Annotated in this window: 54 protein-coding genes, 1 pseudogene and 1 riboswitch (1 of these 56 only partly in view); of the genes and pseudogenes, 28 read left to right on the forward strand and 27 right to left on the reverse strand. The window is 56.9% G+C overall.

The features are described 5' to 3' along the window. Positions 1 to 404: 404 nt before the first annotated feature. Together FY046_RS22000 and FY046_RS22005 are read right to left on the reverse strand one after the other, a co-directional pair. Positions 405 to 1,118, reverse strand: coding sequence for an SDR family oxidoreductase (locus tag FY046_RS22000; protein WP_244290510.1), 714 nt, complete (start codon positions 1,116 to 1,118; stop codon positions 405 to 407). 109 nt (positions 1,119 to 1,227) lie between these two features. Beyond that, the gene (locus FY046_RS22005) at positions 1,228 to 2,127 is read right to left on the reverse strand and encodes a LysR family transcriptional regulator (protein WP_446186485.1); all 900 of its coding nucleotides are present in this window, start codon (positions 2,125 to 2,127) and stop codon (positions 1,228 to 1,230) included. 111 nt (positions 2,128 to 2,238) lie between these two features. Between FY046_RS22005 and FY046_RS22010 the strand changes: the two genes are divergently transcribed. Next, positions 2,239 to 3,609 carry a DHA2 family efflux MFS transporter permease subunit gene (locus FY046_RS22010; RefSeq protein ID WP_133846729.1) on the forward strand — a complete coding sequence of 457 codons (1,371 nt, stop codon included), beginning with the start codon at positions 2,239 to 2,241 and terminating at the stop codon, positions 3,607 to 3,609. Here FY046_RS22010 and msrA read toward each other — a convergent pair whose 3' ends face one another. Continuing rightward, on the reverse strand, positions 3,610 to 4,146 hold the full coding sequence (gene msrA / locus FY046_RS22015) for a peptide-methionine (S)-S-oxide reductase MsrA (protein ID WP_133846730.1): 537 nt from the start codon (positions 4,144 to 4,146) through the stop codon (positions 3,610 to 3,612). It abuts the gene before it with no gap. Positions 4,147 to 4,464: 318 nt separating this feature from the next. On the opposite strand from msrA, the gene FY046_RS22020 reads away from it, so the two are divergent. The 5 genes from FY046_RS22020 to FY046_RS22040 are packed head-to-tail and all read left to right on the forward strand — an operon-like array spanning position 4,465 to position 9,703. After that, positions 4,465 to 5,781: an MmgE/PrpD family protein gene (locus FY046_RS22020; RefSeq protein ID WP_133846731.1), complete on the forward strand. Its 1,317-nt coding sequence runs from the start codon at positions 4,465 to 4,467 to the stop codon at positions 5,779 to 5,781. A 15-nt stretch (positions 5,782 to 5,796) separates the two neighbouring features. Further along, the gene (locus tag FY046_RS22025; protein WP_133846732.1) at positions 5,797 to 7,146 is read left to right on the forward strand and encodes an LLM class flavin-dependent oxidoreductase; all 1,350 of its coding nucleotides are present in this window, start codon (positions 5,797 to 5,799) and stop codon (positions 7,144 to 7,146) included. Between the two features lie 3 nt (positions 7,147 to 7,149). Further along, entirely contained in the window at positions 7,150 to 8,046 is an 897-nt protein-coding gene (locus FY046_RS22030; protein ID WP_133846733.1) for an ABC transporter substrate-binding protein, read from the forward strand. Then, the gene (locus FY046_RS22035) at positions 8,043 to 8,945 is read left to right on the forward strand and encodes an amino acid ABC transporter permease (RefSeq protein WP_159338422.1); all 903 of its coding nucleotides are present in this window, start codon (positions 8,043 to 8,045) and stop codon (positions 8,943 to 8,945) included. Before FY046_RS22030 ends, FY046_RS22035 begins: the two co-directional genes overlap by 4 nt. Then, positions 8,942 to 9,703, forward strand: a complete 762-nt coding sequence (locus FY046_RS22040; protein WP_339484522.1) for an amino acid ABC transporter ATP-binding protein — start codon at positions 8,942 to 8,944, stop codon at positions 9,701 to 9,703. The genes FY046_RS22035 and FY046_RS22040 overlap by 4 nt, the downstream gene beginning before the upstream one ends. Positions 9,704 to 9,748: 45 nt before the next feature. On the opposite strand, the gene FY046_RS22045 is transcribed toward FY046_RS22040, so the two are convergent. Continuing rightward, complete coding sequence (locus tag FY046_RS22045) at positions 9,749 to 10,408, reverse strand: DUF1345 domain-containing protein (RefSeq protein ID WP_133846736.1); 660 nt, start codon at positions 10,406 to 10,408, stop codon at positions 9,749 to 9,751. Between the two features lie 137 nt (positions 10,409 to 10,545). Between FY046_RS22045 and FY046_RS22050 the strand changes: the two genes are divergently transcribed. The 8 genes from FY046_RS22050 to FY046_RS22085 all read left to right on the forward strand — a co-directional run bounded on the left by FY046_RS22050 (position 10,546) and on the right by FY046_RS22085 (position 17,221). After that, on the forward strand, positions 10,546 to 10,695 hold the full coding sequence (locus tag FY046_RS22050; RefSeq protein ID WP_446186486.1) for a hypothetical protein: 150 nt from the start codon (positions 10,546 to 10,548) through the stop codon (positions 10,693 to 10,695). A gap of 328 nt (positions 10,696 to 11,023) precedes the next feature. Then, positions 11,024 to 12,049 carry a methionine ABC transporter ATP-binding protein gene (locus FY046_RS22055; RefSeq protein ID WP_421509792.1) on the forward strand — a complete coding sequence of 342 codons (1,026 nt, stop codon included), beginning with the start codon at positions 11,024 to 11,026 and terminating at the stop codon, positions 12,047 to 12,049. Further along, positions 12,042 to 12,710 (forward strand): methionine ABC transporter permease, encoded by a 669-nt coding sequence (locus tag FY046_RS22060; RefSeq protein ID WP_133846739.1) that lies wholly within the window; start codon positions 12,042 to 12,044, stop codon positions 12,708 to 12,710. Before FY046_RS22055 ends, FY046_RS22060 begins: the two co-directional genes overlap by 8 nt. An 18-nt stretch (positions 12,711 to 12,728) precedes the next feature. After that, entirely contained in the window at positions 12,729 to 13,541 is an 813-nt protein-coding gene (locus tag FY046_RS22065; protein ID WP_133846740.1) for a MetQ/NlpA family ABC transporter substrate-binding protein, read from the forward strand. Between the two features lie 134 nt (positions 13,542 to 13,675). Continuing rightward, a complete protein-coding gene (locus FY046_RS22070) occupies positions 13,676 to 14,407 on the forward strand; it encodes an amino acid ABC transporter ATP-binding protein (RefSeq protein WP_159338419.1) in 732 nt (243 codons plus the stop codon). Positions 14,408 to 14,427: 20 nt separating this feature from the next. Beyond that, complete coding sequence (locus FY046_RS22075) at positions 14,428 to 15,096, forward strand: amino acid ABC transporter permease (RefSeq protein ID WP_133846742.1); 669 nt, start codon at positions 14,428 to 14,430, stop codon at positions 15,094 to 15,096. 20 nt (positions 15,097 to 15,116) lie between these two features. Beyond that, positions 15,117 to 15,908 carry an amino acid ABC transporter substrate-binding protein gene (locus FY046_RS22080; RefSeq protein ID WP_133846743.1) on the forward strand — a complete coding sequence of 264 codons (792 nt, stop codon included), beginning with the start codon at positions 15,117 to 15,119 and terminating at the stop codon, positions 15,906 to 15,908. A 5-nt stretch (positions 15,909 to 15,913) separates the two neighbouring features. After that, positions 15,914 to 17,221, forward strand: coding sequence for an NtaA/DmoA family FMN-dependent monooxygenase (locus FY046_RS22085; protein WP_133846744.1), 1,308 nt, complete (start codon positions 15,914 to 15,916; stop codon positions 17,219 to 17,221). Between the two features lie 41 nt (positions 17,222 to 17,262). Here FY046_RS22085 and FY046_RS22090 read toward each other — a convergent pair whose 3' ends face one another. Further along, on the reverse strand, positions 17,263 to 17,904 hold the full coding sequence (locus FY046_RS22090; RefSeq protein ID WP_133846799.1) for a TetR/AcrR family transcriptional regulator: 642 nt from the start codon (positions 17,902 to 17,904) through the stop codon (positions 17,263 to 17,265). 281 nt (positions 17,905 to 18,185) lie between these two features. Between FY046_RS22090 and bhsA the strand changes: the two genes are divergently transcribed. The 3 genes from bhsA (at position 18,186) to FY046_RS22105 (ending at position 19,444) form a co-directional block, all read left to right on the forward strand. Next, positions 18,186 to 18,443 (forward strand): multiple stress resistance protein BhsA, encoded by a 258-nt coding sequence (bhsA, locus tag FY046_RS22095; RefSeq protein ID WP_133846745.1) that lies wholly within the window; start codon positions 18,186 to 18,188, stop codon positions 18,441 to 18,443. Between the two features lie 35 nt (positions 18,444 to 18,478). Continuing rightward, positions 18,479 to 18,736: a hypothetical protein gene (locus FY046_RS22100; protein WP_133846746.1), complete on the forward strand. Its 258-nt coding sequence runs from the start codon at positions 18,479 to 18,481 to the stop codon at positions 18,734 to 18,736. 105 nt (positions 18,737 to 18,841) lie between these two features. Next, entirely contained in the window at positions 18,842 to 19,444 is a 603-nt protein-coding gene (locus FY046_RS22105) for a hypothetical protein (RefSeq protein ID WP_259152859.1), read from the forward strand. A 6-nt stretch (positions 19,445 to 19,450) separates the two neighbouring features. Here the strand turns inward: FY046_RS22105 and FY046_RS22110 are convergent, their stop codons facing one another. The 3 genes from FY046_RS22110 to FY046_RS22120 are packed head-to-tail and all read right to left on the reverse strand — an operon-like array spanning position 19,451 to position 22,267. After that, on the reverse strand, positions 19,451 to 20,362 hold the full coding sequence (locus FY046_RS22110) for an alpha/beta hydrolase (RefSeq protein WP_421507943.1): 912 nt from the start codon (positions 20,360 to 20,362) through the stop codon (positions 19,451 to 19,453). After that, on the reverse strand, positions 20,349 to 21,209 hold the full coding sequence (locus FY046_RS22115; RefSeq protein WP_421507944.1) for an alpha/beta fold hydrolase: 861 nt from the start codon (positions 21,207 to 21,209) through the stop codon (positions 20,349 to 20,351). Before FY046_RS22115 ends, FY046_RS22110 begins: the two co-directional genes overlap by 14 nt. A gap of 2 nt (positions 21,210 to 21,211) precedes the next feature. Beyond that, a complete protein-coding gene (locus FY046_RS22120) occupies positions 21,212 to 22,267 on the reverse strand; it encodes a sugar phosphate isomerase/epimerase family protein (protein ID WP_446186487.1) in 1,056 nt (351 codons plus the stop codon). A 183-nt stretch (positions 22,268 to 22,450) separates the two neighbouring features. On the opposite strand from FY046_RS22120, the gene FY046_RS22125 reads away from it, so the two are divergent. Next, positions 22,451 to 23,050, forward strand: a complete 600-nt coding sequence (locus FY046_RS22125) for a TetR/AcrR family transcriptional regulator (protein WP_446186488.1) — start codon at positions 22,451 to 22,453, stop codon at positions 23,048 to 23,050. A 55-nt stretch (positions 23,051 to 23,105) separates the two neighbouring features. Here the strand turns inward: FY046_RS22125 and FY046_RS22130 are convergent, their stop codons facing one another. Next, positions 23,106 to 23,858 carry a hypothetical protein gene (locus FY046_RS22130; protein ID WP_192933218.1) on the reverse strand — a complete coding sequence of 251 codons (753 nt, stop codon included), beginning with the start codon at positions 23,856 to 23,858 and terminating at the stop codon, positions 23,106 to 23,108. Continuing rightward, positions 23,855 to 24,769 carry a putrescine utilization regulator PtrR gene (ptrR, locus tag FY046_RS22135; RefSeq protein ID WP_446186489.1) on the reverse strand — a complete coding sequence of 305 codons (915 nt, stop codon included), beginning with the start codon at positions 24,767 to 24,769 and terminating at the stop codon, positions 23,855 to 23,857. The genes FY046_RS22130 and ptrR overlap by 4 nt, the downstream gene beginning before the upstream one ends. A gap of 139 nt (positions 24,770 to 24,908) precedes the next feature. Here ptrR and FY046_RS22140 point away from each other — a divergent pair, with 139 nt between their 5' ends. After that, positions 24,909 to 26,294 (forward strand): NAD-dependent succinate-semialdehyde dehydrogenase, encoded by a 1,386-nt coding sequence (locus FY046_RS22140; RefSeq protein WP_421507949.1) that lies wholly within the window; start codon positions 24,909 to 24,911, stop codon positions 26,292 to 26,294. Here FY046_RS22140 and FY046_RS22145 read toward each other — a convergent pair. After that, entirely contained in the window at positions 26,270 to 28,078 is a 1,809-nt protein-coding gene (locus FY046_RS22145) for a sensor domain-containing diguanylate cyclase (protein ID WP_133846754.1), read from the reverse strand. The genes FY046_RS22140 and FY046_RS22145 overlap by 25 nt on opposite strands. Positions 28,079 to 28,462: 384 nt before the next feature. Here FY046_RS22145 and FY046_RS22150 point away from each other — a divergent pair, with 384 nt between their 5' ends. After that, the gene (locus FY046_RS22150) at positions 28,463 to 29,158 is read left to right on the forward strand and encodes a DJ-1/PfpI family protein (protein ID WP_446186490.1); all 696 of its coding nucleotides are present in this window, start codon (positions 28,463 to 28,465) and stop codon (positions 29,156 to 29,158) included. Positions 29,159 to 29,376: 218 nt separating this feature from the next. Here FY046_RS22150 and FY046_RS22155 read toward each other — a convergent pair whose 3' ends face one another. Continuing rightward, positions 29,377 to 29,805, reverse strand: coding sequence for a nucleotidyl transferase AbiEii/AbiGii toxin family protein (locus FY046_RS22155; RefSeq protein ID WP_421507952.1), 429 nt, complete (start codon positions 29,803 to 29,805; stop codon positions 29,377 to 29,379). Then, the gene (locus tag FY046_RS22160) at positions 29,802 to 30,572 is read right to left on the reverse strand and encodes a type IV toxin-antitoxin system AbiEi family antitoxin (protein WP_446186491.1); all 771 of its coding nucleotides are present in this window, start codon (positions 30,570 to 30,572) and stop codon (positions 29,802 to 29,804) included. The genes FY046_RS22155 and FY046_RS22160 overlap by 4 nt, the downstream gene beginning before the upstream one ends. 364 nt (positions 30,573 to 30,936) lie before the next feature. Here FY046_RS22160 and FY046_RS22165 point away from each other — a divergent pair, with 364 nt between their 5' ends. Both FY046_RS22165 and FY046_RS22170 read left to right on the forward strand, forming a co-directional pair. Next, on the forward strand, positions 30,937 to 31,254 hold the full coding sequence (locus tag FY046_RS22165) for a helix-turn-helix domain-containing protein (RefSeq protein WP_133846801.1): 318 nt from the start codon (positions 30,937 to 30,939) through the stop codon (positions 31,252 to 31,254). Next, positions 31,244 to 32,509, forward strand: coding sequence for a type II toxin-antitoxin system HipA family toxin (locus FY046_RS22170; protein WP_133846756.1), 1,266 nt, complete (start codon positions 31,244 to 31,246; stop codon positions 32,507 to 32,509). The genes FY046_RS22165 and FY046_RS22170 overlap by 11 nt, the downstream gene beginning before the upstream one ends. A 43-nt stretch (positions 32,510 to 32,552) precedes the next feature. Here the strand turns inward: FY046_RS22170 and FY046_RS22175 are convergent, their stop codons facing one another. Continuing rightward, positions 32,553 to 32,849 carry a hypothetical protein gene (locus FY046_RS22175; protein ID WP_374760163.1) on the reverse strand — a complete coding sequence of 99 codons (297 nt, stop codon included), beginning with the start codon at positions 32,847 to 32,849 and terminating at the stop codon, positions 32,553 to 32,555. Positions 32,850 to 32,999: 150 nt separating this feature from the next. Then, positions 33,000 to 33,173, reverse strand: a pseudogene (locus FY046_RS22180) (TetR/AcrR family transcriptional regulator); the annotation flags it as partial. A gap of 163 nt (positions 33,174 to 33,336) precedes the next feature. On the opposite strand from FY046_RS22180, the gene FY046_RS22185 reads away from it, so the two are divergent. The 5 genes from FY046_RS22185 to FY046_RS22205 all read left to right on the forward strand — a co-directional run bounded on the left by FY046_RS22185 (position 33,337) and on the right by FY046_RS22205 (position 37,758). After that, the gene (locus FY046_RS22185; RefSeq protein WP_244290511.1) at positions 33,337 to 34,548 is read left to right on the forward strand and encodes an MFS transporter; all 1,212 of its coding nucleotides are present in this window, start codon (positions 33,337 to 33,339) and stop codon (positions 34,546 to 34,548) included. Positions 34,549 to 34,671: 123 nt separating this feature from the next. Further along, positions 34,672 to 35,235, forward strand: coding sequence for a peroxiredoxin (locus FY046_RS22190; protein WP_133846804.1), 564 nt, complete (start codon positions 34,672 to 34,674; stop codon positions 35,233 to 35,235). A gap of 25 nt (positions 35,236 to 35,260) precedes the next feature. Next, entirely contained in the window at positions 35,261 to 36,499 is a 1,239-nt protein-coding gene (locus tag FY046_RS22195) for a protein-disulfide reductase DsbD family protein (protein ID WP_446186492.1), read from the forward strand. 64 nt (positions 36,500 to 36,563) lie between these two features. Further along, positions 36,564 to 37,130 (forward strand): sigma-70 family RNA polymerase sigma factor, encoded by a 567-nt coding sequence (locus FY046_RS22200; RefSeq protein ID WP_133846758.1) that lies wholly within the window; start codon positions 36,564 to 36,566, stop codon positions 37,128 to 37,130. Further along, positions 37,117 to 37,758 carry a DUF1109 domain-containing protein gene (locus FY046_RS22205; RefSeq protein ID WP_446186505.1) on the forward strand — a complete coding sequence of 214 codons (642 nt, stop codon included), beginning with the start codon at positions 37,117 to 37,119 and terminating at the stop codon, positions 37,756 to 37,758. The genes FY046_RS22200 and FY046_RS22205 overlap by 14 nt, the downstream gene beginning before the upstream one ends. Here the strand turns inward: FY046_RS22205 and FY046_RS22210 are convergent. From FY046_RS22210 to FY046_RS22265, 12 genes are all read right to left on the reverse strand, one after another. Continuing rightward, positions 37,755 to 40,382: a nitrate reductase gene (locus FY046_RS22210; RefSeq protein ID WP_200643720.1), complete on the reverse strand. Its 2,628-nt coding sequence runs from the start codon at positions 40,380 to 40,382 to the stop codon at positions 37,755 to 37,757. The two genes, FY046_RS22205 and FY046_RS22210, sit on opposite strands and share 4 nt — an antisense overlap. Next, entirely contained in the window at positions 40,379 to 44,455 is a 4,077-nt protein-coding gene (gene nirB / locus FY046_RS22215; RefSeq protein ID WP_446186493.1) for a nitrite reductase large subunit NirB, read from the reverse strand. Before nirB ends, FY046_RS22210 begins: the two co-directional genes overlap by 4 nt. A gap of 10 nt (positions 44,456 to 44,465) precedes the next feature. Next, the gene (locus FY046_RS22220; protein ID WP_133846761.1) at positions 44,466 to 45,251 is read right to left on the reverse strand and encodes an ABC transporter ATP-binding protein; all 786 of its coding nucleotides are present in this window, start codon (positions 45,249 to 45,251) and stop codon (positions 44,466 to 44,468) included. After that, the gene (ntrB, locus tag FY046_RS22225) at positions 45,251 to 46,147 is read right to left on the reverse strand and encodes a nitrate ABC transporter permease (RefSeq protein WP_171149752.1); all 897 of its coding nucleotides are present in this window, start codon (positions 46,145 to 46,147) and stop codon (positions 45,251 to 45,253) included. Before ntrB ends, FY046_RS22220 begins: the two co-directional genes overlap by 1 nt. Beyond that, positions 46,144 to 47,406 carry a CmpA/NrtA family ABC transporter substrate-binding protein gene (locus FY046_RS22230; RefSeq protein WP_133846763.1) on the reverse strand — a complete coding sequence of 421 codons (1,263 nt, stop codon included), beginning with the start codon at positions 47,404 to 47,406 and terminating at the stop codon, positions 46,144 to 46,146. The genes ntrB and FY046_RS22230 overlap by 4 nt, the downstream gene beginning before the upstream one ends. A gap of 278 nt (positions 47,407 to 47,684) precedes the next feature. Continuing rightward, complete coding sequence (locus FY046_RS22235; RefSeq protein WP_446186494.1) at positions 47,685 to 48,971, reverse strand: nitrate- and nitrite sensing domain-containing protein; 1,287 nt, start codon at positions 48,969 to 48,971, stop codon at positions 47,685 to 47,687. 94 nt (positions 48,972 to 49,065) lie between these two features. After that, a complete protein-coding gene (locus FY046_RS22240) occupies positions 49,066 to 49,338 on the reverse strand; it encodes a VF530 family protein (protein WP_159338407.1) in 273 nt (90 codons plus the stop codon). A gap of 100 nt (positions 49,339 to 49,438) precedes the next feature. Beyond that, a complete protein-coding gene (zigA, locus tag FY046_RS22245; RefSeq protein WP_446186506.1) occupies positions 49,439 to 50,659 on the reverse strand; it encodes a zinc metallochaperone GTPase ZigA in 1,221 nt (406 codons plus the stop codon). 136 nt (positions 50,660 to 50,795) lie between these two features. Beyond that, positions 50,796 to 51,761, reverse strand: coding sequence for a ThiF family adenylyltransferase (locus FY046_RS22250; RefSeq protein ID WP_446186495.1), 966 nt, complete (start codon positions 51,759 to 51,761; stop codon positions 50,796 to 50,798). Between the two features lie 3 nt (positions 51,762 to 51,764). Then, positions 51,765 to 52,535 (reverse strand): thiazole synthase, encoded by a 771-nt coding sequence (locus FY046_RS22255; protein ID WP_133846767.1) that lies wholly within the window; start codon positions 52,533 to 52,535, stop codon positions 51,765 to 51,767. Positions 52,536 to 52,538: 3 nt separating this feature from the next. Continuing rightward, entirely contained in the window at positions 52,539 to 52,736 is a 198-nt protein-coding gene (gene thiS, locus FY046_RS22260) for a sulfur carrier protein ThiS (protein WP_133846768.1), read from the reverse strand. Next, positions 52,733 to 53,665, reverse strand: coding sequence for an FAD-dependent oxidoreductase (locus FY046_RS22265; protein ID WP_133846769.1), 933 nt, complete (start codon positions 53,663 to 53,665; stop codon positions 52,733 to 52,735). The genes thiS and FY046_RS22265 overlap by 4 nt, the downstream gene beginning before the upstream one ends. Before the next feature lie 145 nt (positions 53,666 to 53,810). Next, positions 53,811 to 53,932, reverse strand: a riboswitch (TPP riboswitch). Between the two features lie 331 nt (positions 53,933 to 54,263). Here FY046_RS22265 and FY046_RS22270 point away from each other — a divergent pair. After that, positions 54,264 to 55,965 carry the 5' portion of a choline transporter gene (locus tag FY046_RS22270; RefSeq protein ID WP_133846770.1) on the forward strand. 338 nt of this gene lie beyond the right edge of the window, so only the first 1,702 of its 2,040 coding nucleotides appear in the window; the start codon lies at positions 54,264 to 54,266; its stop codon lies beyond the right edge, outside the window.

Raw genomic sequence — 55,965 nt, forward strand, 5'->3', positions numbered from 1 at the left:
ATGCTGAGATGCTGAGATGCTGAGATGCTGAGATGCTGAGATGCTGAGATGCTGAGATGCTGGTAATACCCAGCGTGCCTGGAAAAAATCTGCCTGAATCCCTGAATCCCTGAATCCCTGAATCCCTGAATCCCTGAATCCCTGAATCCTGTCGTTATCAGACGTCACAATACGTGCATTGCAGGTTATGTTGATTTCAATGATAAAGGGGGAGGCAAAAAAGAGTCAGGGCAGGGGGAGGGGAAGATGAAGAAACCAGCCAGCACTGCTCCCTGTCAGATAACAGGAAGCAATGTCTGGCCGGGTTCAGTCAGCGGATTATTCGCACAGCTCGTTCCAGTAACTGAAGCGGATATGCCGTTTCAGTGTGAAAAAAAAAGCCGGTTGCATACTGTCCTCCTCGGTTAACGGCGGGCACTGTCACGACGTGGACGAACCGCCACATCGGTAATCTGCGTATCCTCAGTAGCATTCACCACCAGTCGCACTGCGGCAGCCACTGATTCTGGCGTGCTGTAGGCGAGTGGGTCGATGGCAGCGAAGTCGCCGGCACGTTCGCGGCTGGTGCGATTCATCGGGGTATCCGTTGGGCCCGGAGAAACCGTTGAGACCCGAACGCCGTATTGACTCTCTTCCGTGCGCAGCGCATGAGCCAGCGCATTGAGAGCAAATTTACTGGCGGAATAGACGGCATGTCCGGCAAGTGCCAGCGTGCCTGAACCGGAATTAATGAAGATAACCTGGCCCTGCTGCTGACGCAGGGCAGGTAATGCCAGGCGTGTCAGCTCGGCTGGCGCAAAAAGGTTGATGGCGAACTGTTTCTGCCACAATGCAGGGGTTGCCTGTTCAACGGTGAGCCGTTCGGAAATCGCGGCTGAGTGTATCAGGACATCCAACGCGGGCAGGCGAGAAACAAATTTTTGGACTGCCTCGTTATCCAGCAAATCCAGACTGACCGCTTCCACGTGTTCATACTGTTCCAGTGCGGCCAGTGCAGAGGCTGAACGGCCAACCGCATACACCAGATGACTCACCGCCAGTTCTCTGACTATCGCCAGCCCTATACCACTGGTGCCGCCAGTCACGACAGCAACAGGACGCTGAAGGGGTTGATTCACAGGTTTCTCCTCTTGATGGAATCCTCCGACGTTACCACCCATGCAAAATACAGACGAACGACATATTCTGCTTAGCATTACCAGCGGGCGGCATTACTCCTGGTAGCCATTAATGAGGAAAGGCGGCCAGCAGGGCATCAATGGCGTAGCGCAGTCGCTGTGGCATCGCCGGCGTTTTCAGCCATACCGCATAGATCGGCAGGCTGCTGCCCCGGCTCTGCGGCAGGATCTCAACCAGCCGCCCGTCGCGTATATCGTCATTCACCAGCCAGTGCGGCAATTGGGCAATACCCTGTCCTGCTTTACAGGCAGCATACACGGCACTCATGGTACTGAGACGCAGCCGTTCAGCGGGCGGCCAGTGCAGTAGTTCATCTTGCTGATTCTTCAGTAACCACGGCTGAGAACGCTCCTTTTCGAGTAGCGTCAGGTGCGGGTAAGCGCTGAGGTCATCCAGATTGTTTATCTGCGGAACCTTACCTACCAGAGCCGGAGAGGCGCACAGTAGCAACGGCTGTGACCCCAGATGACGCGCCGTCAAATCGGCATGCCGGCCCGGATCGCCAATACGGATCGCCAGGTCGACGCCTTCAGCCGCGAGGTCAATACGTTGGGTGGAGAACTGCATATCCAGTGCCAGTGAATTCCAGCGCTGTGTCAGCGGCAACAACACAGGTAGCACCCATTTCTCACCAAACAGGGGAGGGGCACTCACCCGCAACCGCCCGGTCGGTTCACGGGCATGCAGTGCCAGGCGATTCTCTGCCGCATCGAGGCTGGACAAAATCTGCAGACAGTCTTCATAGAAACGCTGACCTTCGCTGGTGAGGGAAAGTGAACGCGTAGTGCGCTGAAACAGTTTGACCTGTAAACGGGATTCCAGCCGGGCGACAGCCTTACCGACGGTAGAACGGGACTGGCCAAGCTGCTCAGCCGCCAGGCTGAAGCCACCCGCCTGGGCGGCCTGAACGAAGGCACGGATACTGTTAAGTCTGTCGCTGTTAATCATACGCACACCTGACTGGCGATATTAATTCGTCAGTATGGCGAAATAATCGCGTAAATGAAGACATTAAATCGTGTCACGCTGGTGGCATTCTGATTTGAGGCATCTTTTGCTATGACAAACCCGTCACAGTTGTTCCGTTTACAGGCCGGTATCTGCCTGGCCAGTTTTCTCGGTTGCATTGATTTCACCATCGTCAACACCGCGCTGCCTGCGCTGCAGCGGCAGTTTTCCGTGGGTGTGGATGCAGTCCAGTGGGCGATGACCCTGTTTGTCATGGCGCTCTGTTGCTGCATGGTTCTCACCGCCCGCCTCGCCGAGCATTTCGGACAGCGGCAGGTGCTGTATACCGGCATAATCGGATTTGGTCTGGCGTCGCTGGGTGCCGGACTGTCATCCGATCTGGCGATACTTAATCTCTTTCGTCTGTTGCAGGGGGCAGGCTGTGCCGTGCTGTATACCGCGACAGCCGCGATCCTGGTGGAGGTGATGCCGGCATCACAGCGGGGCAGGGCGCTGGGACTGCTGTTTGCGGCCAACGGCGTGGGCCTCGCGCTGGGGCCGGTGGCAGGAGGGCTGCTGGTCAGTCAGTTTGGCTGGCGTTCCATCTTTCTGTTGAATGTGCCCTTTATTCTGCTCAGCTTTGCGCTTTGCGTCGGCAATATCCCGGGGCATTCCGTGCGTCGTCACCTGCGGCTGGATTACCCCGGCTGGTTGCTGATGGTAAGTGGACTGGTGCCGTTGCTGCTCTGGGCAAGTTTTGTCGCGCGCTGGGGCTGGCTGAGTCTGCCTTCACTGGTGACGCTGGGCATCGCCATCCTGTTGCTGGCCGCTTTTGTGCGGGTGGAACGGCGCACGCAACAGCCGCTGATCGATTTCAGCGTGCTGCGGGAGAAGACATTTCGCCGGGCTTGTGGATTATCCGTATTGCTGGCGATTTTTTACTGTGTGGCATTTATGTTGATGCCATTCAGGCTGATTGAGCTTTATGCATTAAATGACGCGCAGCTTGGTCTGATGCTGTTGCCAGTTACGCTGGTGATGGCGCTGGTTTCTCCGCTGGCAGGCAGGCTGGGCGATCGCCTCGGGCCCTGGCCGATTATGGCAAGCGGATTCACGTTGCTGGCGGCATCCGCACTGTTGCAGAGCACTTTCAGCAGCACGCAGTCGGTGTATTGGGTGATAACGGCTTTTGTTCTGATGGGCATGGGATGGGGCGCGATCCTTGGGCCTTCTGTTGCCGCTGCACTGGGCGCATTGCCACCGTCACAGCACGGGCAGGGGATCGGGATCTCATGGACGCTGCATAACCTGGGGGGGGCGCTGGGCCTCGCAGTGGCGACGCGTCTGTACCAGGCGGGCGGGGCGGTTCAGGGCTATCAATGGGTCATGTGGCTGCTGGCGGTACTGTCTGTGATGGGGATGATAACGGCGGCAATCTCAATACGCCGCGCCAGCCCTGCATCCGCTGGCGCGGGGGGATAGTTAACCCGTGACGGTTTTTGCCGCAAAACGCTTACGCAGTTTTTGTAGCTTAGGTGGGATCACCGCCAGGCAGTAACGATTTTCCTGGCCTTCACCTGCCCAGTAATCCTGGTGATAGTCTTCGGCCGGATACCAGGTGGCATCGGCTTCGATGGTGGTTACCACCGGATCAGTGTGCTCAGCCTGCGCACGAGCGATGGCCGCTTTGGCTTCTTCTGCCTGGCTGGCGCTGTTCGGGAAAATAGCCGAACGGTACTGGGTACCTATATCGTTGCCCTGGCGGTTCAACTGAGTGGGATCGTGCGTGGCGAAGCTGATATCCAGCAGGTCGCCATAGCTGACTTTTTCCGGGTCAAAGGCAATGCGGATCGCTTCCGCATGTCCGGTATCGCCATTGCAGACCAGTTTATATGTCGGATTCTCGGTATGACCGCCAATGTAACCGCTCTCCAGTGACTCCACGCCGTTAATCTGTTTAAACACCGCTTCGGTACACCAGAAGCAGCCTCCGGCGAGGGTTGCGTATTCTGTCGCCATCTGTCACTCCTTCAGGAACATTCCTGCTGTTGGGCTGTTGATATAAGAATCACCTTAGCGTGTTACCTCGCAAGGTCAATGCGTTTTTCGCTCAGGCCGCACAGTCGCTGATATCGCGATCAACCCAGGTCATCCCCCAAGGGGTAGAAACAGGATGTTATGAAAAAGATACTGTTCATAACGTTTTTCCTTAGTTTATTTTGGAATGTCGTATAACCGTTGGTTATTGGCTGGCGGCGTTCTAAGCGAAGAAAATAACACTAACTTATAACGTATTGATTTATGTCAATACCTTATTAAAAAAGGTGTCTTTTGAACATGTCGCTTACCCCGCTGCTGGCGCAGACCATTTTCAGCCTCCATCCTGGCGAACCTGAACGTAGCAATGCCCGTGACGGGGTAACGGATTATTTCGCCTGTCTGTTTCCTGTACTGCATGGCAGCGTTATCGACAGCGGACTGGATGCGATCTTCCGCGTTTACCCGGCTGAGCATTCCGTCGAGAATCTTGCCTTACAACTCGGCTATATGAGCCACTCGCTGGATTTCGATGATTATCATGCGAACTTTCGCGGTCATCCCACCACGGTCGTGCTCTCCACGCTGCTGGCACTGAGCAAAGAGAGAGGAACGGTCAGCGCAGACGGGTTCCTCGATGCCTATATTGTCGGCGTTGAGCTGGCTGGCCGCCTGGGAAAAGCCATCGGTACGCGTCACTATTCCGCAGGATTCCACAGCACCGCCACCCTGGGCACGATTGCCGCTGCGGGAGCTGCCTGCCGTCTGCTGGCGCTCAGCCAGGAAGAAACCCAGGTTGCCCTCGGTCTGGCGGCAACGCAGGCATCGGGGCTGCGCAGCCAGTTCGGTTCAGCCGCCAAACCCCTGCACGCCGGGCTGGCCGCACGCAGTGCCGTTAACAGCGCACTGCTGGCGCAGGCCGGGTTCCGTGCGCAGAGCAACGGTGTACTGGAAAGCTTCCTGCAGGCGCTGGGTTTTGGTGTGGAACAACCGCAGGCCTTGCTCAGCGGCTGGGGTCAGCCGTGGCGCATCGTGGAACCGGGTCTGGAGTTTAAACGTTATCCGACCTGCGGCGGCACTCACAGCGCCGCCGAAGCAGCGTTTGTCCTGCGCGAACAGCGGCTTGCTGCCGGGCAGGACGCCAGCCCGGACGACATCGAACGTATTGAGGTCAGTTTCCCGCCAGGCGCAGATACAGCCCCCAATATTATTGCGCCAAAAAACGGCGTGGAAGCGCGCTTCAGTCTTGAATACGTCATCGCCGATGCATTGATTAACGGCAGCGTAGCGCTGGAACACTACAGCGAAGCCCCGGTGAAATCGGCTATCGCGGCACTGGCCGCGCGGGTGACACGTCAGCCAGACCTGACGGCACCGGCCGATGAACTGGACCCGGATCGGCGTTTTCACCGCGTCACGCTGTGGTTGCGCGATGGCAGTACCCTGAGCCACTGCGTCACCCGTCGCACCACGGCCGCCGCTTATACCGATGTGCAGGCCAAATTACAGCGCAGTCTTGCCGCACTGCCTGCACCCCAGGCGCAGAGCATCATTAACGATGCCCGTCTGCCGGATGCTGCTGCATTACACCGTCTTATTTTTCTGATTAGCCAATAACGAAAAGGATCTCCCATGTCTGTGCAAAAAACGTCGTCACGTCAGCTGCGCCTTGGTCTGTTTGTTCAGGCGCTGGGCCACCATGTGGGCGGCTGGCGTGCGGAAGGTGCCAGCGGTTCACCCACTGATGTTGACTGGTTTACCTGGATCGCCAAAAAGGGTGAAGAGGGTAAGTTTGATATGTTCTTCGTCGGCGATGCGCTGGCCACCAGCGTACATCGTCTGCCGTCTACCATGTCCCGTCTGGAACCTCTGACGCTGCTTTCTGCGCTGGCCGTGCAGACGCAACACATTGGCCTTGCAGCCACGGCTTCAACCACTTTTGACCAGCCGTTTCACCTCGCGCGTGCGCTCTCCTCGGTGGATCACATCAGCCGGGGTCGCGGCGCGTGGAACGTGGTGACCTCGTTTTCTATTGATGCTGCGCGTAACTTCAGCCGTGAAGATCTGCCATCCCATGCGGAACGCTATGATATGGCACGCGAATTTCTCGATGTCACTTTCAAGCTGTGGAACGGCTGGGAAGAGGGCGCTATCGTGCGTGAAAAAGAGAGCGGCCGTTACTCCGACGAAGCGAAAATCCATGCCGCTAATCACAACGGCAAGTACTTCCAGGTGCAGGGACCGCTGAATATTGCCCGTTCGCCGCAGGGGCGCCCGGTGATCATTGAGGCCGGTTCTTCCCCGGCAGGCCAGAAGCTGGCCGCGGAAACCGCCGAAGTGGTGTTTACTGCCGCCGCCTCGCTGGAAGAGGGCCAGGCTTTTTACCGCAGCCAGAAACAGTTTGTACGTGAGGCCGGGCGTCATCCTGACCATCTGCTGATCCTGCCGGGCGTGATGCCGATTGTGGGTCGTACCCGCGCAGAAGCGCAGGAAACCTGGAACCAGCTGAATGAGCTGGTCGACATCGATAACGGTATTGAGCAACTGTCAGCGCGCTTTGGTGTGGATATGACCGCTTACCCGCTGGACGGTCCGGTACCGGAAATTGGCGGTACGGAAGGGGGGCAGAGCCGTGTGAAGCTGCTGACTGAGCTGGCCGCACGCGAGAACCTGACTCTGCGCCAGCTGGCTGCCGTGGCCGCGGGCTCCCGTGGACACCGCGTGATCGTCGGAACGGCGCAGGATATCGCCGATGATTTCCAGCTGTGGCTGGAGCAGGAAGGGGCCGATGGCTTCAACATTATGCCTGCCGTGCTGCCAAACCAGCTGGAACTGTTTGTTGAGCTGGTGGTGCCTGAGTTACAGCGCCGTGGCCTGTTCCGTACCGAATACCAGTACCGCACCCTGCGTGAAAACCTCGGGTTGCCGCCGTTTGATGAAAATTTTGCCGCCGTCCCCGCGCTGGCGACTGAGAAGGAATAACTGATGAAACTTTCTGCCCTGACCGCTGCTCTGCTGGCCCTGGCGCCGCTCACTTCTGCACTGGCGGCTGACCAGGACGTGGCGTTTACCGCCAGCGTCAAACCGAAGGCTGATGCAACGTTACATGCCCAGCTGCCGGAAGATATCCTGAAAAAAGGGTATATCGTGGCGGGTACCAACCCGAATACGCCGCCCACCACCTTCTACCAGGCGGATAACAAGACCCTCGCGGGGCGCGAAATTGATATCGTCAGTGCGGTGGCCGATCGCTTGGGGATTGCCGTGCACTGGCGTGATACCGGCGGGTTCGACAATATCATTCCGGGTCTGAAATCCGGTCGTTACGATCTGGCCGCCTCGAATATTGATGCCAACAAAAAGCGTCTGCAGCAGGTGGATTTTGTCGGTTATTACAATGCATCGAAGCTGGCGCTGATCTCGCGTAAAGACGCTGAACTGGGGCCGTTCAACACCTTCGCTGAACTGTGCGGTAAAACCGTTGGCGCAGGGGCGGGCACTTCTCAGATCACCCGCCTGCAAACCGCCAGCGATGCCTGCATCGCCGATAAAAAACCAGCCATCACCATTCCTGTCTTCCCTGACCGTCCGGCTGGCGTACAGGCAGTGATGAGTGGCCGTGTACCGATGTTCTTCGGGCCGTATGAAGGCCTGCGCTATCAGGCCAGCCAGGTGAAAGCACTGGCGCTGGCGGGTGAGATCACTATCGAAGACACCATTGTGTCGATGGCGTTGCCGAAAGGCTCACCGCTGGAGAAGCCAATTCAGGCGGCGCTGAACTCGCTGATCAAAGATGGTACTTACCAGCAGATCCTCGATAAATGGGAAATCGGCTTCGGTGCGGTAAAAACCGCCGGTCTGAATGAAGAGATCGCGAAATGAGTCAGCGGCCTGACGACCCCGGCGCCGGGCTGCGTATTGTCGGGCATCGTCATTACGGGCGCTGGTTCAGCGCGCTGATCGTGCTGCTGCTGGTGGCGCTGATGGGCTCGTCTGTGGTCAGCAACCCGCGTTTTGAATGGGACGTGGTGGCGCAGAACCTGACGGAAGCGTCGATCCTCAATGGCGTGCTGATGACCCTCAAACTGACGGTGATCTCCGTGCTGTTCGGGTTTGCCGGGGGCACGCTGCTGGCGCTGATGCGTCTGTCAGCCAACCCGGTGCTGGTGGGTGTCAGCTGGGCGTATACCTGGTTTTTCCGCGCAGTACCGATGCTGGTGCAGCTGTTCCTCTGGTACAACATTGCCGCGCTCTATCCGAAGCTGACGCTCTCTCTGCCATATCTGGGCACGCTGTGGAGCGCCAGCACCAACGAAGTCATCAGCCCGTTCAGTGCGGCGGTGATTGCGCTGGTGATGCACCAGTCTGCTTATGCGGCTGAAATCATCCGCGCCGGTATCCAGAGTGTGAATCCCGGCCAGCTGGAAGCCGCCAAAGCGCTGGGCTACCGCCCTGGTCAGATTTTTCGTCAGACCGTGTTGCCGCAGGCGATGCGCACTATTCTGCCCCCGGCGGGTAATGAGGTGATCGGTCAGTTGAAAACCACCGCTGTGGTATCGGTGATTGCGCTGCAGGATGTGCTCTATTCGGCACAGATTATCTATCAGCGCACCTATGAAGTGATCCCGCTGCTGCTGGTGGCGACCGGCTGGTATCTGCTAATGACTTCGGTGCTGTCGGTGGGGCAGCATTATGTGGAAGTGTGGTTCAGCCGGGGGAATGCGCCGGTGAAAAAACGCTGGTTCCGCAAAGCCGTTGAACAACAGGAGGCGCAGTCATGAGTGAACCGATCCGCCTGCGCGGCATTCACAAGCAGTTCTCCGGGAAAACGGTGCTGCGGGATATCAATATGGATATTGCAGCCGGATCGGTGACGGTGATCCTCGGGCCGTCCGGCTCGGGTAAATCAACACTGCTGCGCTGTATTAACCATCTGGAGAAGCTGGATGCCGGGACCATTCACGTCGGTGAGTCGCTGGTGGGCTACCGTCGCCGGGGGCAGCATCTGGTGGAGTTGCCTGAAAAGCTCGTTGCCGTGCAGCGCCAGCGCATTGGTATGGTGTTCCAGCAGTTCAATCTGTTTCCGCACCGCACCGTGCTGCAAAATATCAGCGATGCCCCGTTGCGTATCCGTCGCGAAAAACGGCCAGTGGTGGAAGCGCGTGCGCTGAAGCTGCTGGAACAGGTCGGGCTGGCGCACCGTGCACAGGCCTGGCCACGCGAGTTATCCGGTGGTCAACAGCAGCGTGTGGCGATAGCCCGCGCGCTGGCGATGGAACCGGAAGTGATGCTGTTTGATGAACCGACCTCGGCGCTGGACCCGGAGCTGGTCGGCGAGGTATTGCAGGTGATGAAACAGCTGGCGCATTCCGGTATCACGATGGTGGTGGTGACCCATGAAATCGGCTTTGCCCGCGAGGTGGCCGACAATATCGTGTTTATGGATAACGGCCAGGTGGTGGAAAGCGGTGATGCCCGCACGTTGCTGGATAACCCCCAGCATCCGCGCCTGCGCGAGTTCCTGGCCAGCGTGTTGTAATGTCATTCTGCCTCCTCCCGGAGGCAGAAGTTTTGCCTGTGTTACCTAACTTAACAACCCCGCCGCGACATTCACTGACAGCCCCAGAATAGCCAGATTAAAGACAAACGAGATCACCGACTGGAGCAGGGCAATCTGGCGCATGTCGGTGGTGCCCGTTGCCACATCGGCGGTTTGCGAGGCGACGGCCAGGGTGAAAGAGAAATAGAGAAAATCCCAGTATCCCGGTTCGTCGGGCTTTTCCGGGAAGATCATCGGCGTGACGTCCGGCGTGCGGTGCAGATAGTGGTGATGGGCGTAATGCATTGCAAAGGCGCTGGGAAGCAGCGCCCAGGAGAGGATCAGCGTGCTGGCCGTCAGCAGCATATGGAGTGCACGCGGTGTTCCGCTGAGATCTTTCAGCGACGTCAGCTCCATCAGAATCGCCATGATGCTGATCAGACAGGCGAGCGTGACCAGACTCAGTACCAGCGTGGCACTTTCATCCTGGGTTCTGGCGATATGTGGAATATTTTTCGGCGCAGTGCGCAGCATCAGACTCCACAGGAAAAACAGATACAGCAAGGCCAGAACATTCCAGCCGATCAGCAGTCGTTGCAGGATGCCCAGTGAAGCCGGTAAGGCGACGAAACAGACCAGCCCGGCCACAATGGCTATCAGTAACCGGAGACGGGCGTGGAGGTAATGACGCAGGGAAAGGCGCATGGTGTCAGCTGTTTTCCAGACGAGAGGGTAACCTTAACTGTAACTGATAACGGCCTTGAGAGCCGTTCTTATCAGAACTGGAATCAGGTCCTGAACAACGGGGCTTTCGACATGACAAAAAAACAGCACATTATCCAATGACCAAAACTCAAATCTGTCGCGCTGTTGCCCGTTCAACCGCGATTGAAACAGGTGTGTCCTTGCAAAAAATCGAACAGCAGCTCAAACTCAGCCTGGCCCAGGCGAAAGCCGTTGGCCTGGTGCTCAATGCCACGGATGACGACTAAAAGATACCCTTCGGATTATCGCCTTTCTGTATTTCGCTCGCCCTGACGGTTCACTCCAGTGGTAACGCCATGTCAGTGAGGACGTGAAGTCCATGGGTCCATCAGGCGACTCCAGCCGGAAAAATATCTCTGCTTTCGTGGTTTTATCCGCCACTACCTCACCCTTCTTATTTCATTTAGCTATAAGCCATGTCATTTCAATCGTTTCCAATAAATCCCGGCCTGATTACTATCGTTTGGCAATTAGTGCTACCAATAATGTACGCATAATAATCAGTTTAATTAATCAGCGTTTTTCGCTGGTATGACGGCAGAAAACAGGCATCAGATGATAGTTTTGCGCAACGTTTCAAAAATATTTAACGCCAAATCAGGCCCGGTGACCGCCGTTAATGATGTCAGCCTGCAGGTTGAACAGGGGCAGATTTACGGCATTATCGGCTACAGCGGGGCAGGAAAAAGTACCCTGATCCGTTTGCTTAACGGGCTGGAAAAACCGACTTCCGGCAGCGTGATTATCGCCGGGCAGGACATCGCGCTGGCCAGCGGTGAAGCCCTGCGTCAGGCCCGTCTGAAAATCAGCATGGTTTTCCAGCACTTCAACCTGCTGTGGTCACGCACCGTTAGCGAAAATATCGCCTTCTCCCTGCAAATTGCCGGGGCACCAAAAGCGGTGATCCAGCGCCGGGTGCAGGAACTGATCGCGCTGGTGGGGCTGATCGGTAAAGAGCAGGTTTATCCTGCGCAGCTCAGTGGCGGGCAGAAACAGCGTGTGGGTATTGCTCGTGCGCTGGCCAACAGCCCGGATGTGCTGCTGTGTGATGAAGCAACCTCTGCGCTCGATCCGCAAACTACCGATGCCATTCTCGATCTGCTGCTGGATATTAACCGTCAGTTGAAACTGACCATCGTACTGATCACCCATGAAATGCACGTGGTGCGCAAAATCTGTCACCACGTCGCAGTGATGGAAGACGGTAAAATCGTTGAAGAAGGTGAAGTGCTGTCGGTGTTTACCCATCCCCGGCAGCCGATTACCCGCATGTTTGTTAAGCAGACGGCGGAATACAGCAGTGCAGATACCCCGTTTAACCCGGAACTGATCAATGCGGCTGAGGGGGCGGTGCTCAGACTGACGTTTGTCGGCGCAAGCACCCGCCAGCCGATTGTCGGTGAGCTGACGCTGAAATACGCCTTACCCTTCAATATCCTGCATGGAAAAATGACCCAGACCACTCACGGTACCTTTGGCGAACTCTGGTTGCAGGTCCCTGCTACGCCTGCCCAGCTGTCGAACATTCTCGACGATTTACATACTTATGCCATTACTACCGAGGTCGTCAGCCATGTTTGAGAATCTGTTCCCGCATTTGAAACTGGATCAGCTCTGGGCCGCCACCGGTGAGACGCTGTATATGACCGCGCTGTCCGGCGTGGCGACCTTTGTGTTCGGTATTGTGCTCGGCCTGGCGCTGTTCCTGACCGCCCGTGGCGGACTGTTCCAGAACCGCGCGATTTATTCGGTGATCTCGGTTCTGGTCAACGTATTCCGCTCCATTCCGTTCATCATTTTAATCGTGTTGTTGATTCCGTTTACCAAAACGCTTATCGGCACCATTCTCGGCGCGGATGCCGCGCTGCCTGCCCTGATCGTTGGCGCGGCGCCGTTCTATGCACGCCTGGTAGAAATTGGCCTGCGCGAGGTGGACAAAGGCGTGATTGAAGCCTCGCGTTCGATGGGCGCACGTCTCAGTACCCTGATTTTCCGCGTGCTGCTGCCGGAATCCTCTCCTGCACTGGTATCCGGTATCACGGTCACTCTCATTGCGCTGGTGAGCTACAGCGCGATGGCTGGCGTGATTGGTGCGGGTGGACTCGGTAATCTGGCGTATCTGGAAGGTTTTCAACGTAACCACGGCGATGTGACGCTGGTGGCGACGGCAATGATTCTGGTGATTGTCTTTATCATCCAGTTCTTAGGTGATGTGCTCACGGCACGGCTCGACAAACGTTAACTTTTTAGGAAAAACAAAATGAAAAAAACACTGACGCTGCTGGCTGCGGCCACTCTGGGCGCACTGAGTCTGAGTGCCTGGGCCGATACGCTGACCGTTGGCGCATCAAACGTCCCGCACGCTGAGATCCTTGAGCAGGCGAAACCGATTCTGGCGAAGCAGGGCATTGATCTGGAAATCAAACCATTCCAGGACTACATTCTGCCGAACACTGCGCTGGCCAGCCGGGATATCGATGCTAACTATTTCCAGCATATCCCTTACCTGAACAGCGTGCTGAAAGATCACGCCGGGGATAAAACTTACGATTTCGTCAGCGCTGGCGCTATCCACATTGAGCCAATTGGCATTTACTCGAAGAAGTACAAATCGCTGAAAGATCTGCCGCAGAACGGCAAAGTTATCATGCGTGATGCGGTGGCTGAAGAAGGCCGTATCCTGTCTATCTTCGAGAAAGCCGGTGTGATCAAACTGAAACCGGGCGTCAGTAAAATTGATGCGCGTATCAGTGATATCGTGGAAAACCCGAAACACCTGAAGTTCCTCGCCAATGTTGAAGGCGCACTGCTGCCGCAGATGTACAACAATGATGAAGGTGATGCGGTGGTGATCAACGCCAACTATGCGATTGATGCGGGTCTTGACCCGGTGAAAGGCCCGATTGCCGTTGAAAGCGGTGAGAATAACCCATATGCGAACATCATTACTGTGCACCGTGGTGATGAGAACAAGCCGGATGTGAAAGCGCTGGTGACCGTGCTGCATTCGAAAGCGATTCAGGACTGGATCCGTACCAAATACAAAGGCGCGGTGATCCCGGTTAACAACTGATATTGACAGAAGGCCGGGCAACCGGCCTTTTTTCCCTCTGACTATTCCCTGCTAAGCTTATATTTTTTAAGCATTCGTTTCCTCATTTCTGCAACGTTACACTGCCCGGATGTCAATATTTACCCGGGGCGACGATGATATCGGTTAGCGGATTAAACAAAACCTTTCAGCACTATCATGCACTTAATGATATTCATTTTACCGTTGAACGGGGTGAGGTGATTTCGATTATCGGTCCTTCCGGTTCCGGCAAATCCACCCTGTTACGCAGCCTTAATCTGCTGGTGAAACCCGACAGCGGGCAACTGACGATTGGCGATATGTCCGTTGATTCCCGTCGGCTCAGCCGCAGTGATACCCGCCTTTTTCGCCGGCAGAGCGCGATGGTGTTCCAGCATTACAACCTGTTCCGTAATAAAACGGCGTTAGAGAACATCACTGAAGTGCTGATCTACGGGCTCGGCTATTCGCGTGCGGATGCCGCAGAGCGTGGAATGGCACTGCTGACCAGCGTGGGGCTGGCGCACAAGGCCGCTGCTTATCCCGCAACGCTGTCCGGCGGTCAGCAGCAGCGGGTGGGCATTGCCCGTGCGCTGAGTCTGGAACCCGAAGTCTTACTGCTGGATGAACCCACCTCTTCGCTCGACCCGGAGTTACGCCGCGATATTCTTAACCTGATTGCTGCGCTGGCTGAACGGGATTTTACTATGCTGATTGTCACCCACGAGATGCATTTCGCCCGCGATATTTCCAGCCGCCTGTTCTTTATGGATCAGGGCCGGATTATTGAACAGGGCCCACCCGCCGAGCTGTTCGACATCACTACCGGCGGTCGCGCCCGGCATTTTCTTCATGATGTTGCCTGAACGCGACAGGGAGGTTATCGATGCATTTTGATGTGGCTTACATGCTGGGCATTATCCCCCAGATCCTTCAGTACCTGCCGGTCACACTGACCATTTCGCTGCTTTCCATTGTGCTGGCCACCGTGCTGGGACTGGGCGTGGCCTTGCTGTTGCGGGCAGCACGCCCGCTGGCGGCCTTTGCTCATGTGTATATCTCTTTCTTTCGCGGTACGCCGGTGCTGGTGCAACTGCTGATGATCTACTTTGGCTTGCCGCAGGTGTTTCCGTTAATGAACAACCTCGATGCTATTCACGCGGTGATCCTCGGCCTGAGCCTCAACAGTGCGGCCTATCTGGCGGAAGTGTTCCGAGCGGCAATTGATTCAGTGGACGAAGGACAGTGGGAAGCCTCACTGGCCTCCGGGCTGGGTCACATCCAGGCGGCGCGGCGTATTGTGCTGCCCCAGGCATGCCGCAATGCTATCCCCGGTGCGGGCAATATCTGGATTGGCCTGATCAAAAACTCCTCGCTGGCGTTCACACTGGGTGTCAGTGAGCTGCTGGCGGGGGGGAAGTTAATCGCTACAGAGTCACTGAAGTTTTTTGAAGCCTACTTCGCGGTGGGCCTGGTGTACTGGGCACTGACCATTGTGCTGAGTGCACTCCAGCGACAGCTGGAACGCTATATCGGCAAACCTTATAAAGTCTGATTAATCGGGAAAACAGAACAATGAAAGGGAAAAAAATAGCGCTGATGGCCTGCGTTTTGTCGCTGCTGAGCGGTTGCGACAAGCCATCTGACTCAGCAAGCGAACAGCCTGTTTTACGCGTGGGGGCCACGCCGGACGGTTACCCGCACTACTTTGTGCAGGACGGTGAAGTTCAGGGTTTTAGCGCGGATATTTTGCAGGCGGTGGCCGATAAAATTCACTATAAAGTGGAGTGGGTGACCTCTGACTGGGTCGGTGTGCTGGGATCGCTGGAAACCGGTAAGGTCGATACGGTCGGTAACTTTGCGGATACCCCGGAGCGCCGGAAAAAGTATGATTATAGCGTCCCGTATTACTACTCCGCTGCGGCACTGGCGGTCAGTGAAAATAACACCACGATCCATGGCCTGAGTGATATGAAAGGCAAAACTGTGGCGGCGGAACTCGGTTCTAACTATGCGAAGGTGCTGAAGGAGTTTGACCCGCAGAACCAGATTAAGCTGGTGACTTTTGAGGGGATGGACGTGATTGTCAGCAGCGTGGCGCAGGGCAAAGTGGATGCGTTTGTCTCCGGCCAGGTGATCCTGCTGGGGCAGATTAAGCGCAAACATTTGCCGCTGAAGGTGGTGGGAGAAACCTTTGGTGAGAAACAGGTGGCGCTGCCGTTCCGCAAAGATGAGCGGGGCAGCGCGCTGAAGGCTAAAGTGGACCAGGCGCTGGGCGAGCTGCGCGCAGACGGTACGCTGAAGAAAATTTCTGAGAAATGGTTCGACAGCGATCTCAGCGTCAGCCATCAGCCTGTAAAAGGATAACCCGCATGTCTCTGCATCTTGCCCTGTTTCTTGATGCCACCGGTTGTCACTATTCAGGATGGCGTATGCCGGGCGCGGAGCGGCCCAGCCCGACGGACTGGCATGTACTGAAATCACTGGCGTTAAAGGCGGAAGCGGCAAAGTTTGACCTGATTTTTATGGCCGACAAGCTGTCGATTGATGATGTGTATGGTGACAGTGTCACCGATGCCGTGCGCTATCGGGTGACCGAGCGACCGGAGCCGTTTACGGTGCTTTCCGCTCTGGGGGCGGTCACGGAGAAAATCGGGCTGGCCGGGACGATATCCAGCTCAGTGATCCAGCCGTTTGCCGCCGCGCGCACGCTGGCAACCCTTGATCACCTCACGGGGGGACGTGCCGGCTGGAATGTAGTGACCTCAACCAGCGATGCAGAAGCCGCAAACTACGGTCAGACACTGTTAAGCCACGATCAGCGTTATCAGAAAGCCGCTGCGTTTATTCAGGCGGTGCGTACCCTGTGGGACAGCTGGGCCGACGATGCCATCGTGGCGGATCGTGAAAGCGGAGTATATGCACGCGGCGAATGTATTCGCTATGCAGGCATTGAGACACCCTGGTTTACCAGCCGTGGGCCGCTGAATCTGTCACGCCCGCCACAGGGGCATCCGGTCACCTTCCAGGCGGGCGGTTCCGGACCGTTTATGGCGCTGGCAGCACGCGAAGCCGATGCCGTCTTTGCCGCTGAGAAACCGGATCTGGCCTCGGCCCAGGCGTATTACGCGCAGTTAAAGGCGCTGGTGGTGGCGCAGGGACGTGCGGCGGACAGCCTGAAGATCCTGCCGGGGTTGCAACCGGTGATTGGGCGTACGCAGAAAGAAGCCGATGAGTTACTCGCCGAGCTGACGCGTCTGCATCATCCGCTGGCAACGCTGACGCACCTGTCGAACACCATGAACTATGACTGGGCGCAGCACGATCTCGACGGCCCGATGCCGGACATTGCCGATACACTGGCACGACGTGAGCGTTTTGCGCCAATGCTGAATCAGGCACGTGCGCAGGGCATGACAGTGCGGCAGTTTACCCGCTGGATTGCCGGATCGGGGTTTACCGTTGCCGGTACAGCCTCTGCGCTGGCGGAGCGGATCGCGCTCTGGTATCAGCAACGGGCAGTCGATGGATTTGTGGTGATGCCGCCCTGGGTGCCGGGCGCGTCAGATGCCTTCTTCAACGAGGTGGTGCCGTTATTACAGGAAAGAGGCGTGTTCCGTGACGAGTATCAGTCAGATACGTTACGCGGGCATCTGGGGCTGGAACGTCCCACGCGCTGAAAATATCAGGCAAAAACGGAAGGGGGTGATCCCTTCCGCTTTCAGCAGCCCAGTTTACTTAACAGCGGCCACTGCAACATCAATGTATCAATCAACTGATCCAGTTCCGCGCGCGTCGCACCCTCACGCGCACGTACCGACATCCCCTGCAACAAACAGCAGAGATACGCCGCCAGCGCACTGACGCGGGTGTTCGGGTCAAGCTCTCCGGCCGCCTGCCGCGCCTGCAAAAACGCCAGCAGATGCTGTTCCTGATTGCTGTGCCGGTCGCGCAGCATTTCGGCCACTTCCGACGAATCCGCTGACAGGGTGCTGGAGGTGCAGATAAAGAAGCAGCCTCCGGGTTTTTTACCGTCGGTGAAACAGGCGGCCGTTGAACGGAAATAGTTCTCTATACCGCTCGCAACACAGCTTTCCGGGCAGCTCAGCGCCGCTTCACTCTGGCGGGCAAACTTCTCTGTATAGCGATCGACAGCGGCACGGAACATCCCTTCTTTATTGGTAAATTCCGCATACAGCGTTGGCGCTTTCGCACCCGTGGCTTCCACCAGATCTGCCAGTGACGTGCCTTCGTAGCCATGGCGCCAGAACAGTTCCAGCGCTTTATCCAGCGCGGCTTCCCGGTCAAACGTTTTTGGCCGTCCCCGGCCTTTTCGGATGCCTGCGTCCTGCTCAGTATTCATCATTCCTCACTTACGCAATCCCGCTCGGTCATTTAATTATCAATCAGTATAAAAACATTAAACCCCGCTGTCGAGCGGCGTTTGCATGTGCTGTGATCTGGCGTTAAGAAGAAAAAAATATAACTTTATTGTAAATAAATTCAAGATGTTAGTTTTTAAATTAGCGATCGTTAATAAAACAATGTTGACGGAGATCACAAACAGGAATAACATTTACCTATCGATCGTTAATTAATAACGACGGCAACATCAAACAACCGAATTCAACTGAGAGTAAAATTATGAAAACCATCAAAATGACCCTGGCCGCTATCGCACTGACTTCCGTATCTTTCGCCGGTTTTGCCGCTGACCTCGTGAATGCCGATCCCGCTCAGCAACAACAGGTGGGTGTCATTTCTGCCAGCGGCGCGTCTAACCTTTCCTCACTGGAATCCCAGCTGTCTGCGAAAGCTGACCAGGCGGGCGCGAAATCATTCCGAATCACGTCCACTGTCGGTGACAATAAACTGAACGGCACCGCGGTGATTTACCAGTAATAGCGATGACTATGAATGAGCATCAAGGGGATAGTATGAAACTTAGCAAATCCGCCCTTGTTGCCGTCATCCTGAGCACGATGTCTGGTGCCAGCCTGGCAGCACTTCCTGAAGGGCAAGTGAGTACGGTTCCACCTGCGGTGGCCACGACCTATGTTACCGGCAGCACCACGCTGGTATCACTGGACGTTCAGCTCTCGGGAACGCCTGCCTTACCTGCGGCAAGACCGTTAGCGATAGCCCGGGTAACGGGTGCGAACAGTCTGTATGGCACCACCATCAGCTATCACTAAAATGTATTTTGAAAACCGCCGCTTATCAGGCGGTTTTTTTATGCGTAAAAAACACCGCTACGCTACTATCGACAGGGAAGTCAGCCATATTAATCAGGAGCAGCAATGACCATTCTGGGATGGGTAAGTGAAAAGGACCGCCAGCAGTCTCTTTGTTATACGTCGTATCTTCCCTCGACTCACTTCTACGAAAAACACCACTCCGCGCCGATTTATGCCACTCCGCATGCCATCCTTGATGCGGTGGAACAGTATGACATGCGTAACGATCGGGTCGCGGATGTACTGATGACGGTGCGCGAGCTACCGGGGAAGGCGCTGCGCCTCGGCCGGCAGCAGATCAACCCACAGCCGGAATTTGGTTTGCACACATTTACGCTGTTGCAACGTCAGGACAATCAGATGTCGTTTGGTCTGGCCGGGCGTTTCTGGCGGCCGGATATGGGGATTATTGCGCTGGAGGATGCGGCTGACTTCGGACGGCTTCAGGATAAGGGGGTTGCCCGGCTGGTGCTGCATTTTCACCTGTTACCTGATGGAGAAGCGTGGCGGTTATGTACTGAAACCTTTATTGGCTGCCCGGATACCCGTACCCGTCTTAAACTGCTGCCTTACTGGTTGCTGATCCGTGCAGCCAGTGGACTGATACGTCGCCGGACGCTGGCTGCTATCCGGCGACAGGTTTCAGCGCCAGTGCGCGGGCGCTGAATCTCTTCAGATAAAGCGCGACAGGGTATAGCAGCGCTCAGCCTCCGGGGTGATGTCAGTCATGTGCATGGCACCATGGATCAGGCCATCGAGCCAGTGGAGGTTTACGTTCACACCTTCCGTGATAAGACGCCGGGCAAAGGCTTCGCCTTCATCCTTCAACGGATCGTATTCACACAGTAACAATGTTGTCGCTGGTAAGCCGCGTGCCGTTGACAGGAGCAGGGGGGAAATCAGCGATGTTTCCGGCAGCGGCTGCTGGCCAAGATAATGCTGCCAGCAGAAAGCCATCATCTCTTTTGTCAGCCCGTAGCCCTGCCCACAGGTCTGATAAGACGGGTGTGACAGGCTGGCATCCAGCGCCGGATAGAGCAACAGCTGATGATAAATGGCAGGACCTCCGCGGTCCCGAGCCATCAGGCATACCGCTGCCGCCAGATTCCCCCCGGCACTGTCACCTCCCACGGCAATCCGCGTGCTGTCCAGATCCCAGTCTGTGGCATGGTCGCTGATCCAGCACAGCGCCTGCCAGAGATCGTTTAACGGCACGGGCCAGCGGTGTTCCGGTGCAAGCCGGTAGTCGACAGAAAATACCACGCACCCGGTGTTTTCTGCCAGCAGGCGGCATGGCCGGTCCCACGCCGTGAGGCTGCCCAGGCACCATCCTCCCCCGTGAGCCCAGATCAGCGCCGGGCGTCCTGTCTCCTGTTCCAGCGCGCAGGGCACATAGACCCGTACGGTGATGGCGTGCCCGTCGCTCGCGGGAAAGGTGAAACTGTGCTGATAATGCCCATCGCGGGCTTCGCCCTGCTGCGTTATCAGACTGAGATCGGTCTGGTGGCGAAGTGCCGCCAGCGACAACGACTCTGCCGGCACCTGTCGGGCAAGCCAGGCCGCAACGTCTTTATTCAGCGGCATGGGTTATTCCCTGTAAAAATGGCAGGGCCAGGTGACAGAATGCCTCAGGGCACTCTTCGGTAATAAAGTGGCCGCAGTTCTCCACCATGGCATTTTGCAGGTAAGGTGCGACGGGCTGCATCGTCAGATAGGGCGCATCACGGGTGGCATGTTCTGCGCCAATGGCCAGCACGGGCATCGGCAGCGGTGTCAGGGCGCGGCGCTGATTTTGACGCACGGTTTCAGGTATGGCGCGATAATAACTGAAACCCGCCTGAAGCCGTCCGGGCTCGCTATAGGCCTGGATATAGATATCGGCCGCCACCCGGTGACGCTGCCATGACCATTTGTCAAAGATAAAACTGAGATAGGCGCGTTCGCGGCCCGTGGTGAGCGCCTCTGGCAGGTCGGCCAGCTGGTTAAACATAAAGTGCCAGAGGAAGATATTTTCCTGTGGATCAACAAAAATTGACGGGGCGGGTGCCAGCCCGGGGATCACCGCTTCGGTCAGGATCAGCCGCTCAATCGCCTCGGGGAAATCAGCGGCCAGCGCGTAACCCACCCACATACCGATATCGTGGCCGATGGCCTGGTAGCGGGTGTGTCCCAGCTGTGTCATCAGCTGGTGGGCCACTGCCGCGATATTCCCGGTGTCGTAACCGCCTGCGGGTACCTCAGACTCTCCGGTGCCCGGCGGGTCGATGGCCACCGTGGTAAAGCCTTGCTGTGCCAGTGTTGTCATGACGTCACGCCAGGCAAACCAGGTTTGCGGCCATCCCGGCAGCAGCAGCACGGCCGGGCCTTCACCCTCGGTGACACAGTGCAGTTTTCGTCCTGCAATCCGCAGATAATGGTGTTTCTTTTCCATAATCAGTCGATTCCCAGCAGTGTGTTTATCTGCGTCTGGCTGACGCGGGCAGCGGCAAAATCATCAAACACGGTATCGGCCACGTTGATAATGTGGCGACGGATAAACTCGGCCCCTTCCTGTGCGCCATCTTGCTTGTTCTTCAGACAGCACTCCCATTCCAGCGCGGCCCAGCCGGGATAATCGTACTGCGCCAGTTTTGAGAAGATGGCAGGGAAGTTCACCTGCCCGTCACCGGTCGAACGAAAACGCCCGGCGCGCTCTGTCCAGGACTGATAGCCGCCGTAGAGTCCCTGGCGCCCCGTTGGTATGAACTCGGCATCTTTCACGTGAAACATGCGGATAAACGGATGATAGATATCGATAAAATCCAGATACTTCAGTTGTTGAAGAACAAAGTGACTGGGGTCAAACAGGATTTTGCAGCGGGGGTGGTGACCGGTACGCTGTAAAAACATCTCGAAGCTGATGCCATCGTGCAGATCCTCCCCCGGATGAATCTCAAAGCACAGATTCACGCCCAGCTCTCCTGCCTCATCCAGCACGGGTCGCCAGCGGCGGGCCAGTTCATCAAAGGCACTCTCCACCAGTCCCACCGGGCGCTGGGGGAAAGGAAAAATATAGGGCCAGGCCAGCGAGCCTGAAAAGGTGCCGACATCTTCTAAGCCCAGACGCAATGCTGCCTTAAGGGTGGCCAGCAACTGTGTTTTCGCCCAGGCCTGTCGGGCCGACGGGTCACCGCGCAGCGCGGGCGGTGCGAAGCCGTCACACAGGGTGTCATAGGCGGGATGAACAGCCATCAGCTGGCCGAAAATATGGCTGGTCAGTTCACTGATCGCCAGACCGTGTTCGGCCAGGCGTCCCCGCAGGTCGTCGCAGTAAGTCTGGCTCTGCGCCGCTGTATTGACGTCGAACAGGCGGCTGTCCCAGGCGGGGATTTGTAACGCCTTAAACCCCTTTTCCTGGGCCCAGGCGGCGAGGTTGTCGAGGGTATTGAAGGGATAAATATCGTCGCTGAACTGGGCCAGATGCAGGCTGGGTCCTTTGAGCGTTTGCATGGTGTTTTCCTATTGGTTGTCAATCAACAAACAATAGGGGCGCGGCCTGTTTCTGGCAACCCGGGATCGCTGTGGCAGCACAAAGGGTTCATCTTCCTGTGACCGCCGTGATGGATTGCCAGTGGGTTTTTATAAAATATGCAGGATAATAGGCGCTGATTATCGCGACTTATCGGGAACATTATGGCAGGCAGACCAAGAGAATTTGACCGGCAGACGGCACTGGTTCAGGCCCGGGATCTGTTCTGGCGTCACGGCTATGAAGGGACTTCCCTGTCTGACCTCGTGGCGGCGCTGGGGATCGCCTCGGCACGTATTTATAAAGCGTTCGGCTCGAAAGAGCAGCTGTTCCGTGAAGCGATCGGCCATTACGAACAGCAGGAAGGGGGATTTGCTGAACGCGCCCTGCGGCACCCTGATATCCAGGTGGCCATCAGAGAGATGCTGGAAGAGGCCGTCCGTTTATATGCCCGCCCTGAGGCGCCGCTGGGCTGTATGGTGGTGTCGGCGACGGGCGCTTTAAGTGAAGATCATTCGTTGCTGAGTGAATGGCTGATGCTGCAACGCACCCGTCGCACCCGGGGGATCGTTGAGCGAATGCAGCAGGCGGCAGAGGCTGGGCAACTGTTAGCGGGAACCGATACGGAAAGCCTGGGAAACTATTACGCTACGGTGTTGCATGGGCTGTCTGTTCAGGCCCGTGATGGCGTCAGCCGTGAGGCACTGTACCCTGTGGTGCGTTGCTCACTGCTGCTGTTGCAGAGCACGCGCACACCCGAATAAATCGCGATATCACGGATGGCCCGCCGCCTCCCTGCGTTTGCCATCTGTGATCCCGCTATTCTGTGGTGATATAGCGCTGTCGGGTTCTATCAAAATGGTAATCGACGGTGATATCGGCCTTCTCGCTGTAGCAGTTCAGCCACACCATTTTTCCTGTGTTATCACTCTCCATATTCTGATAAATCGCCGTCATAAAGAAGCCAAACTGACACGGGGGCCGCTGCGGGTTAATCGTCTGGTCAGTGTTGCCGGTTTTTTTATTGACGACACTGATGCTGTCGATGGCGATGCCATCCGTGCTGGCCTGATAGTGGCCAATAAAGCTGTGGGTCGCGGTTTGCCCCCAGAAAGGAATATCAACCAGCTGGCCAGTGACGCTGCCCTCGTTGGTATTGTCCAGCGAGGTGGTGTGCTTCAGTGCAACGGCATAGCGTTTTTCCCCCTGCTGCCAGTGTCCGGTCAGCGCTTCGCCCTTGCGCGTCAGGCGAAACGGGCAGGAGTGCGTATCAAAACCCTTTTGTGTTCCCTGAACCAGCGCACGGTCATAGTCCTCTGCACCATGAACTTCACAGAGTTCGAGCGCGTCAGCGGTGCGTTTACCGTATAGCGGGATGGGGGCATGATACTTATCGTAATAATAGCTCCCCTTGATGTTGAGCCCACTGCCATAGCTGTCGTATTCCTGCAGTGACAGGTGTATCGGCCAGGCGCCGAGCGAACCTTCATAGTTATCGACCACATACCATCCAGCGTGGGCGCTGCCGGCGAGTAAGAATGCGGCGATCGTCAGGCCTGTTTTCATCTTCATGGTTCTCTTTTCTTCCCTGTATTTTCAGTGGTGATGGCTGCCTGTTCATCGGTAGCGCTGGCCTGTAACAGCCGGGTCATGGCCTGTAAATTAGTGGATTGTGTGCCTTTACGCCAGATCAGCCAGATGGCAATTTTGCCGCGTCCGCCGCTAAGCGGGTAGGATCGTACGCTGTCCCTGCCGGGCATACTGGCCAGCATGCTGGCGGGGATCAGCGCCAGTCCTGCCCCGGCGCTGACGCAGGCGAGAATACCGTGGTAAGACTCCATCTCAAAAATCTTACCTGGTGCGGCATCTTCCCGTGAAAACCAGTTTTCAAAATGCCGGCGGTAGGAGCAGTTGGCGCGGAACGCGTAGATAGTTGAACCGGAGATACTGGCCGCGCTGGGTACCGGAGGATGATTCAGCGCGGCGATCAGCACCAGTTCTTCGGCAAACACCGCCACGCCCTCCAGCTGCGGATGCTTTGGCGGCCCGTCAACAAAGGCGGCACTGTACTGTCCGGCCAGCACGCCATCGATCATATCCCCGGACGGGCCGGTGGTCAGATCCAGCTCAACCTGCGGCCAGGTCTGATGATAACGCGCAATCAGCGGCGGCAAGCGCACGGCCGCGGTGCTTTCAATCGCCCCCAGGGTGAAGATGCCGCTGGGATGCTGACCGGACACGCTCTGCCGCGCTTCTTCCGTCAGGGCCAGAATGCGCTGGGCGTAGTCGAGGAACGTTTTGCCGCTGTCGGTAATGTACAGACGCAGTTTTTCGCGCCGGAACAGGGCGCAGTCGAGTTCCTCTTCCAACTGCTTCAGACGTGTGGAAATATTGGACGGCACCCGGTGTAGCTTTTCAGCGGCCGCCGTGACGCTGCCTTCCTCCGCGATGGCACGGAAAATTTCCAGCTGGGCTAATTCCATATCATTCTCTTTTTGAGCCAATAATTTTCTTTATTATTCATTTTAAAAGAATCTATCGCAAGCCTATGATGACGGTATATCGCGTCGTTTGGGTTAATACGCGGTGCCACATTCTCTGTTTTTTGATAAGGCGGTCATCATGACAAATGTCTCTTCTGCGGTAGCAGTTTCACGTAATCCGGCGACGGGCGAGATCATTGCCCGTTATCCTTTCGCCAGCAGCGCGGATGTCAGCGAGGCACTGGCGTCTGTTAACTCGGCGTTTCAGCAGTGGCGCCACAGTGCAATGAGCGACCGTGTGGCGTTGTTGCAAAATATTGCGGGCGGACTGCGTCAGCAGGCCCAGGCACTGGCCGATATGATGACCCGTGAAATGGGCAAGCCTGTCGATCAGGGGCTGGCTGAAGTGGAAAAAAGCGCCAGGCTGTGCGAATGGTATGGTGAGCATGGTCCGGCATTCCTCAAGCGTGAACCGACGCTGGTGGAAGGTAACAAAGCCTTCGTGGACTATCTGCCACTCGGCCCGGTGCTGTCCGTGATGCCGTGGAACTTCCCGGTGTGGCAGGTGCTGCGTGGTGCTGTACCCATCATGCTGGCGGGCAACAGCTATCTGCTGAAACCGGCACCGAACGTGATGGGCTGTGCGCTGTTATTGCGGGATATTCTGACGAATGCTGGTGTGCCGCAGAACTTGTTTGCTGTCGTGAATGCTGACAATGACGGTGTGGCACAGGCGATCGGCGATAAACGTATTGCCGCCGTGACGGTAACGGGCAGCGTGCGTGCCGGTGCGGCCATCGCCGCGCTCTCCGGGGCCGCGATTAAGAAATGCGTTCTGGAGCTGGGCGGGTCCGATGCTTTTATCGTGCTGGCCGATGCAGATATCGATGCGGCCGTGAAGGGCGCTATCGCCGGGCGTTTTATGAACAACGGACAGATCTGTATCGCGGCAAAGCGCATTATTGTGGAGGCGGCGGTGTTTGAACAGTTCAGCGAGAAATTTGTCAGTGCCGTCAAAGCGATGAAAATTGGCGATCCGCGTGAGTCAGGGACCTGGATTGGCCCGATGGCACGCTTCGATCTGCGTGATGAACTGGATGCGCAGGTGCAGGCAACGTTGAAAGAGGGCGCCACGCTGCTGCTGGGCGGCCACGCGCTACCGGGAGAAGGGAACTGGTATGCACCAACGGTTCTCAGTGATGTCAAACCCGGCATGACCAGCTTTGATCAGGAACTGTTCGGGCCGGTGGCCTCGCTGATTGTGGCAGACGATGCTGCGCATGCCGTTGAGATGGCCAATGATTCTGAGTTCGGCCTGGGCGGCAGCCTGTGGAGCCGCGATCTTGCCAGGGCACAACAGCTGGCGTCGCAGATTGAAACGGGGGGGATGTTTATTAACTCCCCGAGCTTCTCCGATCCGCGTGTGCCGATCGGTGGCGTGAAGAAAAGCGGGTTTGGCCGTGAGCTGTCACACTTCGGCCTGCGTGAGTTTACCAATACTCAGACGGTCTGGATTGAGTCCTGATTGTCTTCGGCCGCCGGGTAGTGGCTGCTGAGCCAGTGCTCAAGACCTTCCGGTGCCAGAGGGCGTGAATAATAAAACCCCTGGATCTCATCACAGCCTAAACGCTGCAATGAGGCCAGGGTTTGCTGATCTTCCACCCCTTCGGCCAGTACCACATAGTGCAGCTCTTTCAGCATGGTGATGACATGGCGGGCGATAACTTCGCTGGCCGGGTCGTGAGAAAGCTTCTGGATCAGCGATCGGTCCAGCTTTATCACATCCACCGGAATACGGCACAGCGTATTGATATTGCTGTAGCCGGAACCAAAGTCATCCAACGCTATGCGGAAACCGCGCAGCTTAAGTTTATCCAGCCCCCGCCGTGCATCAGGATTCCCCAGTACCTGCTCGGTCTCAAGACATTCAATGCACAAATCGTCGGGATTAAGCCCGGCATTGAGCATTTTCTCTTCCAGCTTATCGGCAAAGTCCGCACGTGAAAAATCACTGACGCACAGATTCACCGAGGCCGGCAGATTCAGCCCGGTACTGCGCCACTGACGCAGCTGCGCCAGGGTGTGGTCGATCACCCAGTCCGTTAACTCTTCCATCAGGCTGGTTTGTGCCACCAGCGGGATAAATTCATCCGGCGGAATATTGCCGAACAGCGGATGATCCCAGCGCAGCAGGGCTTCCAGTCCGACCGGTTTACCGTGCAGCAGGGAGATCTGCGGCTGATAAACCAGATACAGCCCTTTGTTGCCGCGCAGCGCTGCCGCCAGGTCATGCAACAGGCGGAAGTTCTGGCTGTTACGGCCATCACTGTCAGCATTGTAGGCCATGTAACTCTGCTTCAGCGTGATGGCTTCATGCAGGGCGCTGACCGCCCGACGCAGCACTTCAGTGACCTGTGACTCTGCCGGAACAAAGCTCACCTCACCGAGATGCGGTTTAGCATCAATCGTAATATTGTCAAAAATCTGGGCGCGTATGCCGCCGAGCCGCTTGCTGAGCTCACGGGCGCGGGCACCATTATTCTTGCCACTCAACAACGCAAAACGGCCAACCGCGACGGTATACAGCACGTCGTCATCTTCCAGCTGCAGACGCGAACGCAGCATGGATGTCAGTTCTTTGAGCAGGCTTTCTACCGCATTCATTCCCACCGAACGTGCAATTTCATAAGCCCGAGGCATATCAATGCAGTCGATAAGGGTCAGATGATGAGTCTCATCGTTACCGGCCTGCTGCAACAGTTCGATATCTTTCAGCAGGCGCTGACGATTCGGTAACCGGGTCACCACGTCCTGATAACCGGCAATGTACCACGCATCCAGATAGCCGATGACCAGACCGGCTAACAGCTCCAGCAATTCAATTTTATCATCAGAAAATGTCTGAGGTTTGACATCGGTAACGCACAGGGTGCCGATGAGTATGCCATCACGATTACGCAGGGGAGCACCGACATAGAACCTTATAAAAGGCTCCCCAAGCGTTAGGGGATGCTGGCTGAAGCGCGGATCACGATGCGTATCGTTGCATACCAGCACGGTTCCCAGCGCCAGCGTATGGCGGCAAAAAGCATTCTGCAGTGACGTTTGTTTAAGGTCGAAGTTACAGGATGCTTTTATAAACTGATTCTCGTCATCGAGAATGGAGACAAAGCTGCCGGGGATGCCCAGCAGTTCACTGGTCAGCCGGGTAAATTTTTCGAGAATATCATCACGGTCCGCATCATCGGCCTTCAGCATCTCAAGGGCAGCGAGGCGTTTAGCCTCGTCGCTACAAAAAGTCCCGCTCATATTCAGATTCGCTTTCCAGATTATCGGCCGTGAAGCGGGGCCAGGCTAGGATCGGTATCGGCGGTTTTTAGCCAAACTTTATTGATTACATGACGAAATTGTTTAATCAATAAAAATGTGTAAAAGAAGCGAAAAATATCAGAGGGATACAGGCGGCTGTGCCTGACGTGCGCAGACGTTTTCAGAGGAGCCGGCGCAATACTGGCACGTGCTGACGCACATTCTGCGGATAGCCTTGTGCAAAAGAAGCGTGAATATGTTGAGTAACCTATCGTGTATCCTGAATGGTGTTTCCATTTGGATGATGTTGCGGGCCTGCTTTACGCCAGCGTGCAGCGGCTGTTCAAACGGGTGTTGTAATCTTTCCCTTCTCAGGATGCGACTATGAGTGATTTCCCTGACATTTCTATCGGCATGCTGTTGTTCCCCGGATTAACCTCGCTGGATTTGACCGGACCGTATGAAGTTTTTGCCTGTGCGCCTGGGGCGAAAGTCCACCTTATCTGGAAGTCCCTGGACCCTGTCATCTCCGATCGCGGGCTGGCGATGCTTCCGACACAGACCTTTGACAGTTGTCCGCAGCTGGATGTGATTTGCATACCTGGCGGGCCGGGGCAAATTGTCCTGATGGACGATGACAGCACGCTCGCGTTTATCCGACAGCAAAGCCAGCAGGCCAGGCTGGTGACCTCGGTCTGTACGGGTTCCCTGATCCTCGGTGCGGCGGGTTTGTTGCAGGGATATAAGGCCACATCTCACTGGTCATCCATCGACCAGCTTGCTTTGTTGGGCGCAGAACCTGTCAGTGAGCGGGTGGTTCGGGATGGTAATCGTATTACCGGTGCGGGCGTGACGTCGGGTATCGACTTTGCGTTGTATGTGGTGGCGGAACTTTACGGCGTTGAAACTGCTAAAAATATCCAGCTGGGGCTGGAATATGATCCCGAGCCGCCATTTACTACCGGATCTCCGCATTCCGCACCGCAAGAGCAGGTCAGGATGATGAGAGAACGGCTTGCCCCCTTTATTGAAAAGAGACGATTAGCGACGCTGAAAGCGGCGGGCAGATTGAAAGGGTAAACCTGTTTTCTTCCGGGTTTCAGGTAAGGCGGTGTTGAGGTGATTAAGCTTGCAGAAAATATTGGCTCGTCGCCATACCCTGATATCTAATTTAACATAATTAACGTTATACGAAGTTAAATTATTGATTTTTATGATTAAATTTCATGTGAGAATCCATCAAACGGATATGTATCTGTAACGTTGTTACCGGGGAAAAGCGAGTTTTCCCCGTCTTTCTATCTGTTACCTACTGAACACGGCTTCCAGCTTATCGATCTGTGCCTGCCACTCGGCCGGGTTGTTTTTCCGGAAATTGCCAAGATTGAAGAGCTTCCATCAACCATATTGACCTCAAGTTTGATGAGCACACCATTTTCCGTCGCCTGCAGCTTGCATACATCTGTGCGGTGCTGGACCTGTATGCTACCCCTAAGCGCCTGAATATTGTGCTGAACACGCTGCAATGCCTGATTGATGCCGGTTAGGCTTTCAGCACGCTCAGCAATCGGTACATAAGTGAGATCGATATCTACGGATAATCTTGGCATTTCGCGGTAGAAAAGATTGATGGCGGTGCCGCCATGCATGGCAAAGCACCCTTCTTTTGCAACTTCGGGAAGCACATCCAGCAGCAGCTGGACCTGTTTTTTGTATTTATCCTTCATAATGCTGACTCCAGTTCCCTTGGGATGGTTATCTGATATCTGGCGTTAAAACTTCCGCCTGGAACGATGACCCTCTTACCACTTCCAAGATCGATTTTTTCAATTTTGAGGAAATTAAACCAGTCGTGGCCTGCCTTTTCTGCCATGTACAGGAAGAGCCGCTTCACTTTTACCGATGTACAGTTTTCGAGCAGACTCTGTACGGTGACGGGGCGCAGATTATTCAACCCTTCCATCAGTTCGTAGACTTCAAGCAGTGGTTGGTGATCAGGAGCAAGATAGAGGCACTCTAGTAGGGCACGAGCCGGACTAGATACTTTCACGTTGAATGACTTATGGTCCAGTTCAACGAGGCCGAGGTCTGGCGGTAGAAATCCTGATGATTTGCACTCAATATTCACGCCCCAGTGATAACTGTCATACCACTTGGGTAGCTTCTCCCTCTGGGAACCAAACAGCATCGCGCGTTGTTCATTGAAGTCCAGATAATGTGCGCGACCCTGGAGGGAAAGTGCCGTTTTGGCTCCGGGGTGGATTGTCATACCCAGTTGTGACTGCAAAGCATAGATGCCGCCCAGATAGTCAACCTGGTCCCCCTCGCGTATCAGAGCACCTGTTCCTATTGACCGGAACCACTGGCTTTTACGGTATTGTTTCTGCAACTCCGCGCTATAACCCTGCTCACTCAGCCACGCAGATGTGAGTACCACTCCGGCAGGAATGGTACTCAACAGGAGGTTTAATTTTGATTGTTTATCGGTATTCATAATGCCTTTATAGATGTATTTTTAAACAAATACAAATTAGAGGGTTAAAAATAAATAATTTTAGGTATTAAAAGTACCGATAAATTGAAAATAATAAACCTTCTCGTGCAAAGCGGCTTGGGTGTATGCCTAATATGTCAGTGAAATTTCCCGCTGGGGCTGGAGCTGCCGGCTTTGCGTGGCAGAGAAGACCTCCTGCTGAAAGCGATTCAGAGGGAAAATGAATAACACCTGTATTTTGTGTTTTATGCCTTAAATTTTACCTGAACCACGTAATAATGGAGTTATGTGGCTTTTCTTCGCTATGCTATAAATCTATAATAATGGGTGTTAACCTCAATTTATGGTTTTAAAACGCGTCATGATGGATTTAACTCTCAGTAAGCCTGATGAAATTGTTAAGTTGCTCTGCGAGCGGCTGCGCAAAGAGCGCCTCCTGCAACAAATGACCCAGGCCGACGTGGCTGCCAGGGCGGGGATCGGTGTGAACACCGTGTCCAACCTGGAGTCCGGGCGCAATGTGGGGTTTGAAAATCTGGTGAGAGTGGCGATGGTACTCGGCCGTGGGAAAGAGCTGGAGTCGCTCTTTGCCCCTCAGATCGACAGTCTGGACGATTTGCTGCGCTTTGAGAAAACCGCCACCCGTCAGCGGGTCAAAAAGAGTACGCATCATGGTGAATAAAGTGGATGTCTGGTACGAAGGATGGGGCGACCGCTGGCTCTGGGGATCGCTGGTATCCTCTACGGCGCTCACCGGGCGACCGGTGATCCTGTTTGAGTACAGTGAAGAGGCCATCCGTCGTGGACTGGAGTTGGCCTCCCTCACCCTGCCGCTGAAAGGCCCACGCTTACGCAGAGACTTCCCTGTTCACCAGATGGGCCTTCCCGGCCCTGTTTACGACGCGCTCCCTGATGGCTGGGGCATGCTGTTAATGGACAGACTGTTTCGCCAGCGCGGGCTCAATGCGGCACGGATTGGACCGTTAGAGAGACTGACCTGGATCGGCAACAATGCGATGGGGGCGATGTCATTTGAACCGTCGCAGGCTGATGCCGCAGGCCAGGTTGAAGAGATTGCCCTTGCGCAGCTCTCAGCAGAAGTGCAGGACGTACTGGAGGGCGAAGGCGGTGAATTTTTGCAAAGGCTGTTGCAGATGGGCGGTTCTCCACAGGGTGCAAGACCGAAAGCGTTGCTGTACCGCGATCCGGATAGCGGTCACTTCAGCACCGCCAGCACTCCCGGGCTTGAGGCCTGGCTCATCAAGTTCCCTGCCCGGCAGGAGCATCCGGAAGTCTGTGCCATCGAAGCTGTTTATGCCCAGTGTCTGCGTGAATGTCGTATCAGTACGCCAGACACCGCGTATTTTGCCCTTCCCAACGGACAGGCTGCTTTTGCTTCGCGGCGATTTGATCGGCAAAACGGCCTGCGTGTACCGATGCAGAGTCTTGCGGCTTACACCGGGGCCAATTATCAGGTGGCGGGCGTGCTGGACTACACCAATTTTCTGCGTGCCACCCAGTTGTGCACTAATGATGTCAGGCAGAAAGCGCTGGCATTTGAACGGGTAGTGTTCAACGTGGTGTTCAACAATCGCGACGATCATCCGAAGAACGTCGCGTACTGCATGTCAGCCAGTGGCGAGTGGACGCTGGCCCCGGCATATGATGTGACGTACTGCGAAGGCCCGGGTGGCTATCATCAGATGGACGTGATGGGCGAAGCGCTGGATATTGGCCGTGAACATCTGCTCGCACTGGGTGAACAGGAAACGGAACTGACCGCGTCGCAGATAGAGGCGATGCTGGAGAAGCATTGTACCATTGCCTCCGGTTTTGCCAGCAAGGCGGAGGAGCTGTTTCCCGGACGCATCACCGCTGAGACACTGCGCACCCTTCAGGGGCGTATCGATGACAATATTGCACGCATGCAGAAGTAGTTTTCGTCCGCCGGCTGGCCGTTCCGCCATTCGTTAAACATTCTCATTCTTGTGCTACCACACGGGCAGCATCCCATAATCCCATCATATGAATAATGGCCCGTTCCACGGCTGCCAGTGGCACATTATCCCGCGCAAGTGTCGATATTCCCACCAGGAAACTGTCAAAGCTGACGGCCAGTGCCAGTGTGTCCTCGTTATCCGATAACTCACCGCTGCTGATGCCCCTTTTTACGCAATGCAGTATTCCTTCACGGGTACGGCGGCGGGACGCCTCCAGCGGCATGAGGATATGTCTGTTTTCTGCCGTGCAGGTAAACATGGCACTGAGTGTGACCATACATCCCCTGGGATGCTCAGCCCCGTACTGCATCCGGGCTGAATGTATCAATGCTGTCTCCAGTGCCTGCCGGGCAGGCAACCCACTGTCCCACAAAGATTCTGTCACCTGTGCATGCGTGTTCAGATAACAGTTCACGGCCTCATTAAAAAGCGCCTCTTTTGACCCAAAAGCGGCATAAAAACTGGGGGCTGTAATCCCTTTGCCTATTGATGCTTTCAGCATCGCGAGTGAGGTTGAATCGTAACCATGTTCCCAAAAAAGGTGCATGGCTTTTATCACCGCGTCATCCCGATCGAACTGTCTTGGTCGGCCTGTTTTCATTATCACCTCCTCCGCGATTTATACTAATCGATACATATTTAATTGACAACGCTGAGAGCTGCAATGCAACATATGTATCGATCGGTATATATTATATACCCGTGATAGCGCCCTCGTCGCCTGAAGCGATAACGGCAAGCCCCGAATTGACTGAACAGGTTGAATGATGAACGTACAGCAACGCACCAGAGAAGCTCAGCAACTGCCCGTATTTGCCCTGCTTGCCCTGGCGATGGCAGGCTTTATCTGCATACTGACCGAGACCATACCCGCCGGACTCCTGCCGGAAATGAGTGCCGGACTCGATATTTCACCGTCTCTGGCCGGGCAGCTGGTGACGGCATATGCAGTGGGGTCGCTACTGGCCGCCATCCCCCTCACGATGATGACCCGAACATGGTCACGCCGATCCGTTCTTCTCAGCACGGTGTGCGGATTTCTGATTTTCAACACGCTGACGGCGCTGTCATCTCATATCACCGTCATTTTAATCGCACGTTTTCTCGCTGGCGCGTCAGCAGGCCTGGCATGGAGCCTGATCGCCGGGTATGCGCGGAAAATGGTCGTTCCCTCGCTTCATGGGCGGGCGCTGGCACTGGCGATGGTCGGCACGCCGATTGCCTTGTCTCTCGGGGTGCCGGCAGGCACATTGATGGGTGGACTTCTGGGATGGCGCCTGACGTTTGCGGTGATGTCAGGACTGTCGGTCATCCTCATTGGCTGGATACTTCTGGCCGTCCCCAATTACCCGGGTGAGCCAGGCACCAAAGGCGTCAAGCTGGGTTCCGTGTTAGGTCTTCCCGGCGTGCGCTCCGTTCTGGGGGTTGTCCTCGCATGGATGCTTGCACATAATATTTTGTATACCTTCATCGCGCCGTTTATTGCCCCTGCGGGTCTGGCCGGAAGCATTGATCGGGTCTTGCTGGTCTTTGGTATTGCTGCCCTGGGCGGGATCTTTATCACAGGCAGAATTATTGATACCCATTTACGTAAAGCGGTGCTGCTGTCACTGTCAACTTTTGCGGCGGTGTCCCTCGTTTTTGGTCTGGATGCGAGCAACCCGGCGGTGATTTACACTGGCATAGCCCTTTGGGGGCTGACGTTTGGCGGCGCGGCAACACTGCTCCAGACGGCGCTGGCGGATGCTGCGGGTGAGCATGCCGATGTGGCGTTATCGATGAATGTGGTGACGTGGAACAGCGCTATCGCGTTGGGAGGCATGACAGGCGGTTTGCTGCTGGAACATTATGGAACGGGGTCTTTTCCCTGGGCTCTCCTCGTGGTGTTAATGGTTGCTGTTATAGTTGTTGTGCGTTCAGAGCAGGGGTTCCCGATCGCCAGCCGGCAATCCCGTGAGCCAGTAAGTCATCAATAGTTTTTCAGGTGATGGCCTCTTAAACAATATTTTCATCCGACCGCAACCTTTGCCTGCGGTCGGGCGAACCTCTGGTTAAGGTCATCAGGCGCTGTCGCCTGTCCCCACACTGGAGAGATCATGATGCGTATGAAAAACACTCTGAGTACCCTGGCTGTTGCTGCCGTTCTTGGCCTGGCATTGCCTGTGACGTCCGCCTTTGCCGCCCTGGCGGTCGGTGAAAAAGCCCCTGACTTTGAGCTTAAGGCGGCGCTGGCCGGAAAACCGACCACCTTCTCACTTCAGCAGGCATTGAAAAAAGGCCCGGTCGTGCTGTACTTCTTCCCCGCTGCCTTTAGCGCCGGCTGTACGCTGGAAGCCCACGACTTCGCTGAAGCCACCGACGAATTTACCCAACAGGGTGCGACGGTGATTGGTGTGACCGCAGGGAATGTGGATCAGATTGCCAAATTTTCCCAGCTGGAGTGCCGCGACAAATTTACCGTTGCCGCCGATCCGGGCGCGAAAGTTGCCGGCGAGTATCAGAGCACCATGCAGATGAAGGGGCAGACGTTGTCTGACCGTACCTCCTATGTCATCGCGCCGGACGGCAAAATCCTGCTGAGTTATACCGATAAGAACCCGGATGCGCATATCCAGAAAGCGATGGATGCTGTGAAAAAATACCGTCAGGCCAACCCGGCATAACCTTGTTCACTTAAGCAGGTAAAGTATGCTGACTGCCATCGCAGCCGCCTTTCTGGGCGGCATGATCCTGAATCTGATGCCGTGCGTGTTTCCGGTGATTTCACTGAAAGCACTGAGTCTGATCCGCCATCACGACCAACCCGCTCAGGCCCGTGCGGAAGGGCTGGCATTTCTCGGCGGGGTGGTGATCACCATGCTGCTGCTGGCCGGCGCATTATTGCTGGCCCGTGCGGGTGGGTCGGCCGTTGGCTGGGGCTTTCAGCTCCAGTCACCGCTGGTGATTGCCCTGCTGATTCTGGTCATGCTGGCGTCAGCGCTGAATCTGTTTGGGCTGTTTGAAGTGGGGCTCTCGGTACAGCGTGTGGGGGAAGTGGGCAGCGGGCGCGGCGGTTTAACGGGATCCGCGCTCACCGGGGCACTGGCGATTATCGTTGCCACGCCCTGCAGTGCACCGTTTATGGCCAGTGCCGTTGGCTATGCGCTGACGCAGCCGCCGCTGGTCAGTCTGGCTATCTTTACCGCACTGGCGCTCGGGTTTGCCGCGCCGTTTACCCTGGTCTCCTTCTTCCCGTTGCTGGCACGCGTGTTGCCTGCGCCGGGGGCCTGGATGGTGACGCTGAAACATGCACTGGCATTTCCAATGTTGGGCGCCGTCGCCTGGCTTATCTGGGTCCTCGAGCGGCAGGCTGGCTCTGCGGCGCTGGCGCTGATTCTGGCCTGCTGCCTCGTGCTGAGTTTTGCCGCATGGCTGTATGGCATCGCGCAGAAACGCCGTATGATGGGACGCCGCCACTGGCCGCAACACCTTGCCACAGCGCTGTTTGTGCTGCTGGTGGTGCCGCCGCTGGCCAGTCTGACCTCACTTTCTTCACAGACGGAGGCGGACGAGGGTACGGATGCCGCCGCTGCGGTGGCCTGGTCACCGCAGAACGTTGATGCCATCAAAGGACAGGGTAAACCGATTCTGGTGAACTTTACTGCCTCATGGTGCATCACGTGCCAGGTGAACGATCGGACATCGCTCTCAACACAGGCGGTCAAAGCCGCGATGGCGCGTACCAGTACGATTTATATGGTCGCGGATTCGACAAAATACAATCCAGATGTGGAACAGGCGCTCAGTGATTTTGGACGCGGTGGTCTGCCGCTCTATGTGGTGTACCCCGCCGATGGTGGCAAACCTGTGGTGCTGCCGCAGGTGCTGACGCCGCGTATCGTGATCGACGCGCTCGACCATGCAACAGAAACCGGGAAAAAAATCTAATGCGATCTGTGTGTGAATGCCAGCGCAATGTCTTCTGACGCTGCGCTGAATATCAGGGCAGTGAATGGCTGAAACGGATACCCGGGCGCAGACGTGGCCGCATCTGATGGCCAGTGCGCAGGCGGGAGATCAGAACGCCTATAACCAACTGCTGAAAGCGATGGTGCCTGCCATCCGGGCCTTTGCACGCCAAAAAATCCGTGATGAAGCGCTGGTGGAAGATGTGGTTCAGGAGTCACTGCTGGCGATCCATCGTGTGCGGCAGACCTACGATCCGCAGCGGCCGATCCTGCCCTGGGTGGCTGCGATAACGTCGGCGCGGGCCATTGATGCGTTACGCCAGCGCGGACGTCGCCCGGAAGTTCAGGATGATGATGCCTTACTGAACCAGGCTGCTGAAAGCGACGGCGCTGAAAACAGAGAACGGGCCGTTCAGGATGAATTAGCCGGATATCTGGGCAGTCTGCCTGCACGTCAGCGCGAGATGGTGGAGAGTGTGCATCTGCGCGAGCAGAGCCTGGCGCAGGCCGCTGCCGCCAGCCATCTGTCAGTGTCTGCCGTGAAATCACTGTTGCATCGCGCGATGCTCAACCTGCGTAAATATGGACGGGGGAATGATGAAAAATCATGACCAACTGATCGACACACTCAGCCAGTCAGCCCGGCCCGTAAAACGTACCTGGCCCGTCGGCTGGCGTGTGGTGGCCTGGATTATCACCGTGCTGCCCTGTGGCATGCTGAGCAGTTGGGCATGGCACAGCCGTTTCACCGACTGGTCCCAACCGGGGGCGGGGCTGGCGCTGCTCACCCTGGTGCTGGCGTTTGGCATAGGGGCCAGTGCGATGGCCGGGGCGTTTACGTTGAGTATTGCCGGCCTAAATCCGCTCAGGCTGAGGTGGGCCGCATTGCTGGCCGTGGTCTGGCTGGCGATCAACCTGCTGAACACGGCCTCTGCTGCCGCGACTGCCGGCGCCGGGCGTTTTGGCGAAGGTATTCACTGCTATCTGTTTATGCTTTCGGCCAGCCTGCCGATGATGGTGATTTCGATTGTCTGCCTTAACCGCACCCGCTCTCTTTATCCACGACAAAGCCTGGCGCTGGCGGGGTCGGGCATCGCTTTTATGTCATCGACGCTGCTGTCGCTGTGCCACGAAGTTCACCTGCACAGGCTTGATTTTACGATGCACCTGGCCGCAGGTGCGACCATTGTGTTGCTGACAGTGCTGACCGGGCGGCGCTGGATACAGCTGAGCCGCTAGCTATGTCGTTTATCGTTAGCCGTTAGCGCGATCAGCTGGGCCAGCTCAGGAAGGCATGAACCACAGTTGGTGCCGCATTTCAGCGCTGTACCCAGTGCGGCTGGGGTGCCGCATCCTCCGGCAATGGCGTTCAGGATCTGATTTTCTCCGATGCCAAAACAGCTGCAAACCGTTTTTCCACGTGCCTCACCTCCCCGCTGCCTTCCTGCCAGTAATGCAAAGCGTCCGGCAGCATCAGTGGGGGGCTCGCTGAAGGCGGCAACCACCGCGGGGGCGTCGATCGCCGGCCTCTCTGCGGCACTCCAGAACGCCAGTGCCAGCCTGCCTTGTTGCCAGCCCAGCAGATGAAAGTATTCGCCCTCAGCCTGAGCGGTTTGCAGCGCCATCTCATGTAATAAACCCTGCTGATGCAGCCAGCTTTGCGCGTCACCCTGCCCGGCCAGCAGCCAGCGTGTAACGCCGTTTTCCGCAATGCGTGACCACCAGACCCCTGCGCCGGGCTGCCAGTCACCAGGCAGACAGAGTACAGCCTGCCAGTCACTTTGCCAGCGTCGTACGCGCACTGCCGTCTGCTTACTCTCCGGCTGCCCGGAGTGCGGACAGACGTTGGCAGCGATAAGCGCATCCACGTTACCGTGGCTGGAGAACTGCCGATTCCAGTGCATCGGTACAAAGAGGGAACCCGGTTGCTGATCTTCGCTGAGGCACGCACGGCACACTATCCAGCCATTTTCTGACTGAACGCGTACCAGATCACCTTCTCGCAGATGATACCGGGCGGCATCCTGCGGATGCAGCTCACAGAAGGGTTCGCTGATGTGCTGCATCAGCCGCGGCACGTTGCCGGTGCGTGTCATGGTGTGCCACTGGTCGCGGATGCGGCCGGTATTCAGCAGCAGCGGCCAGCGCTCATTTTGCTGTGCGACGGGCAACGTGGGCACCACCGGGAGCATGCGGGCTTTGCCATCAGGGTGGAAGAAACGGCGATCGCTGAATAGGCGTGTACACCCTGCGGGATGTGCGGCGTTAACCGGCCACTGTATCGGTTTCAACGTATCCCACTGCGCGTTAGTGATATCCGCCAGTGCGCTGATATCAAAGGCCCGGGTGCCCTGGTTCTCAAAGCCCGAGAGTGCCGCGTGCTCCCGGAAAATGTCTGCAGGATGCTGCCAGTTAAACGCTTCAGGAAACCCCATACGCTGTGCGACCCTGGCGAGGATCCACCAGTCCGGGCGTGAGTCGCCTGCCGGTGCAACAAAACCACGCTGACGTGAAATCCGGCGTTCAGAGTTGGTCACCGTGCCGTTCTTTTCCCCCCATCCCTGGGCGGGTAACAGTATGTCGGCCAGTGCAGTGGTGTCCGTCTGTGCACAGACGTCCGATACGATCACCAGCGGACAGCGCTTCAGCGCCTGCGTCACCGTCAGACCATCCGGCAGTGACACTGCCGGGTTGGTGCCCATAATCCACACGGCTTTGATTTTCCCGCAGCCGATAGCGTGAAACAGATCGACGGCCATCAGACCGGGTTTATCGGCTACCCCCGGGCTGTGCCAGAATCGTGCCACCCGATCCACCTCCTGCGCGCTGAACCCCATATGCGCCGCCAGCTGGTTGGCCAGACCGCCCACTTCGCGGCCCCCCATCGCATTGGGCTGCCCGGTCAGTGAAAATGGCCCGCTGCCTGCCCGGCCGATTTTTCCGCTGGCAAGGTGGACATTGATAATGGCGTTACATTTGTCACTGCCGCTGCTCGACTGGTTGATGCCCATACAGTAGAGCGTCAGTGCGTTGCTGGCGTGAAGGAACAGCTGGAAGAACGTTTCCACCTTCTCCTGTGGCAACTGGCAGAAGTCCGCTACCGCTTCGCTGCTCCATGCGGATGCGGATTCTGACGTCTCATCCAGCCCGTTAACGACCGCACGCATCTCGTTATCGATACCGCCATGCTGCGCCAGCCAGTTCAGCAAACCGGTGAACAACGCGGCATCGCTGCCCGGCTTCAGCGCCAGATGCAGGTCGGCAATATCGCAGGTGGCGGTACGCCGTGGGTCAATCACCACTACGCGCAGGCGGGGATTCTCTTTACGGGCCTGAACCAGGCGTTGGAACGCCACCGGGTGCGCCCAGGCGGTATTGGAACCCGCCAGGATCACCAGATCGGTATGGTTCAGGTCGTCATAGCAACAGGGGACGGCATCTGCACCCAGTGCCCGTTTGTAGCCGACCACTGCCGAGGCCATGCAGAGCCGGGAATTAGTATCAATATTGGCCACGCCGAGAAAGCCTTTCATCAGCTTGTTAGCCACATAGTAATCTTCGGTCAGAAGCTGCCCTGAGGCGTAAAAGGCCACGGCTTGCGGGCCGTATTCGCCGATCACCGTCTGTAGGCGGTCTGCCACCGTGTCCAGTGCGCTTTCCCAGCTTACGCGCTCACCGTTGACCTGCGGATGCAGCAGGCGGCCCTGATGGCCGAGTGTTTCGCCCAGTGCCGCCCCTTTGACGCAGAGGCGGCCCAGATTGGCCGGGTGCTGTTTATCACCGCTGACCTGCACCCTGTCACTGTCATCGCGGGTGATGGTCACTCCGCAGCCGACACCACAGTAGGGACAGGTGGTGTTCATGAGGCTACCACCTGAACCTGCGCCATCTCCTCACTGGCTACCCAGACCCGGTCCTGTTCGATTTTCACCGGCCAGCAACGTACGGCGAGCCCGCTACCGTCAAGCGCCTGACCATCACTCAGGCGGAAACGCTGCTTATACAGCGGTGAAATGACCATCGGTTCGCCGCCTGCATCGCCCAGTATGCCGCGTGACAAGACGCTGGCCCGCGTGCCAGGTTCGTTATCATCCAGCACGAAAACCCGATCGTTCAGGCGGAACAGTGCAATGCGCTGGGTTCCGATGCGCGCGCCAATCCCGGCCTGCGCCGGAATTTCATCCAGTCGGCAGATATCGGTCCAGGGAAGAGGGGTGGCATCCTGCACAATCGCCAGAGGCGCATCGGACGGACGTATCTGCCCGCGTTCCTGCTGCCACTGCACGGTTTCATCAGGCAGGCTGCTGTTGAGTGTTGAACGGAACAGAGCCAGACGGTCCGGGCTTTCCAGCGTGGTACGCCATTCACACTGGTAGCTGTCTACCACCCGGGCCATCTCCTGTTCCAGCTCATGAGCAATGCCGAGCGAGTCGTCAATGACGACCTGGCGCAGGTAATCCAGCCCTCCTTCCAGATTGTCCATCCAGACGCTGGTTCTCTGTAGCCGGTCACCGGTGCGGATGTAAAACATCAGCAGGCGGTCGACGTAGCGGATCAGCGTGGCGTCATCAAGATCGCTGGCAAACAGGTCGGCGTGGCGAGGTTTCATACCGCCGTTACCGCAGACGTAAAGATTCCAGCCCTTCTCGGTAGCGATCACGCCGATATCTTTGCTCTGTGCCTCCGCACACTCACGGGTACAGCCAGAGACCGCCATTTTGATTTTGTGCGGCGCGCGCAGCCCCTTATAGCGATTTTCCAGCGCAATCGCGAAACCCGTGGAGTCCTGAACACCGTAGCGGCACCAGGTGGAGCCCACACAGGATTTCACCGTGCGCAGTGATTTTCCGTAGGCGTGCCCGGTCTCAAATCCTGCGGCCAGCAGCGTCTCCCAGATATCCGGCAGTTGTTCGAGGCGGGCACCGAACAGGTCGATGCGCTGCCCGCCGGTAATTTTGCTGTAGAGATTATAGCGCTCTGCGACCTCGCCAATGGCAATCAGGCCACGTGCGGTGATTTCACCCGCCGGGACCCGTGGTACCACTGAGTAGGTGCCATCCTTCTGAATATTGGCAAAGTAGCGATCGTTAGTGTCCTGTAACGGCAGATGCTGAGGTTTAAGCAGGTACTCATTCCATACCGATGCCAGCAGTGATCCCACCAGAGGTTTGCAGATCTCACAGCCCAGCCCGCGGCCATGCTTCGCCAGCAACGCATCGAAACTCTTGATCTCTCCGACGCGGATCAGGTGATGCAACTCCTGGCGTGAGTGGGCAAAGTGTTCGCAGATATCCTTTTTCACCTCCACGCCCTGACTGGCCAGCTGATACTCCATCACCTGTTTTACCAGCGCTGTGCAACCGCCGCAGCCGGTAGCGGCTTTGGTACAGCTTTTTAACGAAGCCATATCGCCACAGCCGCCGGATACCGCTGCACAGATATCGCCTTTGCTGACGTTATGACAGGAGCAGACCTGGGCACTGTCCGGCAGCGCTGCCACGCCAAGCGCTTTTACCGCCCCGCCTTCCCGCTGCGGCAGGATCAGATGTTCCGGAGCGGCAGGCAGCGGCATACCGTTCAGCATCATTTGCAGCAGCGTGCTGTACTCGCTGCTGTCGCCCACCAGGATCCCACCCAGCAGCTGTTTGCCATCGGCAGAGACGACAATTTTTTTAAAGATTTCCTGCGGTTCATTGTTCCAGTAGTAGCTCTTGCTGCCAGGCGTGCGGCCGTGGGCATCGCCAAACGATGCCACCTCCACGCCCAGCAGTTTCAGCTTTGTGCTCATATCGGCACCGGTAAATGCGGCTTCTTCCCCGGCCAGTACCGCCGCAGCCACGCGTGCCATCTGATAGCCTGGTGCCACCAGCCCAAAAATTTGCCCGTTCCACAGTGCACATTCGCCAATGGCCAGAATATCGTCATCGGAAGTGATACAGCTGCTATTGATATCGATACCGCCACGGGGTCCGAGGGTCAGCCCGGCAGCGGCAGCCAGCTGGTCACGCGGGCGTATACCCGCTGAGAACAGCACCAGGTCCGTGTCGATCTGGCTGCCATCCGCGAAGCGGAGCTGTAAGCGGCCATCCTGCTGACGGACGATCTCCTGGGTGGATTTACCGGTGAGCACCTGTACCCCCAGCGCATCGATTTTGTGCCGCAGCATGGCCGCCCCGCCCTCATCCAGTTGTACGGCCATCAGGCGCGGGGCAAACTCCACCACTGCCGTTTCCAGACCGAGCTGCTTCAACGCATTGGCCGCTTCCAGGCCTAGCAGACCACCACCAATCACCACGCCGTGCCGCGCGCTCTGTGCTTTAGCGGCGATGCCATCAAGGTCATCCAGCGTGCGATAGACAAAGCAGCTGTCGCTGTCCCCACCGGGGATGGGCGGCACAAAAGGCCAGGACCCGGTGGCCAGTACCAGTTTGTCCCATGCCATCTCGTGACCGCGGGTATCACGAACACAGCGGCGCTGGCGGTCAATTTCCGTTACCGCACAGTGGGTGCGCAGTTCGATGCCATAGTCGTCGAAAAAATGGTCACTCACCATCGACAGCTCGGCGTGACCCTTACCGGCAAAATATTCCGAAAGATGTACCCGGTCGTAGGCCATATGGCGCTCTTCACCGTACACCACAATATGGAACTGCTGATGCAGCTGTCGGTTAACCAGTTGCTCAAGGAAATGGTGGCCCACCATGCCGTGGCCAATAACAACAAGAGTCGGTTTGCTCATCTGATGATGTCCTGCAGCCTGTGGCTGCGTTGTGTGTTCCGGGTTAAGCAGCAGGTGCGGACTCTGTGGGGTCGCGTTCTGCAGGTGGGCAAGCAGGGTGGCGCTGTCGCCGGTATCCCCGTAAAGCAGGATCCCCACAAGCTGTTGCTGTCGAAAAAAAAGGCGCCGGTAGTGACCCGCAATGGGATCAAAGGCGCTGGCGCTGTGCCGGTTTTGTCGTGAGGAGATATCCCCGGCGCTGAACATCTCAATGCCGCTGACTTTCAGGCGAGTGCCATTGTCTTCACTGACATAGTCCGCAACGGGCATGCCCGCCAGCCGCTGTGCCAGCACCTTTGCCTGGGCGAAACAGGGGGCGACCAGACCAAAGGTTTCACCCTCGATTTCACAGCACTCACCGAGCGCGCTGATACCTGCCAGGGCGGTACGACACTGACGGTCTACCACCACGCCGCGCTGGCAGGGGATCCCGGCTTCACGTGCCAGCGCGGTGTCGGGTATCACGCCGATAGCGATAAGCACGCAGGTGGCGGGAAGCCGGGTGCCGTCACGCAGCGTTACCCTGGTCGGATCGACACGGCTCAGCGCGGTGTCGAGGCGGCAGTCGATACCCCGCTGCGCCAGTGTGGCGGCCAGCAGACCACCGGTTTCTGGATCAAGCTGCCGATCCATCAGCCAGCTGTTTCGATGGATCAGCGTGACCGCGCGTCCGCGCAGGCGCAGGGCCGCGGCAGCTTCGATACCCAGCAGTCCGCCGCCCAGTACGACCACAGGGCCCGTGCTGTTGAGCATCTGTTCGACATCTGCCAGGGTGCGAAATCCCTGAACATGCGGCAGCCGGATACCGGGGATCTCAGGAAAAACCGGCAGTGAGCCGGTGGCCAGCACCAGCTGATCCCACTTCAGGGTCCGCTGTCCGGTGGTCAGCGTTTGTCGGTGCGAGTCCAGTGATGTCACGGTTTCTCCGCTGTACAGCGTGATGCCGTGCTGGTGGTACCAGTCGGGCGTATGCAGCAGTGTCTCCTCGAAGGCTTTTTCACCGCCCAGTACCGGAGAAAGCATGATGCGGTTGTAGTTGCCCAGCGGTTCACGGCCAATCACTGTGATGCGGTAACGGCCAGGCACCAGTTGGCACAGGCTTTCCACCATACGCATGCCTGCCATCCCATTGCCGATCACCACCAGATGTTCCGCCATGATGTGCCCCTTATGCCGCTGACTGTTTTTCGTAGAGGAAATGCAGCACGCGCTGACGCAACTGGTGATACTGTGGGTCATCCGCCAGCGCCACCCGGGAACGGGGACGGGGCAGTGTTACATTCATGATCTCGCCAATTTTTGCCGCCGGGCCGTTAGTCATCATCATCACGCGGTCGGAGAGCAGCACCGCTTCGTCGACGTCATGGGTGATCAGCACGATGGTGGTATTCAGTTTTTGCTGAATACTCATCACGGCGTCCTGCAGACGGGCGCGGGTCAGCGCATCCAGAGCCCCAAAAGGCTCATCCATCAGCAGCACTTTGGGTTTCATGGCCAGCGCGCGGGCAATACCGACGCGCTGTTTCATGCCGCCGGAGAGCTCGCCCGGCCGTTTATCACGGGCATGCCCCATCTGCACCTGTTCAAGATTTTCCAGGATCCATTCGTGTCGTTCTGCCTTGCTCATACTGCCTTTAAAGACCTGGTTTACCGCCAGCGCCACGTTGTCGTAGGTGGTCAGCCATGGCAGCAGCGAGTGGTTCTGAAACACCACCGCTCTCTCTGGTCCCGGCCCGGCGATCTCCCGGTTATCACACAGCAGACCGCCTTCGCTGGGCAGCGTCAGTCCGGCGATCAGATTCAGCAGCGTCGATTTCCCGCAGCCGGAATGCCCGATCAGGCTCAGGGTTTCGCCTTTGCGGATGCTGAAGCTGACGTTATCCAGCGCGAGGAAATCGCCCTGGGCGGTGTTAAAGCGCTGGCTGACTTGCTGTACATCAATAATGTTCGGCATTATTTGTTCTCCTGCTGGCTGTCATGCCAGGAAAAGCGGCGTGCGAGCAGCATCAGCACCTGTTCCAGCAGCAGACCGACCACACCGATAATCGCAATGGCGATAAGAATGTTTTCCACGTTGAGGTTGTTCCACTCGTTCCAGATCCAGAATCCGATGCCCAGGCCTCCGGTGAGCATCTCGGCGGCGACGATGACCAGCCAGGCAATGCCAATGGAGAGGCGTACGCCGGTCAGTACCGCGGGCAGCACCGCCGGGAACAGGATTTTGCGCATAATGGTGAATTCGGAGAGGTTGAGCACCCGCGCAACGTTGAGGTAGTCCCGGGGAATTCTCTGCACGCCTTCTGCCGTATTGATCACCATTGGCCAGATGGAACAGATGAAAATAGTCCAGCTGGAAGCCGGTTCTGCGCGCTGGAACAGCAGCAAACCAATGGGCAGCCAGGCCAGCGGGCTGACGGGGCGCAGCAGGGCAATAATCGGGCTGAACATGCGCCCTAAAAACAGAAATCTTCCCAGCAGAAAGCCCGCCGGGATCCCGACCAGTGCCGCCAGGCCAAACCCGATAGCGACACGCTGCAGCGAAGCCAGGACGTTCCAGCCAATACCCTGGTCGTTGGGCCCGGCGTTGTAGAAGGGATCGGCGAACAGCGTGACTGCCGCCTGCCAGGTGGAGAGCGGTCCGGGAAAACCGGTGCTGTAGAGTGCGGCAATCTGCCACACGCCCAGCAGCAGGATCATCCCACATACGCCAGGAATGATGCGCTGGAACAGCGGGCGCAGCGTATAGCGTCGCCGCGTTTTAGGTGCAGGGTGGTTATTCAGCGGGATGATTTGTGCATGCTGCGTGGTGGTTTCGTTCACCAGCGGTATGACGGTTGCCTGATTTTTCATGACTGACCTCCTGCTTTGAGGGCGAAACTGGCGGCATACTCTGCCGGATTGCTGCCATCCCAGACTTTGCCGTCGATCAGGGTGCTGCTGCGCATCCCGCTCTGCGGGAGTGAGATGCTGCCTGCCGCGCTGGCTGCCTGTGTGTAGATATCAATGCGGTTAACCTGCTTTGCCACGGCCAGATAATCCGGCTCCTGTTTCAGCAGACCCCAGCGTTTTTGCTGCGTGAGGAACCACATTCCGTCAGACAGCCAGGGGTAGTTGACCTGCCCGTCGTTGAAGAAACGCATCGGGTGTGCATCCTGCCAGCGTTTTCCCAGACCGTTGTCGTAGTGGCCCAGCATGCGGCCCTCAATGGTTTCAGGTTTGGTGTTGAGGTAGGCGCGGCTGGCGATCACCTGCGCGGTTTCACGGCGGTTGTCGTCAGAGGCATCGATCCAGCGTGCGGCCTCCAGCACCGCGGCGGTGAGTGCCCGCGCGCTGTTAGGGTTCTCGTTCACCCATGCTGCACGGGTGCCCAGGATTTTTTCCGGATGATCGGGCCAGATATTCTGGGTGGTTTCGGCGGTAAAACCGATGTTGTCGCTGATGGCACGCTGGTTCCATGGCTCGCCTACGCAGTAGCCGCTCATATTGCCGATTTTCATGTTCATCACCATCTGTGGCGGCGGTACCACGACGGTACGGACATCGGCAAAAGGGTCGATACCGGCATTGGCCAGCCAGTAATAAAGCCACATGGCATGGGTGCTGGTGGGAAAGGTGTGAGCAAAGGTGTAGCTGCCTGCGGGTTGAGCTGCAATGGTCTTTTTCAGCCCCTCCGCCGTAGTGACGCCTGCTTCTTTCAACTGATTTGATAGCGTGATTGCCTGGCCGTTTTGATTCAGTGTCATCAGGTTCGCCATATCATGCTGTGGCCCGGCGACACCCAGCTGCAAGCCATAGATCATGCCGTACAGCACATGTGCAGCATCCAGCTCTCCCGAGGTGAGTTTGTCGCGCACGGCAGCCCAGCTCGCTTCTTTGGTCGGAGTCAGGGTGATGCCATATTTTTTGTCGAAGCCTTTTACCGCCGCCATAACGACGGGGGCACAGTCCGTTAAGGGAATGAAGCCTACCCGAATATTGGTTTTCTCCGGGGCATCGGAGCCGGCAGCCCAGACGCTGTTCATCAGCCCGGGAACAAGGTAGCTGCCGCCCAGAAGGGCGCTACCCGTAAGAAATTGACGTCTGGATAGCGGAAAAATCGGTTTGCTCATCGTCTGGCTTCCTGAAAAAAAGCATAAAAAAAGGCGTCCTACCGGCATGCCTGAGCATGCGGTTGGACGCCTTTATCCAAAGCACTCTTACACCGCCATTGGTGCAAAAATGCGTGATTATGTTTTTTTAGTCATGCAAGCGATGTGCCAGGTCAGGAGAGGAAGGAATAACCGCATGGTGTCAGGCGTTTGCCGTGCGGGTTATCCTGTTGAGAAGTTCACAGCGAACGACCCGTGCCCCATTGCGAAGCACAGAGTGCCCACTGTTTGTGCAAGTATTACTCTGCGCGTGACGTAAAAGCGGCGGCCACGGAGAGCAGTGCGATGGCAACATCGGCAATACGTCTGTTCTGGTCCATCGCCATCTTACGCAGGGTCTGCCAGGCCTGCTCTTCGTTATAGTTGTGGTGACGCATCAGCAACACCTTGGCCTGGTCAATCTGTTTACGTTCATTCAGCGTGGCACGCATCGCAGCCAGCTCGTTGTCCTGGGCCTGTAACCTCTCGGACTGGGCCTGAACCAGCTCCAGTACTGAACGTCCCAACTGCGGTGTCAGTCCCCCGCTATCCAGTTGCTGTACCTCTTGCTGAAACCCGTCGCGCCCTGCCACATAAACGCTGTACGCTGAGCGATTTTCAAGCCCGCTGACCGCCTGATGGATATCCTCGTCCTGCTCCTCGCGCCGGGTTTCAGCACGGCGTATGCTGTCGTGACAGCAGCGGGTCAGGTGGTGCGCAAGGCCATCTTCGATCACCTTCAGGCCGTCGATACGACGGGTCATCAGCTGATACCAGCGCAGGGCCATCTCTGTCCCTCCGGCTTCCGGCGTTGTGCGTGTGCAGGCAATGCGCCGCAGCCGTTCGACATCACTGTCGCAGGTGGCAATGCTGCGCCAGCGTTGCAGGTTTTCCTCATCGGCAAACTGGCTGAAGCTGGAAAAACAGCGCTCCTGTGCACCGATCAGCGCCACCATCCTCTCGCTCTGCTCCTGGCTGAATTCACCCGCGGCGTAACCGGCAGATCCGGTGGCTCTTTCTTGCCCTGCCAGCTCTTTCCCCTGAATAAAGCTGAACATAGCAATCAGGGCGCGGGATACTTCAGGGTCAGAAGCGGTATCGATCATTTCAAAAGCGAGGTTCAGCAACTGCCGGATAATGTGATTGAACTGTGCCATGGCCTGGGCGTGGCTAAGCGTGAACTGGCGGATGGCATCCCGCAGCGCGGGCAGCTCGCTCAGCGCGTAGATCGCAGAGGCAATCCTGCTGAATACCCGGCTGCTGCCCTGTGATGCGTTCTCCGGAGAGGGAATGGCGGGCAGTTTTGCCATCATACTGGCGATGATCTGGCTGACCTGGCGTGCACGCTGGGGGAGTTCGTCGCCAAACATCCGTCCCTTAGAACAGAGCCAGATATTGCTGGCACCGCGTTCGCGCTGCAGTTCATGGATAAGCTGGCTGATGATGGCTGTCAGATGGCCGGTATGGAGCAAATTACGCAGATTAGCAATTTCACACTGTCGCGATGCTGTCAGGTACATAAGCGGTGAAGGTGTGGTGGCACGCATTAGACGCTCTCCAGCGATGAAATTGGATAAGCGTATTAAGCATAATGTGTGCCACTTATAAAATGTGTTGCACCATCAGCGCGCGATCAGGCGACTATTTCTTCCCCTGCCAGTTGCCCCAGGGGCCGTCTGCCGGGGCTTCTTCCACCTCATCCAGTGAAGCAATGTACAACTCTTCGACTTCTTTACGCGCCCATGGAGTGCGGCGCAGGAATTTCAGGCTGGATTTAATGCTCGGATCGCTTTTGAAACAGTTGATATTGACGCGCTTCGCCAGCGCCTCCCAGCCATAACGCGCTTGCAGCGCAGTTAACAGGGCTTCCAGCGTCAGGCCATGCAAAGGATCTTTTGGGGTATGAGAGGTCATTGTGGTGTCCGGCGAGTCTGAAGAAATTGCGCACACGATACTGAGCGCCAACGCCAGATGCAATAATTAACCGGGTACCTGCCGTCCCTGGCAGGGGTGATCAGTTAAACCAGGCGGGAACCGGGTCGTGCAATCTGGCCCAGCTCTGCGGGCCAGCCGCCATCTCACTCTCCGTCAGCAGTGCGTTATCCAACTGCTGACGCAGCCTGGCTTCATCCATCTCTATGCCGATAAATACCAGTTCCTGTCGGGCATCCCCGATGCCTTCCTGCCAGTGGTGCATAATGTCCAGCAGGGACTCCTCATCCTGTGGCCAGCGTTCGCGTGGCACGCTGACCCACCAGCTACCCGCCATCCCCTGACGTGCCACGCCCCCAGCCTGCGACCAGTTGCCGGCATAACCAGGCCGTGATGCCAGCCAGAAATAGCCTTTCGAACGCACGACGCCTGGCAGTGTTGCGGAAAATAATGCCCAGAAACGCTCGGGGTGAAACGGGCGACGGGCGCGCCAGACAAAGTTGCTGATACCGTACTCTTCGGTTTCCGGGGCATGGGTGCCGCGTAACTCCTGCATCCAGCCCGGAGCCTGTGCCGCCTCGTCAAAGTCAAACAGACCGGTACTCAGTACCCGGTCCAGCGGAACTTCACCAAAACGGGCACATTCAATGCGTGCGCGGGGGTTGAGGCTGCGCAGGATGGCAAATAACCGTGTGCGCTGATTGGGGTTGATGAGATCGATTTTGTTCAGTATCAGTACGTCGCAGAATTCAATCTGCTCAATCAGCAGATCGACGACCGAGCGTTCATCGCCCTCACCCAGCGACTCACCGCGTGAACGGATGCTGTCACGGGATTCATAGTCGTGCAGGAAATTGTAGCCATCGACAACGGTCACCATGGTATCCAGGCGTGCCACGGCGGACAGGCTCTCCCCGGTTTCATCTTCGAACGTAAAGGTTTCCGCGACTGGCAGGGGTTCTGAAATGCCGGTCGATTCGATCACCAGCTGATCGAAGCGCCCTTCGCGTGCCAGGCGGTTTACTTCAAGCAGCAGATCTTCGCGCAATGTGCAGCAGATGCAACCGTTGCTCATCTCCACCAGCTTCTCGTCGGTGCGCGACAGCTCTGCACCCCCGTCGCGCACCAGTGACGCATCAATATTCACTTCCGACATATCGTTGACGATCACCGCCACGCGGCGCCCTTCACGGTTGTTCAGGATATGGTTAAGCAGTGTCGTTTTCCCGGCCCCGAGAAAACCCGACAAAACGGTTACGGGCAGGCGGGTATCGTTACCGGGTAAAGCGTATTTTTCTTGCATCATGACATCCTCTCAGGCGTTGACAGCGTGTTTGCGCCGGGCAGTACCGGGCCATCCGCATAAACATTATTGTTATGTTATAACATAACAATTGAAGCTGTCATCCCTTACCTTCCACAGGGTGTCTTTTATTTTTCTATCGGTCTGCCGCCATAATCGCCAGCTGAGTGATGCCCCGGAGTTGCAGGTCCTTCGCCGCTTTTGCCGCGCGGATCCCGCTGGCGCACACCAGAACGATGCGGCAATCCGCAGGGGGCTGCCAGTGATTGAGTTCCTCAGGCAGCACCCGGTGAACGTGACTCGCCACGCTGTCGGGGGCTTCCTCGCGGCTGCGCAGTTCAACAATACAGTCTTCACTGTTCAGCAGGTGGCGATCGATAAACGGCACGACAGGTTGGTCAGGCTCACCGGCACCGTCAAAACGGAACGGGCGGAAATGCCAGGTGGTGAAATCGCAATTGATCAGACAGCCCAGCGGTGAAGGCGTCAGCCCGAGCAGAATACTGAGGGTCATCTGCGCCTGCATGGCACCCAGCGTGGCCACCGCCGGGCCCATGACACCTGCCGTGTTACAGTTCGCCGCGTTGCCCGGCAGTTGCGGGAACAGGGCACGATAACTCGGGGCAGTGCCACAGAAGCCCCCAACATAGCCCTGACGACCGAGTACCGAGGCGCTGACCAGCGGAATATGACGCGGTTGACAGGCATCGGAAAGCAGATAGGTGACGGCAAAATTATCGGCGGCATCGATCGCCAGATCGATACCGTCCAGCGCGTCGGCCATCATGCTGGCACTCAGTGCCTGCGGCCGTGCATCGACTACGCAGTCCGGGTTACGTGCATTGAGTGCACGCTGCGCGCAGTCGACTTTACGCTTCCCGCAGTCCTGCATACTGTACAGCGTCTGGCGGTGCAGGTTGTGCTCCTCTACCCGGTCCCCGTCATACACCCTGATGTAGCCCACCCCGGCCCCGGCCAGCAGTGGCAGCAGTGTGGCACCCAGCCCGCCAGCACCGATCACCAGCACGCGGGCTTGCAGCAGGGCCTGTTGCCCTGCCTCGCCGATCTCAGGCAGCATGGTTTGTCGTTGATATCGGTCCATCCGTTATGGCTCCCGTGAGAGAAATTGCGCCATACCAAAAATCGGCGTGGAGGCGCTGGCCATATCACGGCGCTCTACCAGGCCGGCATGACAGGCATCGTGACCGGCGTGGATAGCGGCAGAAAACGCCCCGGCCATGCGTACCGGATCCTGTGCTTTGGCCACGGCCGTATTCAGCAGGATACCGTCAAAGCCCATTTCCATTGCCTGTGCAGCCTGGCTGGGTGCGCCGATCCCGGCATCGATAATCAGTGGAATGCCTTTAAACCAGGCACGCATTGAACGCAGCCCCTCAATGTTGCGTAACCCCTGGCCGGAGCCAATCGGCGCGCCCCACGGCATCAGCAGCTCACAGCCCGCTTCAATCAGCTTTTCGCCGAGGATCAGATCTTCCGTGGTATAGGGAAACACCTGGAATCCCTCAGCGCACAGGATGCGGGCGGCTTCCACCAGGGCAAAGGGGTCGGGTTGCAGCGTATCAGCGTGACCAATCACCTCCAGTTTTATCCAGCGGGTATTAAAGACTTCGCGCGCCATATGCGCCGTGGTCACCGCCTCTTTTACACTATGACATCCTGCGGTATTGGGCAGCACCCGCTTGTTCAGCCCGGTTAGCAGGTCGCGAAATGCCGCACCCTGCCGCCCTTCACGGCGCAGACTGACGGTAATGATTTCGCTGCCGGAGGCCTCAATCGCCTGTTGCAGGATCGCCGGAGAGGGATACCCGGCAGTGCCGAGCAAAAAACGTGACTGCGGAATAAAATCGTAAAACATGTTTTACCCTCCCTGCATCGGTGATAACACTTCAAGCTCACAGCCTGCGGTCAGTGGCTGTGTTTCATAGCGCGAGCGTGGGACGAACTCGCCGTTAAGGGCGCTGGCCACGCAGCCCGCATCCATCTGCTGTTCACGCAAAAGTTCCGCCAGCGTGCGGGCGGTGGTGTCGATCGGGAGGCCGTTAAGCTGGATTTTCATATCAGGTTTTCCTGCTGCAGTTGCAGCATCAGTTTTTCCGCCATGACTGGCGCGAGAAGAAAGCCGTGGCGATACATGCCGTTCAGGGACCAGACGCCGTTCTGGTAGCGAATGGCGGGGATATTATTGTGATAAGCGGGGCGCAACCCGGTGCCGCTTTCCAGTATCCGCGCTTCAGCCAGCGCAGGGTGGATAGCCCAGGCGGCGCTGAGCAGTTCCATCATGGCGCGTGCGCTGATCGGGCTGTTATCGTCGCTTTCCACCATCGTTGCACCCAGCATAAAGCGCCCTCCGGCACGCGGCACCAGATAGCAGGGAAAACGGGGATGCAGCAGGCGGATGGGGCGTGAGAACTGCACCTCTTCACTGTGCAGGATCAGCATCTCCCCGCGTACGGCGCGTAGCTCAGGCAGATCAGGGGCTGCATGAATCCCCCGGCAGTCAATGACTGTCCCGCCGGGATTGCCCGTATGAAAAGGAATACCCCTGCGTTGCAGGGTCGCCCGTAGCTGGTGCAGCGCACTGCGTGGATCAAGGTGTGCTTCCCCGGCAAAGAACAGCCCACGGGCAAAACGCCCTTCCAGCGCGGGTTCCAGCGATGCCGGCTCTACCCACTGATGCGCCCGCGTCATGCGGGCAAAACGGCTGAGTTCGGGGGTATCACGTGCGGGTGCCACCACCAGAGTGCCTTGATGTTCCACTCCCTGAATGCGGGCCGACCACCAGGGCGCGGAACGCTGACCCAGTGCGATCACCTCTTCGGGGGCACTTTCACCTTCGCACCAGGGGGCGAGCATACCGCCCGCCCAGTGCGATGCGGCACAGTGCTGCTCTGCGGTGATCACTTCAACGGATTCACCCCGTTCAGCAAGTAACGTGGCAACACAAAGCCCGGCGACGCCATCACCGATCACCGACCAGCGGCTCATGATGTGCGGTTTCCGGTACAAATAAAGGGGGGAATAAATGGTTTCACGTTAGCCTCTCAATCGATGCGGAGACCCGTGATACAGAGTAAGGAAAAGACGGGGACGATCAGAAGCCAGCCCACGTGGCAGGTACCCTGGCTGATACGCCATCGGGTACGCGTCTTCCTACGCCAGTATCAACTGGGTCAGGTTCTAAGGGTCGCTAAGCCGCGAAAAATCGCTCATTAGCCTCTCAGTCTCTCTGGCGAGACTCCCCTGACAGGGACTAGTTGTATTTTACCGGGTGACAATCGTCAAGTGACATGAGGTTTTCGTACGGAAAAAATGGGACAGAATGAGACGATGAAGTTTTTTTTAATTGAATGCTCAATCAATAAAACCTATCATTCCTGTTCTTGTTTACACAAAATTTACTTTCAGGGGGCGACGTAGATCAAAAACACTAACGATTAATCAATATATTACACCTGATAATCACCCTGATGGTTCTCCCAGTGTAATTAGCGGATATACGGCGGATGTTACCCAGTATGCGCTAATGCGCGCTTCGCAGAGCGGACTTCAGGTTATTTTCTTGAGCATTTTTTGCGGAGACATTATGCCGACGACTGAAATACCAGGAAAACCTCAAAAAGATCGTATTAATCCCGTGGTTTTCTATACCTCAGCAGCGCTTATCCTGCTGTTCTCCTTTACCACTATCCTGTTCACTGATTTTTCCGACCGCTGGATTAATCGCACCCTCGACTGGGTATCCAACACCTTCGGCTGGTACTACCTGCTGGCGGCCACGCTGTACATCGTGTTCGTGATTTTCATGGCCTGCTCACGCTTTGGCTCCATCAAGCTCGGTCCTGAACAGTCGAAACCTGAATTCAGCCTGATGAGCTGGGCGGCCATGCTGTTCGCTGCGGGTATCGGTATCGACCTGATGTTCTTCTCGGTGGCGGAACCGGTCACCCAGTATATGATGCCACCGGAAGGCCAGGGCCAGACGATGGAAGCGGCGCGTCAGGCGATGGTCTGGACGTTGTTCCACTACGGTCTGACTGGCTGGTCCATGTATGCCCTGATGGGCATCGCCCTCGGCTACTTCAGCTACCGTTATGGCCTGCCGCTCACTATCCGTTCGGCGCTCTACCCTATTTTTGGTAAGCGCATTAACGGGCCCATTGGTCATACCGTGGATATCGCTGCCGTGCTGGGGACCATCTTTGGTATTGCCACCACGCTCGGTATTGGCGTGGTACAGCTTAACTACGGGCTGAAGGTGCTGTTTGACGTACCGGAAGGGCTGACAGCGCAGGCCGGGCTGATTGTCCTGTCGGTGATCATGGCCACCATCTCTGTGACCTCCGGGGTGAATAAAGGCATTCGCTTCCTGTCAGAACTCAACGTGTTGCTGGCCTTTGGTCTGATCCTGTTCGTGCTGTTTGTTGGCGATACCAGCTTCCTGCTGAACGCGCTGGTGCTCAACGTCGGGGATTATATCAACCGCTTTATGGGCATGACGCTGAACAGTTTCGCCTTTGACCGTCCGACCGAGTGGATGAACAACTGGACGCTGTTCTTCTGGGCCTGGTGGGTTGCCTGGTCGCCGTTTGTCGGTCTGTTCCTCGCACGTATCTCCCGTGGACGTACCATTCGTCAGTTTGTGGTGGGAACGCTGACCATTCCGTTTATCTTCACCCTGCTGTGGTTGTCGATCTTCGGTAACAGCGCACTGTATGAGATCATTCACGGCAATATGGCTTTCGCTGAGGAGACCATGGCGCATCCGGAGCGGGGTTTCTACAGTCTGCTGGCGCAGTATCCTGGCTTTACCTTCAGTGCCTCGGTGGCCACCATTACCGGACTGCTGTTCTATGTTACCTCCGCTGACTCCGGCTCCCTGGTGCTGGGTAACTTTACCTCGCGTCTGGCCGACATCAATAATGATGCGCCCAACTGGCTGCGTATCTTCTGGTCGGTTGCCATTGGTGTGCTGACGCTGGGGATGCTGATGGTGAACGGCGTCACAGCATTACAGAAAACCACGGTGATCATGGGGCTGCCGTTCAGCTTTGTGATCTTCTTTGTGATGGCCGGTCTGTATAAATCATTGCGCGTGGAAGATCATCGCCGTGCCAGTGCAACAGTGAACACGCCACCGGTACCGGTATCGCGCGACGATCGCCTTAACTGGAAACAGCGTATCTCGCGTGTGATGAACTATCCGGGTACCACTCATACGCGTAAAATGCTGGATGAAGTTTGCCGCCCTGCCATGGAAGAGGTGGGACGTGAGCTGGAGCGCCGAG

This window comes from Erwinia sp. 1181_3 (assembly GCF_052824965.1).

Coding starts and splice junctions, on each gene's coding strand:
- FY046_RS22085 (WP_133846744.1), top strand. CDS start 15,914: ATGTCTCTGCATCTTGCCCTGTTTCTTGATGCCACCGGTTGTCACTAT.
- FY046_RS22235 (WP_446186494.1), bottom strand. CDS start 48,971: ATGCGTGCCACCACACCTTCACCGCTTATGTACCTGACAGCATCGCGA.
- FY046_RS22075 (WP_133846742.1), top strand. CDS start 14,428: ATGCATTTTGATGTGGCTTACATGCTGGGCATTATCCCCCAGATCCTT.
- msrA (WP_133846730.1), bottom strand. CDS start 4,146: ATGGCGACAGAATACGCAACCCTCGCCGGAGGCTGCTTCTGGTGTACC.
- FY046_RS22265 (WP_133846769.1), bottom strand. CDS start 53,665: ATGAGCCGCTGGTCGGTGATCGGTGATGGCGTCGCCGGGCTTTGTGTT.
- FY046_RS22020 (WP_133846731.1), top strand. CDS start 4,465: ATGTCGCTTACCCCGCTGCTGGCGCAGACCATTTTCAGCCTCCATCCT.
- FY046_RS22115 (WP_421507944.1), bottom strand. CDS start 21,209: ATGGAAAAGAAACACCATTATCTGCGGATTGCAGGACGAAAACTGCAC.
- FY046_RS22165 (WP_133846801.1), top strand. CDS start 30,937: ATGGATTTAACTCTCAGTAAGCCTGATGAAATTGTTAAGTTGCTCTGC.
- FY046_RS22230 (WP_133846763.1), bottom strand. CDS start 47,406: ATGAGCAAACCGATTTTTCCGCTATCCAGACGTCAATTTCTTACGGGT.
- FY046_RS22120 (WP_446186487.1), bottom strand. CDS start 22,267: ATGCAAACGCTCAAAGGACCCAGCCTGCATCTGGCCCAGTTCAGCGAC.
- FY046_RS22140 (WP_421507949.1), top strand. CDS start 24,909: ATGACAAATGTCTCTTCTGCGGTAGCAGTTTCACGTAATCCGGCGACG.
- FY046_RS22060 (WP_133846739.1), top strand. CDS start 12,042: ATGTTTGAGAATCTGTTCCCGCATTTGAAACTGGATCAGCTCTGGGCC.
- FY046_RS22155 (WP_421507952.1), bottom strand. CDS start 29,805: ATGAAGGATAAATACAAAAAACAGGTCCAGCTGCTGCTGGATGTGCTT.
- zigA (WP_446186506.1), bottom strand. CDS start 50,659: ATGCAAGAAAAATACGCTTTACCCGGTAACGATACCCGCCTGCCCGTA.
- FY046_RS22040 (WP_339484522.1), top strand. CDS start 8,942: ATGAGTGAACCGATCCGCCTGCGCGGCATTCACAAGCAGTTCTCCGGG.
- FY046_RS22145 (WP_133846754.1), bottom strand. CDS start 28,078: ATGAGCGGGACTTTTTGTAGCGACGAGGCTAAACGCCTCGCTGCCCTT.
- FY046_RS22100 (WP_133846746.1), top strand. CDS start 18,479: ATGAAACTTAGCAAATCCGCCCTTGTTGCCGTCATCCTGAGCACGATG.
- FY046_RS22050 (WP_446186486.1), top strand. CDS start 10,546: ATGACCAAAACTCAAATCTGTCGCGCTGTTGCCCGTTCAACCGCGATT.
- ptrR (WP_446186489.1), bottom strand. CDS start 24,769: ATGGAATTAGCCCAGCTGGAAATTTTCCGTGCCATCGCGGAGGAAGGC.
- ntrB (WP_171149752.1), bottom strand. CDS start 46,147: ATGAAAAATCAGGCAACCGTCATACCGCTGGTGAACGAAACCACCACG.
- FY046_RS22205 (WP_446186505.1), top strand. CDS start 37,117: ATGAAAAATCATGACCAACTGATCGACACACTCAGCCAGTCAGCCCGG.
- FY046_RS22080 (WP_133846743.1), top strand. CDS start 15,117: ATGAAAGGGAAAAAAATAGCGCTGATGGCCTGCGTTTTGTCGCTGCTG.
- FY046_RS22030 (WP_133846733.1), top strand. CDS start 7,150: ATGAAACTTTCTGCCCTGACCGCTGCTCTGCTGGCCCTGGCGCCGCTC.
- FY046_RS22130 (WP_192933218.1), bottom strand. CDS start 23,858: ATGAAGATGAAAACAGGCCTGACGATCGCCGCATTCTTACTCGCCGGC.
- FY046_RS22125 (WP_446186488.1), top strand. CDS start 22,451: ATGGCAGGCAGACCAAGAGAATTTGACCGGCAGACGGCACTGGTTCAG.
- FY046_RS22255 (WP_133846767.1), bottom strand. CDS start 52,535: ATGTTTTACGATTTTATTCCGCAGTCACGTTTTTTGCTCGGCACTGCC.
- FY046_RS22070 (WP_159338419.1), top strand. CDS start 13,676: ATGATATCGGTTAGCGGATTAAACAAAACCTTTCAGCACTATCATGCA.
- FY046_RS22035 (WP_159338422.1), top strand. CDS start 8,043: ATGAGTCAGCGGCCTGACGACCCCGGCGCCGGGCTGCGTATTGTCGGG.
- FY046_RS22220 (WP_133846761.1), bottom strand. CDS start 45,251: ATGCCGAACATTATTGATGTACAGCAAGTCAGCCAGCGCTTTAACACC.
- thiS (WP_133846768.1), bottom strand. CDS start 52,736: ATGAAAATCCAGCTTAACGGCCTCCCGATCGACACCACCGCCCGCACG.
- FY046_RS22065 (WP_133846740.1), top strand. CDS start 12,729: ATGAAAAAAACACTGACGCTGCTGGCTGCGGCCACTCTGGGCGCACTG.
- FY046_RS22025 (WP_133846732.1), top strand. CDS start 5,797: ATGTCTGTGCAAAAAACGTCGTCACGTCAGCTGCGCCTTGGTCTGTTT.
- FY046_RS22160 (WP_446186491.1), bottom strand. CDS start 30,572: ATGAATACCGATAAACAATCAAAATTAAACCTCCTGTTGAGTACCATT.
- FY046_RS22055 (WP_421509792.1), top strand. CDS start 11,024: ATGATAGTTTTGCGCAACGTTTCAAAAATATTTAACGCCAAATCAGGC.
- FY046_RS22150 (WP_446186490.1), top strand. CDS start 28,463: ATGAGTGATTTCCCTGACATTTCTATCGGCATGCTGTTGTTCCCCGGA.
- FY046_RS22005 (WP_446186485.1), bottom strand. CDS start 2,127: ATGATTAACAGCGACAGACTTAACAGTATCCGTGCCTTCGTTCAGGCC.
- FY046_RS22210 (WP_200643720.1), bottom strand. CDS start 40,382: ATGAACACCACCTGTCCCTACTGTGGTGTCGGCTGCGGAGTGACCATC.
- FY046_RS22110 (WP_421507943.1), bottom strand. CDS start 20,362: ATGCCGCTGAATAAAGACGTTGCGGCCTGGCTTGCCCGACAGGTGCCG.
- FY046_RS22240 (WP_159338407.1), bottom strand. CDS start 49,338: ATGACCTCTCATACCCCAAAAGATCCTTTGCATGGCCTGACGCTGGAA.
- FY046_RS22250 (WP_446186495.1), bottom strand. CDS start 51,761: ATGGACCGATATCAACGACAAACCATGCTGCCTGAGATCGGCGAGGCA.
- FY046_RS22090 (WP_133846799.1), bottom strand. CDS start 17,904: ATGAATACTGAGCAGGACGCAGGCATCCGAAAAGGCCGGGGACGGCCA.
- bhsA (WP_133846745.1), top strand. CDS start 18,186: ATGAAAACCATCAAAATGACCCTGGCCGCTATCGCACTGACTTCCGTA.
- FY046_RS22010 (WP_133846729.1), top strand. CDS start 2,239: ATGACAAACCCGTCACAGTTGTTCCGTTTACAGGCCGGTATCTGCCTG.
- FY046_RS22175 (WP_374760163.1), bottom strand. CDS start 32,849: ATGGTCACACTCAGTGCCATGTTTACCTGCACGGCAGAAAACAGACAT.
- FY046_RS22200 (WP_133846758.1), top strand. CDS start 36,564: ATGGCTGAAACGGATACCCGGGCGCAGACGTGGCCGCATCTGATGGCC.
- FY046_RS22170 (WP_133846756.1), top strand. CDS start 31,244: ATGGTGAATAAAGTGGATGTCTGGTACGAAGGATGGGGCGACCGCTGG.
- FY046_RS22195 (WP_446186492.1), top strand. CDS start 35,261: ATGCTGACTGCCATCGCAGCCGCCTTTCTGGGCGGCATGATCCTGAAT.
- FY046_RS22105 (WP_259152859.1), top strand. CDS start 18,842: ATGACCATTCTGGGATGGGTAAGTGAAAAGGACCGCCAGCAGTCTCTT.
- FY046_RS22190 (WP_133846804.1), top strand. CDS start 34,672: ATGCGTATGAAAAACACTCTGAGTACCCTGGCTGTTGCTGCCGTTCTT.
- nirB (WP_446186493.1), bottom strand. CDS start 44,455: ATGGCGGAACATCTGGTGGTGATCGGCAATGGGATGGCAGGCATGCGT.
- FY046_RS22185 (WP_244290511.1), top strand. CDS start 33,337: ATGATGAACGTACAGCAACGCACCAGAGAAGCTCAGCAACTGCCCGTA.
- FY046_RS22045 (WP_133846736.1), bottom strand. CDS start 10,408: ATGCGCCTTTCCCTGCGTCATTACCTCCACGCCCGTCTCCGGTTACTG.